52 protein-coding genes, 2 tRNA genes and 1 riboswitch (1 of these 55 only partly in view) are annotated in these 56,462 nt (G+C 69.9%); of the genes, 29 read left to right on the top strand and 25 right to left on the bottom strand.

The window, feature by feature from the left end:
- Both M4V62_RS15665 and M4V62_RS15660 read right to left on the bottom strand, forming a co-directional pair.
- A protein-coding gene (locus M4V62_RS15665; protein WP_249587878.1) for an ABC1 kinase family protein crosses the window boundary here: on the bottom strand, positions 1 to 266 show its start. It extends 1,117 nt beyond the left edge of the window; the window shows 266 of its 1,383 coding nt (coding positions 1-266); the start codon lies at positions 264 to 266; the stop codon falls past the left edge of the window.
- A 41-nt stretch (positions 267 to 307) separates the two neighbouring features.
- Positions 308 to 1,456, bottom strand: a complete 1,149-nt coding sequence (locus M4V62_RS15660) for a ThiF family adenylyltransferase (RefSeq protein WP_249587877.1) — start codon at positions 1,454 to 1,456, stop codon at positions 308 to 310.
- 206 nt (positions 1,457 to 1,662) lie between these two features.
- Here M4V62_RS15660 and M4V62_RS15655 point away from each other — a divergent pair, with 206 nt between their 5' ends.
- From M4V62_RS15655 to M4V62_RS15640, 4 genes are all read left to right on the top strand, one after another.
- Complete coding sequence (locus tag M4V62_RS15655; protein ID WP_249587876.1) at positions 1,663 to 2,259, top strand: M48 metallopeptidase family protein; 597 nt, start codon at positions 1,663 to 1,665, stop codon at positions 2,257 to 2,259.
- A 117-nt stretch (positions 2,260 to 2,376) separates the two neighbouring features.
- The gene (locus M4V62_RS15650; RefSeq protein WP_249587875.1) at positions 2,377 to 4,101 is read left to right on the top strand and encodes a TerD family protein; all 1,725 of its coding nucleotides are present in this window, start codon (positions 2,377 to 2,379) and stop codon (positions 4,099 to 4,101) included.
- A gap of 11 nt (positions 4,102 to 4,112) precedes the next feature.
- A complete protein-coding gene (locus tag M4V62_RS15645; RefSeq protein WP_249587874.1) occupies positions 4,113 to 4,793 on the top strand; it encodes an AIM24 family protein in 681 nt (226 codons plus the stop codon).
- Between the two features lie 16 nt (positions 4,794 to 4,809).
- Positions 4,810 to 5,565: an AIM24 family protein gene (locus tag M4V62_RS15640; RefSeq protein ID WP_249587873.1), complete on the top strand. Its 756-nt coding sequence runs from the start codon at positions 4,810 to 4,812 to the stop codon at positions 5,563 to 5,565.
- A 116-nt stretch (positions 5,566 to 5,681) separates the two neighbouring features.
- Here M4V62_RS15640 and M4V62_RS15635 read toward each other — a convergent pair whose 3' ends face one another.
- Both M4V62_RS15635 and M4V62_RS15630 read right to left on the bottom strand, forming a co-directional pair.
- Entirely contained in the window at positions 5,682 to 6,212 is a 531-nt protein-coding gene (locus M4V62_RS15635) for an NUDIX hydrolase (RefSeq protein ID WP_249587872.1), read from the bottom strand.
- Positions 6,209 to 7,681 carry a zinc-dependent metalloprotease gene (locus M4V62_RS15630; RefSeq protein WP_249587871.1) on the bottom strand — a complete coding sequence of 491 codons (1,473 nt, stop codon included), beginning with the start codon at positions 7,679 to 7,681 and terminating at the stop codon, positions 6,209 to 6,211. The genes M4V62_RS15635 and M4V62_RS15630 overlap by 4 nt, the downstream gene beginning before the upstream one ends.
- Before the next feature lie 191 nt (positions 7,682 to 7,872).
- On the opposite strand from M4V62_RS15630, the gene M4V62_RS15625 reads away from it, so the two are divergent.
- The 4 genes from M4V62_RS15625 to M4V62_RS15610 all read left to right on the top strand — a co-directional run bounded on the left by M4V62_RS15625 (position 7,873) and on the right by M4V62_RS15610 (position 11,031).
- Entirely contained in the window at positions 7,873 to 8,985 is a 1,113-nt protein-coding gene (locus M4V62_RS15625; protein ID WP_249587870.1) for an SDR family oxidoreductase, read from the top strand.
- Between the two features lie 117 nt (positions 8,986 to 9,102).
- On the top strand, positions 9,103 to 9,567 hold the full coding sequence (locus M4V62_RS15620) for a molybdenum cofactor biosynthesis protein MoaE (protein WP_249587869.1): 465 nt from the start codon (positions 9,103 to 9,105) through the stop codon (positions 9,565 to 9,567).
- A 139-nt stretch (positions 9,568 to 9,706) separates the two neighbouring features.
- Positions 9,707 to 9,877 carry a hypothetical protein gene (locus M4V62_RS15615; RefSeq protein ID WP_249587868.1) on the top strand — a complete coding sequence of 57 codons (171 nt, stop codon included), beginning with the start codon at positions 9,707 to 9,709 and terminating at the stop codon, positions 9,875 to 9,877.
- A gap of 68 nt (positions 9,878 to 9,945) precedes the next feature.
- On the top strand, positions 9,946 to 11,031 hold the full coding sequence (locus M4V62_RS15610; RefSeq protein WP_249587867.1) for a YlbL family protein: 1,086 nt from the start codon (positions 9,946 to 9,948) through the stop codon (positions 11,029 to 11,031).
- Between the two features lie 108 nt (positions 11,032 to 11,139).
- Here the strand turns inward: M4V62_RS15610 and M4V62_RS15605 are convergent, their stop codons facing one another.
- On the bottom strand, positions 11,140 to 11,682 hold the full coding sequence (locus tag M4V62_RS15605; RefSeq protein ID WP_249587866.1) for a PPA1309 family protein: 543 nt from the start codon (positions 11,680 to 11,682) through the stop codon (positions 11,140 to 11,142).
- Positions 11,683 to 11,828: 146 nt separating this feature from the next.
- Here M4V62_RS15605 and M4V62_RS15600 point away from each other — a divergent pair, with 146 nt between their 5' ends.
- The 4 genes from M4V62_RS15600 (at position 11,829) to M4V62_RS15585 (ending at position 17,136) form a co-directional block, all read left to right on the top strand.
- Positions 11,829 to 14,750 (top strand): UPF0182 family membrane protein, encoded by a 2,922-nt coding sequence (locus M4V62_RS15600; RefSeq protein WP_249592849.1) that lies wholly within the window; start codon positions 11,829 to 11,831, stop codon positions 14,748 to 14,750.
- Between the two features lie 50 nt (positions 14,751 to 14,800).
- A tRNA-Met gene (locus M4V62_RS15595) sits at positions 14,801 to 14,874 on the top strand.
- A gap of 220 nt (positions 14,875 to 15,094) precedes the next feature.
- A complete protein-coding gene (locus M4V62_RS15590) occupies positions 15,095 to 16,927 on the top strand; it encodes a tetratricopeptide repeat protein (protein WP_249587865.1) in 1,833 nt (610 codons plus the stop codon).
- Between the two features lie 135 nt (positions 16,928 to 17,062).
- Positions 17,063 to 17,136 (top strand) — tRNA-Met (locus M4V62_RS15585).
- 73 nt (positions 17,137 to 17,209) lie between these two features.
- Here the strand turns inward: M4V62_RS15585 and M4V62_RS15580 are convergent.
- The 4 genes from M4V62_RS15580 to M4V62_RS15565 form a co-directional block, all read right to left on the bottom strand.
- The gene (locus tag M4V62_RS15580) at positions 17,210 to 18,349 is read right to left on the bottom strand and encodes an ABC transporter substrate-binding protein (protein WP_249592848.1); all 1,140 of its coding nucleotides are present in this window, start codon (positions 18,347 to 18,349) and stop codon (positions 17,210 to 17,212) included.
- A 26-nt stretch (positions 18,350 to 18,375) separates the two neighbouring features.
- Complete coding sequence (locus M4V62_RS15575; RefSeq protein ID WP_249587864.1) at positions 18,376 to 19,251, bottom strand: ABC transporter permease; 876 nt, start codon at positions 19,249 to 19,251, stop codon at positions 18,376 to 18,378.
- Positions 19,248 to 20,033 (bottom strand): ABC transporter ATP-binding protein, encoded by a 786-nt coding sequence (locus M4V62_RS15570; RefSeq protein ID WP_249587863.1) that lies wholly within the window; start codon positions 20,031 to 20,033, stop codon positions 19,248 to 19,250. Before M4V62_RS15570 ends, M4V62_RS15575 begins: the two co-directional genes overlap by 4 nt.
- A 146-nt stretch (positions 20,034 to 20,179) precedes the next feature.
- Positions 20,180 to 20,596, bottom strand: a complete 417-nt coding sequence (locus tag M4V62_RS15565) for a Fur family transcriptional regulator (RefSeq protein ID WP_249587862.1) — start codon at positions 20,594 to 20,596, stop codon at positions 20,180 to 20,182.
- A gap of 165 nt (positions 20,597 to 20,761) precedes the next feature.
- Here M4V62_RS15565 and M4V62_RS15560 point away from each other — a divergent pair, with 165 nt between their 5' ends.
- Positions 20,762 to 22,231: a catalase gene (locus M4V62_RS15560; RefSeq protein ID WP_283779159.1), complete on the top strand. Its 1,470-nt coding sequence runs from the start codon at positions 20,762 to 20,764 to the stop codon at positions 22,229 to 22,231.
- Between the two features lie 73 nt (positions 22,232 to 22,304).
- On the opposite strand, the gene M4V62_RS15555 is transcribed toward M4V62_RS15560, so the two are convergent.
- Together M4V62_RS15555 and hisN are read right to left on the bottom strand one after the other, a co-directional pair.
- Positions 22,305 to 22,706, bottom strand: coding sequence for a CBS domain-containing protein (locus M4V62_RS15555; RefSeq protein ID WP_249587860.1), 402 nt, complete (start codon positions 22,704 to 22,706; stop codon positions 22,305 to 22,307).
- Between the two features lie 146 nt (positions 22,707 to 22,852).
- Entirely contained in the window at positions 22,853 to 23,653 is an 801-nt protein-coding gene (hisN, locus tag M4V62_RS15550; protein WP_249587859.1) for a histidinol-phosphatase, read from the bottom strand.
- 163 nt (positions 23,654 to 23,816) lie between these two features.
- Between hisN and M4V62_RS15545 the strand changes: the two genes are divergently transcribed.
- Positions 23,817 to 24,422: a TetR/AcrR family transcriptional regulator gene (locus M4V62_RS15545; RefSeq protein ID WP_249587858.1), complete on the top strand. Its 606-nt coding sequence runs from the start codon at positions 23,817 to 23,819 to the stop codon at positions 24,420 to 24,422.
- A gap of 21 nt (positions 24,423 to 24,443) precedes the next feature.
- Here M4V62_RS15545 and M4V62_RS15540 read toward each other — a convergent pair whose 3' ends face one another.
- The 4 genes from M4V62_RS15540 to M4V62_RS15525 all read right to left on the bottom strand — a co-directional run bounded on the left by M4V62_RS15540 (position 24,444) and on the right by M4V62_RS15525 (position 27,986).
- The gene (locus M4V62_RS15540) at positions 24,444 to 24,767 is read right to left on the bottom strand and encodes a DMT family transporter (RefSeq protein WP_249587857.1); all 324 of its coding nucleotides are present in this window, start codon (positions 24,765 to 24,767) and stop codon (positions 24,444 to 24,446) included.
- 109 nt (positions 24,768 to 24,876) lie between these two features.
- A complete protein-coding gene (gene rsgA, locus M4V62_RS15535; RefSeq protein WP_249587856.1) occupies positions 24,877 to 25,890 on the bottom strand; it encodes a ribosome small subunit-dependent GTPase A in 1,014 nt (337 codons plus the stop codon).
- Positions 25,891 to 25,905: 15 nt separating this feature from the next.
- A complete protein-coding gene (gene aroA / locus M4V62_RS15530; protein ID WP_249587855.1) occupies positions 25,906 to 27,222 on the bottom strand; it encodes a 3-phosphoshikimate 1-carboxyvinyltransferase in 1,317 nt (438 codons plus the stop codon).
- A gap of 41 nt (positions 27,223 to 27,263) precedes the next feature.
- Positions 27,264 to 27,986 (bottom strand): M50 family metallopeptidase, encoded by a 723-nt coding sequence (locus M4V62_RS15525; RefSeq protein ID WP_249592847.1) that lies wholly within the window; start codon positions 27,984 to 27,986, stop codon positions 27,264 to 27,266.
- 61 nt (positions 27,987 to 28,047) lie between these two features.
- Between M4V62_RS15525 and M4V62_RS15520 the strand changes: the two genes are divergently transcribed.
- The 10 genes from M4V62_RS15520 to M4V62_RS15475 all read left to right on the top strand — a co-directional run bounded on the left by M4V62_RS15520 (position 28,048) and on the right by M4V62_RS15475 (position 38,153).
- The gene (locus tag M4V62_RS15520) at positions 28,048 to 28,863 is read left to right on the top strand and encodes an SOS response-associated peptidase (RefSeq protein ID WP_249587854.1); all 816 of its coding nucleotides are present in this window, start codon (positions 28,048 to 28,050) and stop codon (positions 28,861 to 28,863) included.
- A gap of 1 nt (position 28,864) precedes the next feature.
- Positions 28,865 to 29,542 carry an alpha/beta hydrolase family protein gene (locus M4V62_RS15515; RefSeq protein ID WP_249587853.1) on the top strand — a complete coding sequence of 226 codons (678 nt, stop codon included), beginning with the start codon at positions 28,865 to 28,867 and terminating at the stop codon, positions 29,540 to 29,542.
- Positions 29,543 to 29,763: 221 nt separating this feature from the next.
- The gene (locus tag M4V62_RS15510) at positions 29,764 to 30,432 is read left to right on the top strand and encodes a sigma-70 family RNA polymerase sigma factor (RefSeq protein WP_249587852.1); all 669 of its coding nucleotides are present in this window, start codon (positions 29,764 to 29,766) and stop codon (positions 30,430 to 30,432) included.
- Positions 30,429 to 30,773, top strand: coding sequence for a mycothiol system anti-sigma-R factor (gene rsrA, locus M4V62_RS15505; RefSeq protein ID WP_249587851.1), 345 nt, complete (start codon positions 30,429 to 30,431; stop codon positions 30,771 to 30,773). The genes M4V62_RS15510 and rsrA overlap by 4 nt, the downstream gene beginning before the upstream one ends.
- 183 nt (positions 30,774 to 30,956) lie before the next feature.
- Entirely contained in the window at positions 30,957 to 32,318 is a 1,362-nt protein-coding gene (locus M4V62_RS15500) for an HD-GYP domain-containing protein (protein ID WP_249587850.1), read from the top strand.
- Positions 32,319 to 32,347: 29 nt separating this feature from the next.
- Positions 32,348 to 33,571: an HD-GYP domain-containing protein gene (locus M4V62_RS15495; RefSeq protein ID WP_425575228.1), complete on the top strand. Its 1,224-nt coding sequence runs from the start codon at positions 32,348 to 32,350 to the stop codon at positions 33,569 to 33,571.
- Positions 33,572 to 33,673: 102 nt separating this feature from the next.
- Positions 33,674 to 34,654 (top strand): tetratricopeptide repeat protein, encoded by a 981-nt coding sequence (locus M4V62_RS15490; protein WP_249587849.1) that lies wholly within the window; start codon positions 33,674 to 33,676, stop codon positions 34,652 to 34,654.
- A 64-nt stretch (positions 34,655 to 34,718) separates the two neighbouring features.
- Positions 34,719 to 35,369, top strand: a complete 651-nt coding sequence (gene def, locus M4V62_RS15485; RefSeq protein ID WP_249587848.1) for a peptide deformylase — start codon at positions 34,719 to 34,721, stop codon at positions 35,367 to 35,369.
- A gap of 310 nt (positions 35,370 to 35,679) precedes the next feature.
- Positions 35,680 to 36,801, top strand: coding sequence for an epi-isozizaene synthase (gene cyc1 / locus M4V62_RS15480; RefSeq protein WP_249587847.1), 1,122 nt, complete (start codon positions 35,680 to 35,682; stop codon positions 36,799 to 36,801).
- Positions 36,798 to 38,153: a bifunctional albaflavenone monooxygenase/terpene synthase gene (locus M4V62_RS15475; RefSeq protein ID WP_249587846.1), complete on the top strand. Its 1,356-nt coding sequence runs from the start codon at positions 36,798 to 36,800 to the stop codon at positions 38,151 to 38,153. Before cyc1 ends, M4V62_RS15475 begins: the two co-directional genes overlap by 4 nt.
- Here M4V62_RS15475 and M4V62_RS15470 read toward each other — a convergent pair.
- The 8 genes from M4V62_RS15470 to M4V62_RS15435 form a co-directional block, all read right to left on the bottom strand.
- Positions 38,107 to 39,123: a helix-turn-helix domain-containing protein gene (locus M4V62_RS15470; protein WP_249587845.1), complete on the bottom strand. Its 1,017-nt coding sequence runs from the start codon at positions 39,121 to 39,123 to the stop codon at positions 38,107 to 38,109. The genes M4V62_RS15475 and M4V62_RS15470 overlap by 47 nt on opposite strands.
- Before the next feature lie 243 nt (positions 39,124 to 39,366).
- On the bottom strand, positions 39,367 to 40,389 hold the full coding sequence (locus M4V62_RS15465; protein WP_249587844.1) for a ribonucleotide-diphosphate reductase subunit beta: 1,023 nt from the start codon (positions 40,387 to 40,389) through the stop codon (positions 39,367 to 39,369).
- The gene (locus tag M4V62_RS15460; protein WP_249587843.1) at positions 40,389 to 42,797 is read right to left on the bottom strand and encodes a ribonucleoside-diphosphate reductase subunit alpha; all 2,409 of its coding nucleotides are present in this window, start codon (positions 42,795 to 42,797) and stop codon (positions 40,389 to 40,391) included. The genes M4V62_RS15465 and M4V62_RS15460 overlap by 1 nt, the downstream gene beginning before the upstream one ends.
- A gap of 135 nt (positions 42,798 to 42,932) precedes the next feature.
- A riboswitch (cobalamin riboswitch) is annotated at positions 42,933 to 43,056 on the bottom strand.
- 128 nt (positions 43,057 to 43,184) lie between these two features.
- Positions 43,185 to 44,834 (bottom strand): monocarboxylate uptake permease MctP, encoded by a 1,650-nt coding sequence (gene mctP / locus M4V62_RS15455; protein WP_249587842.1) that lies wholly within the window; start codon positions 44,832 to 44,834, stop codon positions 43,185 to 43,187.
- Positions 44,831 to 45,100 (bottom strand): DUF3311 domain-containing protein, encoded by a 270-nt coding sequence (locus M4V62_RS15450; RefSeq protein WP_249587841.1) that lies wholly within the window; start codon positions 45,098 to 45,100, stop codon positions 44,831 to 44,833. The genes mctP and M4V62_RS15450 overlap by 4 nt, the downstream gene beginning before the upstream one ends.
- Before the next feature lie 121 nt (positions 45,101 to 45,221).
- Entirely contained in the window at positions 45,222 to 45,419 is a 198-nt protein-coding gene (locus M4V62_RS15445; protein ID WP_249587840.1) for a YbdD/YjiX family protein, read from the bottom strand.
- Entirely contained in the window at positions 45,416 to 47,569 is a 2,154-nt protein-coding gene (locus M4V62_RS15440) for a carbon starvation CstA family protein (protein ID WP_249587839.1), read from the bottom strand. Before M4V62_RS15440 ends, M4V62_RS15445 begins: the two co-directional genes overlap by 4 nt.
- Before the next feature lie 97 nt (positions 47,570 to 47,666).
- Complete coding sequence (locus tag M4V62_RS15435) at positions 47,667 to 48,464, bottom strand: GntR family transcriptional regulator (RefSeq protein WP_249587838.1); 798 nt, start codon at positions 48,462 to 48,464, stop codon at positions 47,667 to 47,669.
- Positions 48,465 to 48,750: 286 nt separating this feature from the next.
- Here M4V62_RS15435 and M4V62_RS15430 point away from each other — a divergent pair, with 286 nt between their 5' ends.
- The 4 genes from M4V62_RS15430 (at position 48,751) to M4V62_RS15415 (ending at position 53,484) form a co-directional block, all read left to right on the top strand.
- The gene (locus M4V62_RS15430; protein ID WP_249587837.1) at positions 48,751 to 50,031 is read left to right on the top strand and encodes an extracellular solute-binding protein; all 1,281 of its coding nucleotides are present in this window, start codon (positions 48,751 to 48,753) and stop codon (positions 50,029 to 50,031) included.
- Between the two features lie 107 nt (positions 50,032 to 50,138).
- On the top strand, positions 50,139 to 51,119 hold the full coding sequence (locus tag M4V62_RS15425; RefSeq protein WP_249587836.1) for a carbohydrate ABC transporter permease: 981 nt from the start codon (positions 50,139 to 50,141) through the stop codon (positions 51,117 to 51,119).
- A 38-nt stretch (positions 51,120 to 51,157) separates the two neighbouring features.
- Positions 51,158 to 51,964 carry a carbohydrate ABC transporter permease gene (locus tag M4V62_RS15420; protein ID WP_249592845.1) on the top strand — a complete coding sequence of 269 codons (807 nt, stop codon included), beginning with the start codon at positions 51,158 to 51,160 and terminating at the stop codon, positions 51,962 to 51,964.
- Between the two features lie 8 nt (positions 51,965 to 51,972).
- Positions 51,973 to 53,484 (top strand): glycoside hydrolase family 3 protein, encoded by a 1,512-nt coding sequence (locus M4V62_RS15415; protein WP_249587835.1) that lies wholly within the window; start codon positions 51,973 to 51,975, stop codon positions 53,482 to 53,484.
- Positions 53,485 to 53,613: 129 nt separating this feature from the next.
- Here the strand turns inward: M4V62_RS15415 and nagB are convergent, their stop codons facing one another.
- The gene (nagB, locus tag M4V62_RS15410) at positions 53,614 to 54,399 is read right to left on the bottom strand and encodes a glucosamine-6-phosphate deaminase (protein ID WP_249592844.1); all 786 of its coding nucleotides are present in this window, start codon (positions 54,397 to 54,399) and stop codon (positions 53,614 to 53,616) included.
- Between the two features lie 234 nt (positions 54,400 to 54,633).
- Here nagB and M4V62_RS15405 point away from each other — a divergent pair, with 234 nt between their 5' ends.
- Entirely contained in the window at positions 54,634 to 55,704 is a 1,071-nt protein-coding gene (locus M4V62_RS15405; protein WP_249587834.1) for an SIS domain-containing protein, read from the top strand.
- 9 nt (positions 55,705 to 55,713) lie between these two features.
- Here the strand turns inward: M4V62_RS15405 and M4V62_RS15400 are convergent, their stop codons facing one another.
- Positions 55,714 to 56,460 carry an SDR family oxidoreductase gene (locus M4V62_RS15400; protein ID WP_249587833.1) on the bottom strand — a complete coding sequence of 249 codons (747 nt, stop codon included), beginning with the start codon at positions 56,458 to 56,460 and terminating at the stop codon, positions 55,714 to 55,716.
- Positions 56,461 to 56,462 lie beyond the last annotated feature (2 nt).

Raw genomic sequence — 56,462 nt, 5'->3', positions numbered from 1 at the left:
GCGCGATAGGGGCCCGCGACCTCCTCGGGCAGCGCCGACTCGAAGACCGACAGCGCCTGGCCGAACTTCATGGCCCCGCCCTTGAGCTCGCCGAGCACCTTGAACAGCTGCTCCGCCGTGCGCTGTTGCAGCTCACGGCCGACGATCTCCGCCGACTTGCCCCCGATCCGCTTGCCGAGACCCCAGGTCGCCCGCCCGGCGAAGCCGAGTGGCAGCGCGGCCAGCTTGGCGGTACGGGTTACCGCCTTCCGGGGAAGATCAGACATGCGCCCCTCCAAATCCCAGACAGCCGCGCCTTGTCAGGCGGTTACCCGGCCATTGTGTCGTGCGGCTCCTCGTCCCCGGCGGGGTGTTCCCTGTTATCCATCACACCCGCCCCGCATGGGCACGTGAGATGCGGTGGCACCGGCCGTGCATGCCAGTCGAATCCGGGCGCGGACGCCTCCCAGCGGACCCCCGCGCTCACCGGCTCCGCCCCGTCGAGGAAGGCCAGGGCATGCGCGGCGGCAAGGCCCGCGACCGTGGTCGACAGCGCCAGGTCGCACGCGGTGACATGGCGCGCACGTCCCGAACGCCACTGCGCCAGCATGCGTGGCCAGGTGGGATCCCGATCCGCGCGGTCAAGCGCCAGACAGCCCGCGCAGGCTGTCGCCCCCGGCAGGACGAGCGGCCCCACCACGCCGGTTCCTTCGATCACGCCCGCATAGAGATGAGGTGTCCCCGACGAGACGAGCGGCTCGGCGGTGACCGGGTCGGGGGCGTGGGCGTCGAGCCCGTCCCGCGGGGCGATGATCACGAGGGAGAGACCCGGCTCCGCTTCCCCCTGCGTCCCCGCCTCCCTCCGGCCCCGACGAGGAGGCCTGTCCGGAGCCGCTTGCCGCACGACCCGCTGCGCCGCCGCGTCCCTGCGGTCGCCGACCGCGTCGGCGGGCAGACCGCCCGGCGCCACGTCCCAGGGCTCGACGACTCCGCCCTCCATCACATCGACCTGCCCCACGCCCGCCCCGGACAGGACCGAGGCCACCACCGCCCCCACCCGGCCCGCTCCCCGCACCTGCACCCGCATCGCGCGGCGCGCCGCCAGTCTCCTCATCCCGTCACCCGGCCCGGGAGTCACGACGGACAGGGAGGCCAGATCCGGACGCAGCCGGTCCATGGCCGCGACCCGCTTGCGCAGGGCGTCGGCCGCCGCGCCGCCGCCCGTCGCGTCGTCCAGGAGCCCGGCCCTGGACAGCCGCCGCACCAGCTGGTCCACGTGACCGTCGGGCAGGCCCATCCGCTTGCCCTCGTCGCGCAGGAGCGGCAGCCCGCGTGTCCCGTCCAGGAGCTGGAGAAAGCTGCCCGTCGCCGTGTCCACCGGCCCGAGCACCAGGGCATGGGCGGGCGCCACGCCGAACTGGATCGTGTTCAGATCGCGCCAGCCGCGCCGCAATGCCGGTTTCAAGATCGGATGCATGGTCGTCCCCCGTGGTCATCCGGCGCTGTCGGTCCCCGTCCGCATCGCCGGTCGACAGCCAGAATGCCCGCCCCGGCCGACAGCCGCGGAGCGTTGTCCACAGGCAGGGGGTATTCGTCGTACTAATCGATCGCACGGGGAGCGATACCCCGCCGAACCGTCCCGGAGGCGGGACTTCCCCCACGCCCAGCGGGTAACGTCGGGGCGTGCCCGCCGACCCACTGCACCGCGCCGGAAACCCACAGCGCAGCACGACCAGCCCGCCGTCACCCGGCTCGGGGGCGAGCGCGGTCGAGGTCAGACGGAGCGCCCGCCGGCGCAGAACGGTCTCCGCGTACCGAGAGGGCGATCGCACCGTCGTGCTCATCCCCGCCCGCATGTCCGAGGCCGAGGAACAGCGCTGGGTCAACGTCATGCTCGACAAGCTCGCGGCCCAGGAGAGCAAGCGGGTCCTGGGCGACGCGGAACTCTCCGAACGCGCCGAGCGTCTTTCCGAGCAGTACTTCGACGGCCGCGCCAGGCCCACGTCCGTTCGCTGGGTCACGAACCAGAACACCCGGTGGGGCTCGTGCACCCCGTCGGAGGGCAGCATCCGCCTTTCGCACCGGCTGCAGGGCATGCCCGAGTACGTCGTCGACTACGTCCTCGTCCACGAGCTCGCGCACCTCCTCGTCCCCGGGCACGGGCCCAACTTCTGGCAGCTCCTCGAGGCGTACCCCCGGACGGAGCGGGCTCGTGGGTACCTCGAAGGTGTGGTCGCGGCCGACCGGCTGCCCCATCTGCCCGCCGCCCGCGACGAGTGAACTTCCGCCGCGTCGGGAGGTTGTGTACCGGGTCTGTACCGGCTTGGTTCGTTGTCGGACTTTCCGGTTAGCCTGACGCGACGCATTTACATTCGGGATGGGGGACGGTCGTTACGTATGGCCAGGGAATTCCAACGCGGCCACAAGGCCAAGATCAGTGACCTCACCGCGGGCACCGATCTGTACGTAGGCGTGCAGATCTCCGCCCCCGGACTGAGCTTCGACATCAGCTGCTTCGGCCTGGACGCGGACGAGCGCCTCTCGGACGACAGTTACTTCATCTTCTTCAACCAGCCGAAGTCGCCCGAGGAGTCCATCCAGCTCCTCGGCGCGCAGGCCGGTGACACGGAGTCCTTCCGGGTCACGCTCGACCGGATCCCGTCCCGGATCAAGAAGCTGTCGTTCACCGCGACGATCGACGGCGCCGGGCAGATGTCGCAGGTCGCACCCGGCTACATCCGGATCGTCGCGGGCGGCGAGGAAGTGGCCCGCTACTCGTTCAACGGCGCGGAGTTCTCCACGGAACGTGCCGTGATGCTGGGCGACTTCTATCTGAAGGACGTCTGGCGGTTCGCCGCGATCGGTCAGGGCTTCGACGGCGGTCTCGACGCGCTCCTGAAGAACTTCGGCGGCGAGGTCGCCGAGGAGGAGCCCGCGCCGCAGGCACCGCAGGCCACCGGCGCCCCGTCCTTCGCCCCGCCCGGACAGGCCGCCGCGCCGCCCGCGTTCGGCGCCCCCGCGGCACCCGCGCAGACCCCGGCACCGGCCCCCGCGCCCGCTCCGGCCCCCGCGCCCGCCCCTGCTCCGGCCCAGAATTTCGCGCCGCCGCAGGGTGCCACTCCGCCGCCCGCCCCTGCTCCCGTGGACCCGTCGGTGCACGCGGCGCAGACCATCGTGGCGCCGATGAACCAGCCGCAGGGCGGCACGATGCCGCCCCCGCCGGCCCCCGCGCCGTACGGACAGCCGGGACAGCCCGGCCAGCAGCCGCCGCAGCAGCCGCAGTTCGGCCAGGTCCCCGGCCAGTCGGCGCCCCCGCCGCCCGGTTACGGCCAGCAGCCCAGCGCCCCGATGCCTCCCGGCTACGGCCAGCAGCCCGGCCAGCAGCCTCCCGGCCAGTTCCCCGGTCAGCCCGCCGCCCCGTCCCCGTACGGAGCTGGCCTCCCCCAGGGTTCTCCGCAGGGCGGCGGTGTGGCCGCGGCCCTCGCCGCGTACCGCGAGGCCCCCACCGGGCAGCGCTGGACGCAGCAGAACGAGAAGATGGTCCGCGTCGACCTCGGCGTCAGTGAGCAGGCCGTGCTCGCCCGGCAGGGCAGCATGGTGCTCTACCAGGGCAAGGTCGAGTTCAGCTACAAGGGCGCGGGCTTCGCGGGCCGCGTCGTGGGCAACGCGACCGGCCAGGAGATGCAGCTGATGCGCTGCTCCGGCCGAGGCCAGGTCTTCCTCGCCGAGCAAGCCACGCATCTGCACCCCATCGAGCTCCAGGGTGACGCGATCTGTGTCTCCGCGGAGAACGTCCTCGCGTTCGACGAGACGCTCCAGCACGAGGTGCGCAGGATCGAGGGGCACGGCATCCCCGGTGGCGCGCTGTTCGTGATGCAGTTCCAGGGCAGCGGCACGGTCATCGTCAAGACGCACGGTGTGCCCGTCGTCCTGCCCGTCACGCCGACGACGTTCGCCGACTGCCAGTCCGTGGTCGCCTGGTCGGCGGCGGCCCAGGCGATCGTCTCCAGCCAGGTGCGAGTGCGCAGCAACGCGTACGCGGGCTCCACGGGGGAGAGCGTGAACCTCCAGTTCCGGGGCGCTCCCGGCAACTTCATCATCGTCCAGCCGTACGAGGTCTGAGGGAGCCCGTCATGAATCAGCAACTCGCGGGCTTTGCCCCGGCGCCAGTCGCCGCCCGTATGGAGAACCATGGCAACCACATGCTCAAGGTGGCCATGCAGAGCGGAAACGACCTCCTCGCGCGCGTGGGGTCGATGGTCGCCTACGAAGGGTTCGTCACGTACGAGCCCAATCCTCCCGCGGTCCGCCAGATCGCCAAGGAGTGGATGACCGGCGAGGGCGCACCTCTGATGAAGTGCTCCGGAGACGGCCTGCTCTATCTCGCCGACTACGGAGCCGATGTCGTCGTCATCAACCTGGCGGGCGACTCGCTCTCGGTGAACGGCACGAACCTCCTCGCCTTCGACACGTCCCTCCAGTGGGGCGTCGAGCGGGTCAAGGGGATGGCCAAGTTCGCCGGGCAGGGCCTGTGGAACATCAAGATCTCCGGTCAGGGCTGGGTGGCGCTGACCTCCCGCGGCACCCCGATCGTCGTCGACTGCGGCCGCGGCGAGGACGAGACGTACGTCGACCCCGACGCCCTGATCGCCTGGTCCCCGAACCTCAAGGTCAAGGGCAAGCGCAGCTTCAAGGCCGGTTCGCTCATCGGGCGCGGCAGCGGTGAGGCCTACCAGATGGGCTTCTCCGGGGAGGGCATCGTCGTCGTACAGCCCAGCGAGGACAGCACCGACCGTCTCCGAGCTCGGGGCTGAGGGGGAGCAACACACCATGCAGAGCCCACTTTTCGCGCACACCGAGCAGCAGACTCAGGAGCGCTACACCGTCCAGAACCCGCAGCTGCTGCGGGTCGCCCTCCAGGGCCACGACGACATCCTGGCCCGCAAGGGCGCCATGGTCGCCTACCAGGGTCTGATGGAGTTCGACGCCGAGTACCAGAGCCAGGGCAACCAGCGGGCCCGCGCGCACACCGGCGAAGGCCTCGACCTGATGCGCTGCCACGGTCAGGGCACGGTCTATCTCGCCAACCTCGCCCAGTACATCCACGTGGTGGATGTTGACCAGGACGGTCTGACCGTGGACAGCAGCTATGTCCTCGCGCTCGACTCGTCGCTGACCCATCAGGTCATCGCCGTCGACAGCCAGTACGGCATCTCCGGGTCCGGCAAGTACCAGCTCAACATCACGGGTCGCGGCAAGGTCGCCCTGATGACCTCGGGCCAGCCGCTGATGCTCCAGGTCACGCCGGACCAGTACGTGAACGCCGACGCCGACGCGATCGTCGCCTGGTCGAACGGCCTGCGGGTGCAGATGCAGGCCCAGACGCACGCGTCGGGCGTGTGGCGGCGCCGCGGCAACACCGGTGAGGGCTGGGAGCTCAGCTTCATGGGCCAGGGCTACGCCCTCGTCCAGCCGAGCGAGTTGCTGCCGCCGCAGAACGCGGTCCTCGGGCAGGGCGCCAGGGCTCAGTACGGCATGGGCCAGCAGGGCGCTCGGGGGCAGAACCAGGGCAACGTCTGGAGCTGAACGATCGCTCTGCGCCTGGTCTGAACGGGTAGGACAGGAGCGTGGGGAACTGCGGGCCGGTCGTGGCTGGTCGCGCAGTTCCCCGCGCCCCTTACGGGGCGCCCCTGGGGCGCCTCTTAGAGCCGCGCCCTTGTTGCTTCCAGCAGGCGCACCACCGACTCGTCGGCCACCTCCGCGACCTCGTCGTACGCGAACCAGCGCAGGTCCAGTGACTCGTCGCTGATCGCCTCGACGGCGTCCTGCGGGGCCAGCGCCGCGTACTGCACGTCGAGGTGCTGCGTGCAGGGTCCCGGGATCGGGTGCCGGTCCAGGCGGACGGGGCCGCCAGGGAGAAGCGTCAGGCCCGGCACGCCGGACTCCTCGGTGGCCTCGCGCAGCGCGGCCGCGGCCAGCGTCGGGTCACCCGGCTCGCAGTGGCCGCCCATCTGGAGCCACATCCGCAGCTTCTTGTGCAGGGTCAGGAGCACGCGCCCGCGCGCGGGGTCGATGACCAGCGCGCTGGCCGTCACATGGCCGACCGTGCAGGCCTTCCACATGCCGTCATCGGCGTGGGCGGCGAGATGGTCCAGGTAGTACTGGCGCAGCTCTTCCTGGGTCGCGTCCTCGTAGCCCTTCAGTACGAGGACCGCGTCGTCGTGAAGGCTCACTTGTCGCTGTCGCCCTTGTCCTCGCCCTTGGTGTCGCCGTCGCTTTCGGGGTCCTTCTTGAGGTCCGGCTTGGCGGAACCGCCGCCCGCCGCCTCGCCGAGCATCTTGTCCAGCTCGGAGAAGTCCACCGGCTCGTGGTGCACGAAGCCGTCCGGGTCGTCCAGGTCCGATGCCGTCGGCAGCATGTCCGGGTGTGCCCACAGGCCGTCACGTCCGTCCACACCACGCGCGTCCGTGAGCGAGGCCCACAGGCGCGAGGCGTCCCGCAGCCTGCGCGGGCGCAGCTCGAGGCCGATGAGCGTGGCGAAGGTCTGCTCGGCGGGGCCGCCCGTCGCGCGGCGGCGGCGCAGCGTCTCGCGGAGGGCGTCGGCGGACGTCAGGCGGGGCTTGGCCGCCGCGTGCACGACCGCGTCCACCCAGCCCTCGACGAGCGCGAGAGCCGTCTCCAGGCGGGCCAGGGCGGCCTTCTGCGCGGGAGTGTCCTCCGGCTGGAACATGCCCTGCTGGAGCGCCTCCTGCAGCTGCTCGGGATTCTGCGGGTCGAGCTGGCCGACCACGTCCTCCAGCTTGGCCGTGTCGACCTTGATGCCGCGGGCGTACCCCTCGACCGCGCCGAACAGATGCGAGCGCAGCCACGGCACGTGGGCGAAGAGGCGCTGGTGGGCGGCCTCGCGCAGCGCGAGGTAGAGCCGGACCTCCTCCTGCGGGACGCCCAGGTCCTTGCCGAAGGCCTCGACGTTCACCGGGAGCAGGGCGGCCTTGCCGGCCGGGCCGAGCGGCAGGCCGATGTCCGTGGAGCCGACGACCTCGCCCGCGAGCACGCCCACGGCCTGGCCGATCTGCTGGCCGAACATGGCGCCGCCCATGGAGCGCATCATCCCGATCAGCGGGCCCGCCATGGCCTGCATCTCCTCGGGCAGCACGTCACCCATGGCGAGGCCGACGCGCTCGGCGACCGGATCGACCAGCTCCTTCCACACCGGAAGGGTCGCCTCGACCCACTCGGCGCGGCTCCAGGCCACGGCCACGCCGGATCCTGAGGGCAGCGACGTCGCGTCGTCGAGCCACAGGTCGGCCAGGCGGATGGCCTCCTCGACCGCGCCGCGCTCCGTGGGACCGACGCTCGCGTCCTTGGTGCCGTCGGGCGTGCCCTGGGAGACGGTCTGGCGGGCGATGTCCTTGGCCATGTCCCAGTTCACCGGGCCGCCCTCGTACGAGAGCATCTGGCCGAGCTGCTGGAAGGCGGCGCCCAGGTCGTTCGGGTTCATCGAGCCGAACATCGCGGCGAAGGGATTGTCACCGCCCTGGCCGCCGGGACCGCCCGCGCCGGGCAGGCCGCCGAAGCCGAACGGGTTCCCAGGGCCACCACCTGCACCCTGTCCCCCTCCGGGGCTGTCCTTCTTCTTGCCCTCGTCGCCGTTCTCCGGCTCCTCCGGCGGAAGGCCGAATCCGAATGGGGTGTCACTCACGGGATTCCTCGGCTCGTCAGGCCGCCGGTACTGTTCCGGCGGCGGCTGCCCTACAACACCACCCAGCGTAGACACCGTGACGGGATAGGGCCTCAGTGCTCCGCCGACTCATGGCCTGCGGCAGGATGGATGCCACCTGGTACGTACGCGTCATTCGCGTATCTACTGAAGACAACCGCTGGAGACGCCCGGTGAGTTCCCCAGATCCACAGGTTCGCGCAGCGCGAAACCTTTCTACCCCGGCCCCCGTACGCGGGCCCGTGGTCGCCGTCACCGGCGCCGCGTCCGGCGTGGGCGCGCTGCTGACCGAGCGCCTGGCCGCGTCCGAGGAGATCAAGCAGGTCGTTGCCATCGACGAGCGGCGGGGCGAGTGCGCCCAGGCCCAGTGGCACATCCTGGACGTCAGGGATCCGGCCATCGCCGAGAAGCTGCGGGGCGTGGACGTCGTGGTCCACCTCGCGCTCGATCTCGACCTGGAGACGGACGCCGCCGCCCGTACGGCGTACAACGTACGCGGCACGCAGACCGTGCTGACGGCCGCCGCGGCGGCCGGTGTCCACCGCGTCGTGCTCTGCACGTCGGCGATGGTCTACGGAGCCCTGTCCGACAACGAACTGCCCCTCTCCGAAGACTCCGAACTGCGCGCCACCGCGGAGGCGACCGGCGTCGGTGACCTCCTGGAGGTCGAGCGGCTCGCCCGGCGCGCTCCCCGTGCGCACCCGGGCCTGAACGTCACCGTGGTGCGGCCCGCGGTCCTGGTGGGCGGCACGGACACCGCGCTCACGCGGTACTTCGAGTCGCCCAGGCTGCTCGTGGTGGCGGGCTCGCGTCCGGCCTGGCAGTTCTGCCACGTCGAGGACCTGTGCAGCGCCCTGGAGTACGCCGTCCTGGAGAAGGTCGACGGGGAGCTGGCCGTCGGCTGCGACGGATGGCTGGAGCAGGAGGAGGTCGAGGAGCTCAGCGAGATCCGCCGCATGGAGCTGCCCTCCACGGTGGCCCTCGGTGCGGCGGCCCGGCTGCACCGGATCGGTCTCACTCCGTCCCCGGCCGGTGACCTCGCGTACACGATGTACCCGTGGGTGGTCAGCGTCAGCAGGCTGCACGACGCGGGATGGCGGCCGCAGTGGACCAACGAGGAGGTCCTCGCGGAGCTGCTCGAAGAGGTCGCCGGGCGCCGGACCGTGGCGGGACGCAGGCTCGGGCGCAAGGACGCGACGGCCGCGGGTGCCGCCGGTGCGACGGTCGCGCTCCTCGGCGCGGCGGCGGTGGTGCGGCGCGCGCGGAAGGCACGCCGCCGGATCTGAGTCCCCCGGGATCCGCCGAGCGCCCGGTGCACCTGTAGAGAACTCCAACGCGGCACGCGCGCGTGCCGGGCGAAAGCGCTATTCCGTGATGTCCGTGCCGTGCGGCACCATGGCCGCATGGCACGCACCACGAACGAGCACCCCGGCGAGCAGGCCGCACAGGACCCCATCCGGCTCCTGGCGATCCGTGACGCACCGCTGTCCCTGGACGAGGTCTTCCGGGCCGTCGGCGACGACGCCGCGGGCGGCACGGCGCTCTTCGTGGGGACCGTGCGCAATCACGACGGCGGTGCGGACGTCGACGAGCTCGGCTATTCGACCCACCCGACGGCCGAGGCCGAGATGCGCCGGGTGGCCGAGAAGGTCGTCGGCGAATATCCGGTGCGTGCCCTGGCCGCCGTCCACCGCGTCGGTGACCTGGCGGTGGGCGACCTCGCGGTCGTCGTGGCCGTCTCCTGCCCGCACCGCGCGGAGGCCTTCGCCGCCTGCCGCAAGCTGATCGACGACCTCAAGCACGAGGTGCCGATCTGGAAGCATCAGCGGTTCGCCGACGGGAAGGAAGAGTGGGTCGGCGCCTGCTGATCTCTTGCCTCCTCCGCCAAGCCAGTTGGCCCAAGAGTCTCCGGTTGCGTAACCCGACCCCTGGCGTGAGCGTTGACGCAGCGGATGGTTAATCTGCTGATCAGTCAGTTGCGTTCGCTCATGGGGTCGGGAGGTCGACATGGCATCACTTGCCTGGTTGCTGATTCCGTTTGCGGCAGCTGTCGGTGCGGGACTGTGGGCCGCCTTGGCGGCGCGCAACCGCAAGTCGGGCAAGACCGGTGACAACACCGAGCTCAACGGCTACGCGGCCTTCCGCGAGGCGATGGAGAAGTCCCACTCCGGCACGTGAGGCCCGCCGGGCCCCGTACGGACTGGCCCCAGCGGTGCACTGACAGGCAGGTCCCGTACTGTCGTTCCATGCCACGCCGCACCGCGACGATGCTCGCCTCCACCCTCATGCTGATCGCGCTGCTCTGCGCCGGAGTGCTCATCAAAGTGCCGTACTCGGAGATGTCCCCGGGTCCCACGGTGAACACCCTCGGCGACCACGGCGGCGAGCCGGTGCTGCAGATCTCCGGCCGCAAGACCTACCCGACGACCGGTCACCTCAACATGACGACGGTCCGGGTCACGAGCGCCGACTACAACATGAACATCGCCGAGGCCGTGTACGGATGGCTGGCCCACGACAACATCGTGGTGCCGCACGACACCCTCTACCCGGACGGCAAGACCGAGCAGCAGTCGACCCAGGAGAACGCCGAGGAGTTCAGCCAGTCCCAGGAGAGCGCCAAGGTCGCGGCGTTGCGGGAGCTGGACATCCCGGTGAAGTCCCAGGTCGTCGTCTCCACCGTCTTCAAGGACAGCCCCGCGGAGGGCACGCTCCACGCGGGCGACGTCATCAAGAAGGTCGACGGCACGCCCGTGAAGGAGATGACGGACGTCGCCAAGCTGGTCACCAAGCACAAGCCGGGCCAGGACGTCGTCTTCAGCGTCGTCCCCGTCAAGGAGGCGGCCGCCGCCGAGAAGGCGGGCAAGGAGCCGACCCGGACGGAAGACGTCAAGATCACCACGGAGAAGGCGAAGGACGGCCGGGCGATCGTCGGCATCCAGGCGGGCACCGATCACACGTTCCCGTTCACCATCGACATCAAGCTCGCCGACGTCGGCGGCCCCAGCGCCGGACTGATGTTCGCGCTCGGCATCGTCGACAAGCTGACCCGGGACGACCTCACCGGCGGCAAGTTCGTGGCCGGCACCGGCACGATCGACGACAAGGGCAAGGTCGGTCCGATCGGCGGCATCGGGATGAAGACGGTCGGCGCGCGCGCCAAGGGCGCCGAGTACTTCCTGACGCCGAAGGACAACTGCGCCACGGCCGCCAAGGACGTCCCGGACGGCCTCACGCTGGTCAAGGTGGACACCATCGACGACGCGGTCGACGCCCTCGCCGACATCCGCAAGGGCGACACCGCGGACCTGCCGCAGTGCACCGCGAAGTAGCGGCCGCCCCCGGAGCAGAAGGAAGGGCGCGGGCGGGGACGAACCCCACCCGCGCCCTGTGAAGAAGCCGAAGCCGCGGTGACTGCCCGGCGGACGGAGCCGCGGTGACTACTCGGCGAACGTCGCCGCCAGCGCCTCCGCGAGACCCGGAACCAGGTCGGACCCCGTGAGGACCTCGGTCGGCGAGTCCTTCTCACGCAGCCGCAGGGCCGACTCACGCGCCCCGTCACGGAGCACCGCGACCGTCATGCGGACCTCCTGGCGGTCGGGGTGCTCGGCCACCCACTTCGCGAGCTGGGCCTCACCGAGCCCTTCCGGGACGGACGTCTCGGCGGACGGCGGCAGCATCAGGCGCTCCACCGTGAGGGCGCAGCCCACCACGGCGTCCGGCCAGGCGATGGTGCCGAGGAACTCGTCCAGCGGCTTGCCCGCCGGGATCTCCTCCTGCTCGATGGGGGTGAGGGCGGTCTCCTCGGGGGAGTTGTCGAGGCCGAGCTGCGTGGCGAGGCCGGGTTCTTGGGTGCGGAGTCGCGCCGTGTCGACGAGCGCGAAGAGGCGCGCGGGCTGGTCCCAGCCGAGGCCGGACGCGTACTCATCGATCTCGAGCACGGCACGGGTGAGGGGGCTCGCTGCCATGGGAGTGTTGGACATGGTCACAATCCTGCCTCGTTAGTCCCGAGAAACGGGAACCGAGTAAAGCGTAGGTAAGTTGCATAGGTGTGGGTCCACGATCACAGGACCCTGACGGACCAACAGAATCAACATCGAACTTCGAGGTGCGCACCTTGGCTTTCCAGATGCCGGACCGCGGCGGAGGCCCGACGGGGCCACGGATCAGAGTGGGCCGACCGTCCCGTCGCGTCCGGACCCTGCTCATGACACTGGGCATCCTGGCCGTTCTGGCCATGGTGTTCGTCATGTTCGCGGGGTTCTGGACGGACTGGCTGTGGTATCGCTCGGTCAACTATTCGTCGGTCTTCACGACGACCCTGTGGACCAAGATCGGCCTGTTCTTCGTCTTCGGCCTCCTGATGGCGGCCGCGGTCGGACTGAACATCTGGCTGGCGCACCGGCTGCGCCCGCCGCTGAGCGCCATGTCGATGGAGCAGCAGAGCCTCGACCGGTACCGCATGAGCATCGCGCCGTACAAGAAGTGGCTGCTGCTCGGCATCGCCACGCTCGTCGGCCTGATCGCCGGAGCGTCGGCAGCGGGCCAGTGGCGCACATGGCTGCTGTGGGTGAACGGCGTCTCCTTCGGTCAGAAGGACCCGCAGTTCCACCTGGACGTGTCGTTCTTCGCGTTCGACCTTCCCTGGTACCGCTTCCTGCTGGGCTTCGGCTTCGCGGCCACGGTGCTCTCCCTGATCGCCGCGGCCCTCACCCACTACCTGTACGGCGGGCTGCGGATCACCAGCCCCGGCGCGCGCGCCACGGCGGCCTCGACGGGGCACCTGTCGGTGCTGCTCGGCGTCTTCGTGACGCTCAAGGCCGTGGCGTACTGGCTCGACCGGTACGGCCTCGCGGTGAAGTCCAGCGACTTCAAGGCGACGGGCGACTGGACGGGCCTTCGCTACGTGGACGCGAACGCGTACCTGCCGGCGAAGACCATCCTGTTCTGCATCGCCGTCATCTGCGCGCTGCTCTTCTTCGGGACGCTGTGGCGTCGCACCTGGCAGCTGCCGGTCATCGGCTTCGGCCTGATGGTCCTCTCCGCCATCCTCATCGGCGGTCTGTACCCGGCCATCGTGCAGAAGTTCCAGGTCCAGCCGAACGAGCAGGCCAAGGAAGCGCCGTACATCGAGAAGAACATCGAGGCCACGCGCAACGCGTACGGCATCAGCGGTGTGAAGCCCGAGGACTACAAGGGCGCGGGCAAGGCCGACGAGGACCCCAAGAAGAAGCGCGACGACGCGGACTCGGCCGCCAACTACCGGCTGAACGACCCGAACATCGTCTCGCCGACGTTCCAGCAGCTGGAGCAGGAGCGCGAGTACTACCGCTTCCCGACGACCCTGGACGTGGACCGCTACAACGGCCAGGACACCATCGTCGGTCTGCGTGAGCTCAGCCTCGACAAGCTGGACAAGCGCAACTGGATCAACGACCACTTCGCCTACACCCATGGCTATGGAATGGTCACCGCCAAGGGCACGGAGACCGAGAAGGGCTCCAAGGGCGCCCCGGACTTCACGGAGTCCGGCCTGCCCACCACCGGCAACCTCGGCCCGTACGAGCAGCGGATCTACTACGGCGAGAAGACCACCCAGTACTCGATCGTGGGCGGGCCCCAGAAGGAGCTCGACTACGAAGAGGACGGCGGCGGTCAGAAGACCTACAGCTACAAGGGCGACAGCGGGGTCAACCTCTCCAACCCGATCAACCGCGCCGCGTACGCCGTGTCCTTCGGCGAACCGCAGATGCTGTACTCGGGCGCGATCGGCGAGGGCTCGCGGATCCTCTACAACCGCACGCCCAAGGAGCGCGTCGAGTCGGTGGCTCCCTGGCTGACCATCGACGGCGACACGTATCCGACGGTGGTCGACGGCAAGATCCAGTGGGTCGTCGACGCCTACACGACGAGCAACGGCTATCCGTACGCCTCGCGGACCACGCTCGGCGACACGACGGCGGACTCGCTCTCCGAGTCCGACGACGCCCGCGCGGTGGTGGCCCAGCAGAACCGGGTCAACTACATCCGCAACTCGGTGAAGGCGACCGTCGACGCGTACACGGGTGAGGTCAAGCTCTACACCTGGGACGAGAAGGACCCGGTCCTCAAGACCTGGAAGAAGGCGTTCCCGGACACCGTCAAGGACAAGGGCGACATCCCCAAGGCCCTGATGGACCACCTGCGCTACCCGCAGGATATGTTCAAGGTGCAGCGCGAGCTCCTGACGCTCTACCACGTCACGGACCCCGGCCAGTTCTACAACGCGAGTGACGCGTGGCAGGTGCCGAACGACCCGACGAAGAAGGACAACAGCGCGGTCCCGCCGTACTACCTGTCCATGAAGGCGCCGGGTCAGGCACAGCAGCAGTTCTCGCTGACGACGACGTTCACGCCCAGTGGACGGCCCAACCTACGGGCCTTCATGACGGTCGACGCCGACGCCAGAAGCAAGAACTTCGGCACGATGAAGCTGCTGAGAGTCACGGGCGACGTGGACGGCCCGGAACAGGTCCAGAACAAGCTGAACTCGATGACGGAGGTCGGCAACTTCGTCCGGGACATGAAGGGCGCCGACTCCGACGTCCTCTACGGAAACCTGCTCACCGTGCCACTGGACGACGGTTTCCTCTACGTCGAGCCCGTGTACGTACAGGGACGCAAATCGGCGTATCCGCTTCTGAAGAAGGTGGCGGTGTCGTACGGCACGGAGACCGCGTTCGCGGACTCCCTGAGCGACGGCCTCAACCAGGTCTTCGGTGCCGAGGGGACCACCAAGCCACCGGCCGACGACGGTGACACGGATGAGCCGACCGAGCCGCCCAAGACGAACGACCCGACGGTGCAGGCTGCCCTCGACGACGCCCAGACGGCGTTCGAGGACGGGCAGACGGCCCTGAAGGACGGCGACTGGAAGGCCTACGGCGAAGCCCAGGAGAAGCTGGAGGACGCCCTCCAGCGGGCCGAGGACGCCCAGGCCGCGGCGGACAAGAAGGCCGACAAGAGCGCGGACAAGAGCGGGGACAAGAACGGCGACAAGAAGGGCGGCTGACCAGCTGCGAAACACCCCCTCCGCGCCGTGGTACGGTTTGAACACAACGGCGCGGGGTGGAGCAGCTCGGTAGCTCGCTGGGCTCATAACCCAGAGGTCGCAGGTTCAAATCCTGTCCCCGCTACTAGAAGATGAAGGCCCGGATCCTTATCGGATCCGGGCCTTCGTCGTGTGTGGGTGGGGTCCGTGGCGGCGTGCGCTGGTCTGTGCGAACCGTGCTCCGCCCGAGGGGAGTTGGGGAAACTGTGTTTCACTTATCTCTCTGTGGGCATGTCGACAAAACGCTGAAGTGACCTCACTGGCTGCGGTATACCAGGTGTACCCAGGTTGCAGGTGGTGCGACGATGGACGTTATGGGGGACAAGGCAACTCTGTTGGAGACAGGGCGGTTTGTGCAGCCGGCCGACCGGGAGGATCCCGGGGCGGCCGCCGAGGAGATGCGCCATCGGCTGGCCGCCGAGGCCGGAGACGTCGACGCGATGAGCGTCCTCGGGAGTCTTCTGCTGCGCCGCGGTGATCTCGACGGGGCCGAATCCCTGCTGCGCGCCGCGACCGCCGAGGGCGACCGCGCCGCCGCCAACAACCTCGGAGTCCTCCTCCACCAGCGCGGGTACGCCGACGAGGCGGCCGGATGGTGGCGGGTCGCCGCCGTCGCGGGTTCCGCCGCTGCCGCGCACGCGCTCGGGCGCCACCACCGCGAGCGCGGCGACGAGCCCGCCGCCGAGTACTGGCTGCGGCAGTCCGCCGAGCAGGGCCATGCCCTGGGCGCGTATGCCCTCGCCGATCTTCTGGAGCACCGCGGTGACGTCGGCGCCGAGCGCTGGATGCGGGCGTCGGCCGAGCGCGGCCACCGCGAGGCCGCGTACCGCATCGCCCGCGCCCTGGACCGGCGGGCCACCGCCGAGCGCGGCGACACCAAGGCCGCCGCCAAGGCCAAGGCCGACGCCAAGGCCAAAGGAGCACGTTCCGCCGAGGCCGAGGCCGAGCAGTGGTACCGCCAGGCCGCCGCGCGCGGGCACCGGCGGGCCGCGCTGCACCTCGGCGCGATCCTGGAGCAGCGCGGCGAGCTGAAGGAGGCGGGGCGCTGGTACCTGAACTCCGCGAAGGACGGGGAGGCGCGCGCCGCCTGCGCGCTGGGCTTCCTGCTGCGTGACGCGGGCGACGAGGAGAGCGCCGCCGTCTGGTGGCTGAAAGCAGCCCAGGACGGCGACGGGAACGCCGCGAACGCCCTGGGCGCGCTGCACGCCGAGCGGGGCGAGACCCAGACCGCCGAGCGGTGGTACCGCGCGGCCATGGACGCGGGCGACGTGAACGGCGCGTACAACCTCGGTCTGCTCTGCGCCGAGCAGGGGCGGACCGCGCAGGCCGACCAGTGGTACAGGCGTGCCGCGTACGCCGGTCACCGCGAGGCCGCCAACGCGCTCGCCGTGCTGCTGCTCCAGGGCGGCGACGCGGCGGGCGCCGAGCCGTGGTTCTCCAAGGCCGCGGAGGCGGGCAGCGTGGACGCGGCCTTCAACCTCGGGATTCTGTACGCGTCCCGTGACGACGAGGGCTCCGCCCTGCCCTGGTACGAGCGTGCGGCCGCCGCCGGGCACACCGAGGCCGCGCTCCAGGTCGGCACCGCGCGGCTGCGGGAAGGCGACGAGCAGGAGGCCGAGCGGCATCTGCGGTGCGCGGCGGGCGGCGGCAGCGCGGAGGCCGCCTACCGCCTCGGCACGGTCCTCGACGCCCGCCGGCCGCCTGCCGGGCCGCCCGCGCTCGGCGAGCCCGCTGCCGAGAAGACCGAGTGCGAGGAGTGGTACGAGCGGGCGGCCGAGCAGGGGCACCGGCGTGCGCAGGTCAGGGTCGGGATGCTGGCCGCGGGGCGCGGGGACGTCGTGGAGGCGGCGCGGTGGTACCGCCTCGCGGCGGACGCCGGGAGCCGGAACGGCGCGTTCAACCTGGGGCTTCTCCTTGCGCGTGAGGGGAGTGAGCCGGAGGCCGCGCTGTGGTGGACCCGGGCCGCTGATGCGGGGCACGGGCGGGCGGCGCTGCGCCTTGCGCTGCTCTACGCTCGGCGCGGGCAGCTGGTCGAGGGGCAGCGGTGGGCTTCGCGTGCCGTGGAGCTTGGGCCCGCTGAGGTTTCCGAGCGGGCGGCGCGGTTGCGCGAAGCGCTTCAGCAGGAGCTGACTGCGTAGCCCCTGCGCCTGTGCCTGTGCTCGTTCCGCCCCGCGGAACGCCTGCCCACTGCGGGACGGAACGCCTGCCCACAGCCAGGCGCCGAACGGATTTGCGCTGGTCGGGGGCTCTGACGTACGGTTGCAACACAACGGCGCGGGGTGGAGCAGCTCGGTAGCTCGCTGGGCTCATAACCCAGAGGTCGCAGGTTCAAATCCTGTCCCCGCTACTAAAGGCCAGAGGCCGGGAAGCATCAGCTTCCCGGCCTCTGGTGTGTCCGCCCCCGGTGTTCCCGGGGACGGCTACCGCTTGTGGCCCACCGCCTCCTCGTACAGCGTGCGGTCCACCGCCTTCTCCTCCGGGACCTTGTCCCCCTCGGCGACGCCCGCCGTCTCGTACGCCGCCTGGAGCCTGTCCGTCGTCCCGGCCCGGATCTCCCAGTCCATGCGCAGCGACGGAGTCGACCTCAGGACCGCCTCGTCGGTCTTCAGGAGCTTGGCGAGCTCGGTCACGAAGGTCTTGTCGGCCTTGTAGTCACCGGCGAAGTACGTGTTCACGGTCCTGATGTACGCGCGCAGCAGCGCGACGCCCGCGTCCGGGTCCTCGGTCAGGAGGTTGGGGCCGAACAGCAGACCGCCGAGCGGTTCGCCCTGGGGCTGGCCGCCGAGGAACGCGTACTGCTTGTCGCCGTCGACTTTGCGCCACACCGGGTCGAGGAGCCAGGCGGAGTCGGTGCCGCCGTTCTGGAGGGCGGTCAGGACGTCCGCCGAACCCAGCTGCTGGAACTGGATCTTGTCGAGGCCGCCGCCGTGCTTCTTCAGGGTCCTGCCCATGGGGTACGAGATGACCGAGCCCTTGCCGATCATGGTGCCGAGCTTTCGGCCTGCCATCGGGACGTGGTCCGCGCTCTCGCCCTTCTTCAGCTTCACCCACAGGCCGCTCTTGGACTTCGGGTCGGGGGAGAAGTTCCCGGCCGCCCACTTGATGGTGAAGCCGCTGGTGATGCCGTTCATGACGGCGGCCTCGGGGGCGGCCCACTGGGCGTCGATGTCTCCCTTGGCCAGGAGCGGGAGCGCATCGGGGGTCGGGAGCACCTTGAGGTGGACGTCCAGGCCCTCCTTTTTGAACTCGCCCTTCTCCACGGCCATTTGGAGGGGCGCGACGTACTCGGCGCTCAGCGTGCCGGTCGCGATGGTGAGGCTGCGCTCCTTGGCGAGCGGGCGCGGGGCCGGGGCGCCCTTGTCGCAGCGGGCGGGCGCGCGGTCCTTGGAGAGGTCGGCCGGGTCCGTCCAGCTGCTCTTGCCGCAGCCTGCGACCGCCTTGACGGTGCGGGGCTCGGCGGACGCCGCCGAGTCCGTGGTGTCGTCCTCCTTCGCGCAGCCCGCGGAGGCGAGCAGCGAGCCCGCGAGGAGCAGCGCGAGGGCGGGGATGCGGGTGTGCATGGAGCCTCCGTACGCGTACGAATGGTTCATGACTGGCTTCTGCCGCGATCGCGCGGGGCCCAGGGAGTGAGCAACCGGCCGACGATCCGCACCAGTTCGGAGAAGACGACGCCGAGCACGGCGACGCAGACGATGCCGACGAACATCACGTCGTTCTGGAACAGCGCCCGGGAGTCGAAGATCAGGTGGCCGAGGCCGTTCGCCGCCGCGATCTGCTCCGACGCGACGATCACCAGGACCGCGACGCCCGCCGCGATCCGCGCGCCGACGAGCACGGCGGGCAGCGATGCGGGCAGCAGGACGTGGCGGAACATCTGCCACGGCGACGCCCCGAAGACCTGGCCCGCGTCGCGGTGTCCGGAGGGCACGGCGAGCACCGCCGCCATCGTCGAGATCCAGACGAAGAAGAAGACGGTGGCCGCGACGAGCGCGATCTGCGGGCCTTCCCCGAGGCCGAACATGTTCAGGAAGACGGGCAGCAGGGCCAGCTTCGGTACGACGTACAGCGCGTCCAGGAGCGGTTCGAGCGCCGCGCGCACGAGGGAGAGCGAGCCCATGAGGAGGCCGAGGGCGTAGCCGGTGACCGTGCCGATCGCGTAGCCGCCGAGCACGCGCTTGAGCGTGGCCCAGACGTCGGGCCACAGGTCGCCGTCCGCCGCGCGCTGCCAGCCGTCCTCCAGGATGGTCTGGGGGGCGGGGTAGACGCGGTCGTCGATCCAGGCCTGGGTGGCGGCCAGTTGCCACAAGAGGATCAGGGCGAGCGGGACGGCGACGGCGAGGCCGGTCTCCAGGGTGCGGCGCCTGCGGTGGGTGCGGGCGGGGTGCAGCTCCTGGGGGCCCGGCCTGCGGACGAGCACGCCGGCCTCGGGGTCGGCCGTCTTGCGCGGGGTGGTCGTCGTCATGCCGGGACCGCCTCGTCCTTGCGGACCACCTCGCCGCGCAGCAGGTCCCACAACTCGCCCTTGAGGGCGGTGAATTCGGGAGTCGCGCGTACGTCGCCGGTGCGGGGCCTCGGGAACGGCGGGCGGTGTTCGGCGATGATGCGGCCCGGCCGTGCGGACATGACCAGGACGCGGTCGCCGAGCACGATCGCCTCTTCGAGGCTGTGGGTGATGAAGAGGGTGGTGGTGCGGGTGGTCTGGGTGAGGTCGAGCAGCTCGTCCTGGAGGATCGTGCGGAGCTGGGCGTCCAGGGCCGCGAACGGCTCGTCCATCAGGAGGATCTCGGGTTCCACGGCCAGGGCGCGGGCGATGGCCACGCGTTGGCGCATGCCGCCGGAGAGGGTGGCGGGGTAGGCGTCGGCGAAGTCGGCGAGGCCGAGGCGGGTCAGCCAGTCCGTGGCGCGGGCGTTTGCTTCTTTTCGCGGTACGCGCTGGATGTCCAGGCCGAAGCGGACGTTGGCCTGGACGGTCTTCCAGTCGTAGATGCCGTAGTCCTGGAAGATCATCGCTGCGGGTCGCTGCGCGGCTGTGCGGATGGTCAGCTCGCCCCTGCTGGGGCGCAGGAGGCCTGCGGCTATGCGGAGCAGCGTTGATTTTCCGCAGCCTGAGGGGCCGACTATGCAGGTGAATTCGCCTGGGGCGATCTCCAGGTCCACGGGGCCTAACGCGGCCACGGCCTTGGCGCCGCGGCCGAATGTTCTCGTTACTGCGTGGGCTTCTAGTTTGGGGTGCGGATCTCCCACGGTGTCTCCTTGCGGAGGGCAGGCGGATGTTGGGCGCCGCCGACCATATGACGCACCGTCAGATTCCGGAAGAGGTCTGCCCGCAAACCACACGAGCCCCCGGTGCCTCGTGGGCTCCGGGGGCTTCGTGAACGTAAGAAGAAGTGCTACGCCTTCGCGCAGTTCGGGCACGTGCCCCTGTACGTGACGTCCGCGCCCTCGATCGTGAAGCCGAAGCGTTCCGAGTCGGGGAGGCTGGCCAGGGGGTTGCCCGTGGGGTGGACGTCGCGGATCGTGCCGCATTGCGCGCACACCAGGTGCTGGTGGGGGCGGTGGGCGTTCGGGTCGTACCGCTTGGCCCTGCGGTCCGTCGACACCTCGAGGACCTCGCCGAGGGTCACCAGCTCGCCCAGGGTGTTGTAGACGGTCGCCCGGGAGATCTCGGGCAGCTTGTCCACGGCGCGGGAGTGCACCTCGTCCGCGGTCAGGTGCACGTGGTCGCCGTCGAGGACCTCGGCCACGACGCGCCGCTGTGCGGTCATGCGCCAACCGCGTCCGCGCAGTCGTTCCAACAGGTCGCTCATGTGAACCAGCCTAGCAGGCGAGGGACCTAAGTCCCGACGAGGTGTGACTTTGGATGTCTACTTGACTTAGACAAAGTCCATCGTAGGATCGGGATCGACGGACGCCAAGAGCGGACGTCAAGGGCAGACGCCGAGGCAGACGCCGAAGGACAGGACTTGCAGGAAATGACGCAGGAGGCGCACGTGACGCAGGGACCGCTCACCACGGAGGCCGGCGCGCCGGTCGCCGACAATCAGAACAGCGAGACCGCTGGTGTCGGCGGTCCGGTGCTCGTCCAGGACCAGGCACTCCTTGAGAAGCTCGCGCACTTCAACCGCGAGCGCATCCCGGAGCGCATCGTCCACGCCCGCGGCGCCGGGGCGTACGGCACCTTCACGCTGACCCGCGACGTCTCGCAGTGGACGCGTGCGAAGTTCCTCTCCGAGGTCGGCAAGCAGACGGAGACCTTCCTCCGCTTCTCCACCGTCGCCGGCAACCTCGGCTCCGCCGACGCCGTGCGTGACCCCCGTGGCTTCGCGCTGAAGTTCTACACGGAGGAGGGGAACTACGACCTGGTCGGGAACAACACCCCCGTCTTCTTCATCAAGGACGCCATCAAGTTCCCCGACTTCATCCACACGCAGAAGCGCGACCCGTACACGGGCTCGCAGGAAGCCGACAACGTCTGGGACTTCTGGGGCCTGAGCCCCGAGTCGACCCACCAGGTCACGTGGCTCTTCGGCGACCGCGGCATCCCGGCGACGCTGCGCCACATGAACGGGTACGGCTCGCACACGTACCAGTGGAACAACGAGGCCGGCGAGGTCTTCTGGGTCAAGTACCACTTCAAGACCGACCAGGGGATCAAGAACCTGACGGCGGCCGACGCGGCGAAGCTCGCGGGTGAGGACGCCGACTCCCACCAGCGCGACCTGCGCGAGGCCATCGAGCGCGGCGAGTTCCCGTCCTGGACCGTGCAGGTGCAGATCATGCCGGCGGCCGAGGCGGCGAACTACCGCTTCAACCCGTTCGACCTCACCAAGGTGTGGCCGCACGAGGACTACCCGCCGATCGAGATCGGCAAGCTGGAGCTCAACCGCAACCCGGAGAACATCTTCGCCGAGGTCGAGCAGTCCATCTTCAGCCCCGCCCACTTCGTGCCGGGCATCGGTCCCTCGCCGGACAAGATGCTCCAGGGCCGCCTCTTCGCGTACGGCGACGCCCACCGCTACCGCGTCGGCATCAACGCCGACCACCTGCCGGTGAACCGCCCGCACGCCACCGAGGCGCGCACCAACTCGCGTGACGGCGCGCTGTACGACGGCCGCCACAAGGGCGCGAAGAACTACGAGCCGAACTCCTTCGGCGGCCCGTTCCAGACGGACCGGCCGCTGTGGGTGTCCACCCCGGTCACCGGCGGCACCGGCAACCACGAGGCCCCCTCGCACGCCGAGGACAACGACTTCGTGCAGGCGGGCAACCTCTACCGCAAGATGTCCGAGGACGAGAAGGGCCGTCTGATCGAGAACCTCGCGGGCAACATCGCGGGCGTCTCGCGCGACGACATCGCCGAGCGCGCGATCAACAACTTCCGTCAGGCGGACGGTGACTTCGGCAAGCGTCTGGAGGCCGCGGTCCAGGCCCTGCGCGGCTGAGACCGCTTGTCGTAGGGAAAAGGCGGGCCGGATCCCCTGGGGGGTCCGGCCCGCTGCCGTACTCGGGGAGCGCTCAGGCCGTCAGGGTCGCCGCGCGGCGCCTGCTGGGGGCCCAGCAGCGGATGATGTCGCGGACCGAGACGATCCCGACGGGTTCGTTGTCCTCCATCACGATCAGGTGCCGGAAGCCGCCGTGCGACATGGCGTCGGCCGCTTCCTCCAAGGTCCAGGACGGGTCGGCGAAGACGACGTCGGTCGTGGTGTGCGTGCCCGCGGTCTCGGTGTCAGGGCTCTGGCCCTGGCCCACCGAGATGAGGACGTCGCGCTCGGTCAGAATTCCCAGGCCGCAGGTGTCGGGGTCGAGGACGACGGCCGCGCCGACGCGGCGCGTCGACATCAGGCGGGCCGCCTGGCGCAGTGTGTGGGCGGGGCCGATGGTGAGGACCATCGTGCTCATGGCGTCGCGGACGAGCATGGGCTTGAGCCACCTCCTGAGTGGACCGCAAGAGAAGCGATTCACAAGTTCACAAGTGGGGGGACTCTCAGAGTCGCAGCCATGCGGGTCATCAACAAGAGGGCGCGTGCTGCCGGTTCAGGGCGTGCGCCGACGAGGCGCGCGCCTCAGTAGCGCTGGTTGAGGTAGCCGAGCAGCTCGTCGTGGAGCAGGCCGTTCGACGCCGCCGCGTTGCCGCTGTGCGGGCCCGGAGCGCCGTCGAGGCCGGTGAAGGTGCCGCCCGCCTCGGTCACGATGATCGCGGTCGCCGCCATGTCCCAGAGCGAGAGCTCGGGCTCCGCGCAGATGTCGATCGAGCCCTCGGCGACCATCATGTACGGCCAGAAGTCGCCGTACCCACGGGTGCGCCAGACCGCGCGCGTGAGGTCCATGAACCCGTCGAGGCGTCCCTGCTCCTCCCAGCCCGAGAGCGAGGAGTACGCGAAGGAAGCGTCCTGGAGCCGCGAGACCTTGGAGGCCTTGAGCCGGCTCGCGGAGGTCAGGCTGCGCCCGGTGAAGGCGCCCGCACCCTTCGCCGCCCACCAGCGCCGCCCGAGGGCCGGCGCCGACACGACACCCACCACCGGCTGAAAGCCGCCCTCGCCCGCCTCCATCAGCGCGATCAGCGTGGCCCAGACCGGCACCCCGCGTACGTAGTTCTTGGTGCCGTCGATCGGGTCGATCACCCAGCGGCGTGGGCCCGTGCCCTCGACGCCGAACTCCTCGCCGAGGATCGCGTCGCGCGGCCGCCCCCGCTTCAGGTTCGACCGGATCAGTTCCTCGGCCGTTTTGTCCGCCTCGCTCACCGGCGTCATGTCCGGCTTGGTCTCGACCTTGAGGTCGAGGGCCTTGAACCGGTCCATCGTCGCGGCGTCGGCGGCGTCCGCGAGGACGTGGGCAAGACGCAGATCATCGTGGTAGTCGGGCATGAGTGAACAGTATCGATCTCGTTGTGCCTGAGCCACAGCACCGTATGTCCGGGCCATTCCGGGACATGACGCATACCGTGCGAGGTCGCGCCGGGACTATTGACACCGCTCCCGAGCGCGTCAACTCTGGCCGCAGAGCCGCTTCGGCCCCCGGGAGGCGACGATGCCTGCAGCACGGGAATCCTTACTGGACGCGGCCAAGACGGCGCTCGCCCGCCGACCTTGGCCAGGCGTACGCATGGTCGATGTCGCGGCCACCGCCGGAGTGTCCCGGCAGACCCTCTACAACGAGTTCGGCAGCAAGGACGGCCTCGCGCGCGCCCTGCTCCGGCGCGAGACCGACGCGTATCTGCACGGTGTGGAGCGCGCGTTGGCGGTGGAGGGCGGTCCGGTGGACCGGCTCGCCGCCGTGAGCGCGTGGACGATCGCCGCCGCACGCGGGAACGAACTCGCGCGGGCCATGCTCACCGGCTGCTGGAGCGAACGCCTGCCCGCGCCGAGCAGGCCCAGGGCCTCCGCGTCGCCCGTACCGGCGCAGCGGCGCGCGGACGCGGGCGTCCCCTCGCCCGCCGAACTGCTCGCCCTCGTCCGGGACAAGGCGGTGAACGCACTGAACGGCAGGGCGCGGCCGAAGGACACCGAGGAGCTGGCGATGGCCTGCGAGAGCGCCGTGCGGATGGCGCTGTCGTACGTCGTCGCGCCCTCGCCGGCGGGTGAGGATCCCGTGGAGCTGGTGCGCGGGGTGATCGGACGGTGGACCGGCGCCTGAGGGCTCGCGCTCAACGAGTGCTCAGTGGGCGGAGCCCGAGAGCTGGAGGCCGATGACGCCCGCGATCACCAGCGAGATGGAGACGATCTTGAGCGTCGAGACCACGTCGCCGAGGAAGACCATTCCGTAGATCGCGGTGCCCGCGGCGCCGATGCCCGTCCAGACCGCGTACGCGGGACCCACGTCGAGCTTGCGCAGCGCGAGGGTGAGCAGGCCGAAACTGCCGAGGGCGAAGGCAGCGAAGGTGATCGTCGGCCAGAGCCGGGTGAAGCCGTGCGAGAGCTTGAGGCAGACCGCGAACCCGGTCTCCAGGAACCCCGCGACGATGACCAGCAGCCACGCCATGAATCTGCCTCCCGCAACCGTACGTTCGGTGACCGCCTCGCCCGGCCTGGATCAGGCCTGGTGCGATTATGCCCTTGCCGCGGTGGATCGGGCGCGCACAACGGCGAGGTCAGTCGTCCTCGCGTCGCTCGCGGGTCTCGAGGAGCCTGCGCAGTGAGTAGAGACGCGCGGGATCCGCGTGTCCCTCCTCCACCCACGCGTCCAGTGCGCAGTCCGTCTCGTCGTGACTGCACGCACGCGGACAGCCCTCCGTCCCCGGCACCAGGTCAGGGAAGGCGAGGATGACGCGGGACGGGTCGACGTGGTGCAGGCCGAAGGAGCGCACGCCGGGCGTGTCGACCACCCAGCCGCCGGTCGAGCCCGCCAGGGGGAGCGCGAGCGCCGACACGGTGGTGTGCCGGCCGCGGCCCGTGACGGCGTTGACGTGCCCGGTGCTGCGCCGCTGCTCCTCCGGGACCAGGGCGTTGACCAGCGTCGTCTTGCCCACCCCGGAGTGCCCGACGAACGCGGTGACCTTGCCGTCGAGCACCTCGTGCACCCGGGAGAGCTCCGCGTCGTCGGTGAACTCCTCGCGGCTGGTCACCACGTAGGGCATGTCGAGCGTGGAGTACGTCTCCAGGAGCTTGTCCGCGGACGCCAGGTCGGACTTGGTCAGGACGAGGAGCGGCGTGAGACCGCCGTCGTACGCCGCCACGATGCAGCGGTCGATCAGGCGCGTGCGCGGCTCCGGATCGGCGAGGGCGGTCACGATGGCGAGCTGGTCGGCGTTGGCGACGACCACCCGCTCGTAGGGGTCGTCGTCGTCGGCCGTGCGCCGCAGGACCGACGTGCGCGGCGAGATGCGCACGATGCGCGCGAGGGTGTCCTTCTTGCCGGAGAGATCGCCGACGAGCGAGACCCGGTCGCCCACCACGGCGGCCTTGCGGCCCAGTTCGCGGGCCTTCATGGCCAGCACGATCCGGTCGTCGACCAGGACGGTGAGGCGGCCCCGGTCGACGGTGAGGACCATCCCGTCGGACGCGTCCTCGTGCTTGGGCCTGATGTGGGTGCGCGGGCGGTTGCCCTTGCGGTTGGGGCGGACGCGGATGTCGTCCTCGTCGGGGTTCTTTCCGTAGCGGCGCATGTCTGGATCAGCCCGTCAGTTCCCGAGCATTCCGGTCCAGAGGTCGGGGAAGTCGGGCAGCGTCTTCGCCGTCGTCGCGACATTCTCGATCTGTACGCCCTCCACCGCCAGGCCGATGATCGCGCCCGCGGTGGCCATGCGGTGGTCGTCGTACGTGTGGAAGATCCCGCCGTGCAGGCGGCGCGGACGGATGTGCAGGCCGTCGGCGGTCTCCGTGACGTCGCCGCCCAGTTCGTTGATCTCCTTGGTGAGGGCCGCCAGGCGGTCCGTCTCGTGCAGGCGCAGGTGGGCGACGCCGCGCAGGGTCGAGGGGGAGTCGGCGAGGGCCGCGACGGCCGCGATGCCGGGGGTGAGCTCGCCGACCTCGCTCAGGTCCACGTCGATGCCGTGGATCGAGCCGGAGCCGGTGAACACGAGCCCCTGCGGGGTCAGTTCGCAGGAACCACCCATCTCGGTGAAGATCTCCCGCAGCTTGTCGCCGGGCTGCGTGGTGTGCGCGGGCCAGTCGGGGATGGTGACACGGCCGCCGGTGACCAGCGCGGCGGCCAGGAACGGCTGGGCGTTGGAGAGGTCGGGCTCGACGGTCAGGTCGCGGCCGAGGAGAGCGCCGGGGGTGACCCGCCACACGTTCGGCTCGCCGCCGGACTCCGGGGTGTCCACCTGGGCGCCGACCGCGCGGAGCATGTCGACGGTCATCCGGATGTGCGGCATGGAGGGCAGGGCGGAGCCGGTGTGACGTACCTCGACACCCTGGTTGAAGCGCGGGCCCGAGAGCAGCAGGGCGCTGACGAACTGCGAGGAGGAGGAGGCGTCGATCTCGACCGGGCCGCCGTCCAGGGCGCCGCTGCCGTGCACGGTCAGCGGCAGCGCGCCGCGGCTGTCGTCGTCGATACGGGCGCCGAGCACGCGCAGGGCGTCGATCACGCCGTCCAGCGGCCGCTCGTACGAACGGGGGTCGCCGTCGAAGCGGATCGAGCCGTCGGCCAGGGCGGCGACCGGGGGCAGGAACCGCATGACCGTGCCGGCGTTGCCGACGTCGACCGTGGCGGGGCCCTGGAGGCCGGACGGGATGATGCGCCAGGCCTCACCGGAGCCGTCCGGGCCCACGCCCTCCTCGATGCCGACGCCGAGCGTGCGCAGGGCTCCCGCCATCAGCAACGTGTCGCGGGAGCGCAGCGGCCGGCGCAGCCAGCCGGGCTCGGCGGCGAGTGCGGCGAGGACGAGGCCGCGGTTGGTGACCGATTTGGACCCGGGCACATGGACCGTCGCGGCGACGGCTCCGCTCGCGTGCGGGGCTGGCCAGAGGGTGCTGTGCGCTGGGTTAACGGTCATGCCCCCACTTTAGTGGCAGGGAGCTGGGGGAAGTCCGCTGCTCAGAGCCCGAGCAGCCAGCGTCCGCCGCCTATCAGTGAGCACAGTGAGACGGCGTGGAAGAGGAAGAGCCACATACCCGCGGGCACGTGCGTGAGCCGGGACAGCTGGTCCGCGTCCGAGTCGCCCGCGCCGCCGCGCCTGCGCTTGGACTGGAGCTCGAAGGCGGGACGTACGCCTCCCAGGAGCAGGAACCACACCACCGCGTACGCGAACGCTGCCTGCACCTGCGAGCTGGTCAGCCAGGAGACGAGCAGGAAGGTGCCGCCGGTGATGATCACGGTGAGGGCGCCGTACGCGTTCCGGATCATGACGAGCATCACGATGAGCAGCGCCGTCGCGATCCACAGGAACGCCGTGATGTGGTCGGCGGCGAGCAGCGCGGCGCCGGCGAGGCCCAGGAGGGGCGGCGCGGTGTAGCCGGAGGCCGCGGTGAGGATCATGCCGAGCCCTGTGGGCTTGCCGCGGGAGACGGTGAGGCCGCTGGTGTCGGAGTGCAGCCGGATGCCGTCGAGGCGGCGCCCGGTGAGCAGCGCGACCAGGCCGTGGCCGCCCTCGTGCGCGATGGTGATCGCGTTGCGGGCGACCCGCCAGATGCCGTGCGGGACGACGACGGCGAGCGCGACGACACCGGTGGCGATCACCAGCCACTCGTCGGGGGCGGCCTGGGTGCCGAAGACGCGGTCCCAGAGGTCGGTCAGGCTGGCGTTCGCCATGCTTTCCATTGCTCGTGCCATTGTCGGGACCGGCTCCTCTGGTCGTACGGGGTCTGGCAGTCTGGCACGTATGTGCGGACGGTATGCATCGAGTCGTAGGCCCGAGGATCTCGCAGGAGTCTTCGAGATCGAGAAGTGGGAGCCGGAGGAGGCGCTGGCCCCCGATTTCAACGTGGCTCCCACGAAGGAGGTCTACGCGGTCCTCGACCGTCCTGTGAAAGACGCCGAAGACCCCCGACCGGTTCGCCAGCTGCGCACACTCAAGTGGGGCCTCGTCCCGTCCTGGTCCAAGACGCCCGAGGGCGGCGCCCGGATGATCAACGCCCGCGCGGAGACGGTGCACGAGAAGCCCTCGTACCGCCGGGCCTTCACCTCGCGCCGCTGCGTCATCCCGGCCGACGGGTACTACGAGTGGGTCACGGGATCCGGCGAGCGGGACCTCGAGGTCGAGGGCAAGAAGAAGAGGCCGCGCAAGCAGCCGTACTTCGTGACGCCCGCCGACGGCTCGGTCTTCGCGATGGCGGGGCTCTATGAGTTCTGGCGCGACAAGACGCTCCCCGACGAGCACCCCCTCGCCTGGTGGGTGACCTGCACGGTGATCACCACGGAGGCGGAGACCTCGCCCCTGGCGGTCGCGCCCGACGAGGGGCCGCGCACGCTGGCCGACATCCACCCGCGGATGCCGCTGATGCTGACGCCGGACCGCTGGGACGCCTGGCTCGACCCCGCGCGCACGGACGTCGAGGACCTGCGGACGCTCCTGGAACCGCCGCCGCACGGCCTGATGCGGGCCTACCCGGTGTCGACGGCGGTCAGCAACGTGCGCAACAACGGGCCGGAGCTGCTCAAGGAGCTGGAGGGCCCCGAAGAAGGCACACTCTTCTGACGTGACCAAGAGTGAGCCCCAGAGTGAGCCCCAGAGCGAGCCCAAGAGTGAGATCGTTCCGACCGACGCGGGTGACGCGCGCATCACCTGGCACCCCGCGCCCAAGGCCGAGGCGCGGCTGATCCTGGCCCTCAGCCACGGAGCGGGCGGCGGCATCGAGGCCCGTGACCTGAAAGCCGTCGCCGCCGCGCTGCCCGCACACGGCGTGACCGTCGCCCTGGTGGAGCAGCCCTGGCGGGTGGCGGGCAAGAAGCTGGCGCCCGCCCCCAAGACGCTGGACGTGGGATGGCGGGGCCTGTGGCCCGCGCTGGCGAAACCGGGGCTCCCGGTGATCGCGGGAGGTCGCAGCGCCGGGGCCCGCGTCGCGTGCCGCACCGCCACCGAACTGGGCGCCGCCGCTGTGCTCGCCCTCAGCTTCCCGCTGCACCCGCCGGGCAAGCCGGAGAAGTCGCGCGCGGAGGAACTGCTCGGCGCCGGAGTGCCGACGCTGGTGGTGCAGGGCGGCAACGACCCCTTCGGGAAGCCCGCCGAATTCCCCGAGGGGTCGTACGAACTGGTGGAGGTGCCCAGCGGCGATCACAGCTTCGGGACGCCGAAACGCGCGGGAATCAGCGAGGCCGATGCCATGACGCTCATCACGGATGGCGTCATCCGCTGGACGGGAATGTTGCGCGGATGACCTCTGTTGTGCCGAACAGACGCTAAACGCTGTTAGTACGAGAGGAAGTCCGCCGCATGGGTTCGACCATCTGCCCGGCCCGCTCCAGCGCCTCTGACCTGGAATGGACGGTGCTGAGCGCGCCCAAGACCGCTCCTATTCGGGCGGCGGCGGGACCGGATCGTCGTCTATCCTCCGATTCGAGTGGGGCTGCATTCGGTCTCACCACGTCTTTGGAGGAGGTGGGTCCGGTCACTGGGACCGACGCAGGGGCCGAGAACGGCCAGGCGCAGCCCGAGGAGACGCAGGCGGAGCGCACGGCCCGCTTCGAGCGGGACGCCCTGGGATTCCTCGACCAGATGTACTCGGCGGCGCTGCGCATGACGCGCAACCCGGCGGACGCCGAGGACCTGGTGCAGGAGACCTACGCCAAGGCGTACGCGTCGTTCCACCAGTTCCGTGAGGGCACCAACCTCAAGGCGTGGCTGTACCGCATCCTCACCAACACGTTCATCAACTCGTACCGCAAGAAGCAGCGCGAGCCCCAGCGCAGCGCCGCCGAGGAGATCGAGGACTGGCAGCTCGCGCGCGCCGAGTCGCACATGTCCACCGGTCTGCGCTCGGCCGAGTCGCAGGCGCTGGACCACCTGCCGGACTCGGACGTGAAGTCCGCGCTGCAGGCGATCCCCGAGGAATTCCGCATCGCCGTCTATCTCGCAGATGTAGAGGGCTTTGCGTACAAGGAGATCGCGGACATTATGGGGACACCCATCGGTACGGTGATGTCCCGGTTGCACCGCGGCCGTCGCCAACTGCGCGGCATGCTCGAGGACTACGCCCGTGACCGCGGCCTCGTCCCCGCCGGCGCCGCGTCAGAGTCGTCGAACGAAGCGAAAGGCTCAGGCTCATGAGCTGCGGAGAGCCGCACGAGACGGATTGCAGTGAAGTCCTGGACCATCTCTATGAGTTCCTGGACCACGAGATGCCGGACAGCGACTGCACCAAGTTCGAGACGCACTTCGAGGAGTGCTCTCCGTGCCTGGAGAAGTACGGCCTCGAGCAGGCGGTCAAGAAGCTGGTCAAGCGCTGCTGCGGCCAGGACGACGTGCCCGTCGACCTGCGCGCCAAGGTCATGGGACGCATCGATCTGATCCGCTCGGGCGAGGCCGTGCCCGACCACGACGTGACGGTGGAGACGGTGACCGCCGAGGGCGGTGTGCAGGCCAAGGGCCTGCGCGCCAAGGAGGCCTGAGCTTCCGGAAGTTGAGTGTGGGCAGGTCGTGACGGGACTCCGTCACGACCTGCTTTTTTCTGTTCTCCATCACTCGTACGTGCCAATTTCTGCGAGGGGGTCTCGGAGAGAGGGGCAGCCGTTCTAGTCTCCGGACCTTGGAACGTGGTCCCTGGGGACGGTCACGGGGGAGGAGACAGTGCCATGCGGTCCATCGCTCCATGGGCGCGCGCCTACATCCTGTGCGCCGCCCTCGCCGGCGCCGCCTGCGCCGCGCCCGCGCTGACCTCGTCGCGCACGCCGTGGGGCGCGCTCGCGCTGCTCGGCGCGCTCTACGCCGGGTGCGAGCAGGTCACGCGGTGTCGGGTCATCGGCCGCCGTGCCACGCCCGGTCTGGGCGGCCTCGGCACCTTCTTCCCCGTGCTGCTCGCCGCCGTCTTCCTGCTGCCGCCCGCCGCCGCTGCGCTCGTCGCGGTGCCGGGGGCGCTGCTCGCCCGCGTCGAGCGAAAGCCGCGGTGGGTGCGCAGGGTCTGGCGCGCGGCCCAGATCGCCCTGGCCGCCTGGGCCGCGGCGTGGGTGCACGGAGCGCTCGGCGGGCGCGACGCGGTGGCCGCGCCCGACTTTCCGTACGCCCTTGCGCCCGCCGGAGCGGCCGTCCTCGCCTTCTCCCTCGTCCTGACCGTCCTGGACGGCGGCATCCTGGCCACCGCGGAACGGGTGCCGGTGCGGACCGCCTGGCGTGGGCTCTTCCTGCGGTCGTTCGCGCCGGTGGCGGTGCACGGCCTCGCCGGTCTGATGATGGCGGTGCTGTGGCGCAGTCCGTACGGGCCGCTCGCCGCGCTCCTCGTGCTGCTCCCGATGGGGGTCTCCTGCTGGGTCTTCGCGCAGTACCACCGCGAGCGCGCCGCCCACCAGGCCACGATCAGGGCGCTCGTGCAGGCCGTCGACATCAAGGACCAGTACACCCGCGGGCACAGCGAGCGCGTGGGGCGGGCCTCCGTGATGATCGCGCGGGAGCTGGGGATGGCGGACGAGAGGGTGGAGAGCCTGCGGTTCGCCGGGATCCTGCACGACGTCGGCAAACTCGGCGTACCGACCCGGCTGCTGCGCAAGGACGGCCCTCTGACCCCTCAGGAGCGTCGGATCATCGAACTGCATCCCGAGTACGGGCACGAGATGGTGCGCGGGATCGGCTTCCTCGGGGAGGCGCGGGCGGCGATCCTGCACCACCACGAGCGGATCGACGGGAGCGGGTATCCGTACGGGCTCGTGGGGCGGCAGATCCCGGAGTTCGCGCGGGTGGTGGCCGTCGCGGACGCGTTCGACGCCATGACGTCCACGCGGTCCTATCGGCGAGGGCGGCCTGTCGAGGCCGCCGTGGCCGAGTTGTCCCGCTGCGCGGGGGCGCAGTTCGACCCTGCGATGGTCGCCGCGTTGCAGCGGGCGCTGGAGCGGCATGGGTGGCATCCGGCGGTCACCTCGGACACCTCGGACACCGCGGACCTGCCGGTCCCGCGGCAAGGGGCCACCGGCGTTCCTGCGGCCCCCCAGGCGGGAGCGCGGTGAGCGCCCGCCTGCCCACAACCGTGGCGGCGGTGATTTACGGCTCTGCCGGAATTCTCACCCTCCTCGGTCTCGGCTGGACCCTCTGGCACGGGGTGCATGAGGGAGGGGTCGCGCTCGCCTTCGGGGGGCTCGTCGCCGTGGGGGAGCTTGCCCGGTGGGGGGCCGGGGGAAGCGACCGGGAGCCCGCGCCGCTCGGGGCCGCGGGCGCGCTCGCGTACGCGCTGCTCGGCGAGGTCGGGGGGCGGACCACGCACCACGGCGTCCTCCAGGTGATCGCCGTCGTCGTCGCGGCCGCGCTCGTCGGGGCCGTGCCGCACGTGGCGCTCGGCAAGGGGCCCGCCCTCGATCACGTGGCGCGGCGCGTGCTGACCGTCGGGTTCGCCGCCGCGTGCTTCCAACCGCTCTACAATGCGGGGAAGTTGGAGGAGTGGGTGGGCCAGGGGCCCGCCTTCGCCGTCGTCATCGCCGCGCTGCTCGTCCTGACCGCCCTGTGCGACGCCGTGCTCGCCGCGGCCATGGCCCACGCCCGTACCCTCTGGCCCTTCGGACCGCTCCTGCGCGACGAGCTGCGGGCCATGCTCGGCATCGGGTCCGCCGTCTGCGCGACAGGGGCCGTCATGGCGCTCGCGGTGGCCGTGACGGGGCTCTGGGCGCTGCCGGTGTTCAGCCTGCCGCTGCTCCTGACCCAGCTGTCCTTCGGGCGGTACGCCGCGGTGCGGACCACCTACCGGCAGACCATCACCTCGCTCGCCCGGTCCACCGAGATCGCCGGGTACACCCCGCAGGGCCACGCCCGCCGCGTCGCCGGGCTCAGCCGGGCCGTCGGGCGTGAGCTGGGCCTCTCGGAGCCCGACCTCGCCGTCCTGGAGTACGCGGCCCTCATGCACGACATCGGGCAGCTCTCCCTCGTCGACCCCGTGCCCGCGGGCGCCACCGCCTTCCTGCCGGACGCGGAACAGCGGCGGATCGCCCTGCTCGGGGGCGCCGTCGTGCGTCAGACGGGGGTGAAGGGCGACGTCGCCGTGGTCGTGGAGCGGCAGGCGGACCCGTACCGCGAGCAGCCGCTCACCGCCCGCATCGTGCGGGCCGCCAACGCGTACGACGAGATGGCCAGGGGAGAAGGTCCCACAGGCCCTCTCAACGCCCTGGAGCGGCTGCGTCTGGGCACCGGCCGCGACTACCAGCCCGAGGTGGTGGAAGCGCTGGCCCGCGTGCTTGCGCGGGGCGGTCATAGCTTGCCGTCGGCTGGGTAACCCATGGGTAATGAGCGGCCGTCCGACCGTACGTGGTTGGATGCAAAGAGGGCCCTCAGGGCACATCGGAACGCAGGACTCAAGTACCGGCAGGCGGGAATCGTGAGGATCTTCGGCAAGGGACGGCACCGGCCCTCCGCCTCATGGCGGCAGGCCACCGACCGCGCCTTCACGCTGATCGGCGACGGGCGGTACGAGGACGCGGGCGCTCTGCTGACCCGCGCGGCGGATCTGGAGCCGTGGCTCTCGGAGTCCTGGTTCAACCTCGCGCTGCTCCACAAGTTCCGGCACGACTGGGAGCAGGCGCGGGCCGCGGGCCTGCGGGCCGTCGCGCTGCTCGACCGGTCGCAGGGCGCCCCCGACTGGTGGAACGTGGGGATCGCCGCCACCGCCCTTCAGGACTGGCCGCTTGCCCGGCGCGCCTGGCAGGCGTACGGCCTGAAGGTGCCGGGCGGGGTGGCCGCCTCCGGGGAGCCCACCGGCATGGACCTGGGCAGCGCCGCCGTGCGGCTCTCGCCCGAGGGGGAGGCCGAGGTCGTGTGGGGGCGCAGGCTCGACCCCGCCCGCATCGAGGTGCTCTCCATTCCGCTGCCCTCCTCCGGGCGCCGCTGGGGCGAGGCCGTGCTGCACGACGGCGTTCCGCACGGCGAGCGGACGACGGGGGCCGGGGACTCGTATCCCGTCTTCGACGAGATCGAGCTGTGGGCGCCCTCACCGGTCCCCACCTGGGTGGTTCTCCTGGAGGCCGCCACCGAGGACGACCGGGACGCCCTGGAGAAGCTCGCCGCCGACGCGGGCTTCGCCGCCGAGGACTGGTCGTCGTCCGTACGGCTGCTGTGCCGCATGTGCTCCGAGAGCCGTATGCCGAGCGACGAGGGCGACGGCGAGCACCTGGACCCGCACGACCACAGCGAACCGGGCCACCCCGGACCGCTCGGCCACCGCAGCCCCGGCGCCCTGTGGGTGCCCGAGCGCGAGTGCGGCATCGCGGCGCCCGCGGCACTGGTGCGCGGGCTGCTCGACGGCTGGGTCGCGGACAGTCCGGACTCCCGTGACTGGCGGGATCTGGAAGAGGTCTGCTGACTCCTGGCCGTAGGCTGTACCGGCACTATCTCTTGTGGGTTCCCAGGAAGGCGTACGTCGGACAATGGCGCAGGACACTGAGCAGCAGGCCTCGGGCGGGGTCCTCCCCGTAGACGACGAGGGCTTCGTCATCGATACGGAGGACTGCGAGGAGCGGGAGACGGCCCACCGCGAGCGCGGCACGTCCCGGCCCATCACGGTCGTCGGCAACCCTGTGCTGCACAAGGAGTGCAAGGACGTCACCGCCTTCGACGACGAGCTCGCGCAGCTCGTCGCCGACATGTTCGCCAGCCAGCGGACCGCCGAGGGCGTGGGCCTGGCCGCCAACCAGATCGGCGTCGACCTGAAGGTCTTCGTCTACGACTGCATGGACGACGAGGGCCGCCGCCACGTCGGCGCGGTCTGCAACCCCGTGCTGCGCGAGGTCCCCGCCGACCGCCGCCAGCTGGACGAGTCGAACGAGGGCTGCCTCTCCGTGCCCACGGCCTACGCCGAGCTGGCCCGCCCGGACTACGCCGAGGTGACCGGGCAGGACGAGAAGGGCAACCCCATCAAGGTGCGGGGCACCGGCTACTTCTCGCGCTGCCTCCAGCACGAGACGGACCACCTGTACGGCTACCTCTACATCGACCGCCTGTCCAAGCGTGACCGCAAGGACGCGCTGCGGCAGATGGAAGAGGGCACACCGCGCTACCCCGTCGTGCCGAACGACTGAGTCGACACGACTGAGTCGACTCCAGGCACGCGCGCACCGCGAGCCACCTGCGGCCCCTGGCCGGGAACTCCTTCCCGGCCAGGGGCCGTTCGCATGAACCGGTCAGCTGTACGAGCAAAACAGGCTTCTGATGATCCAGATTCGGTCACGTAAGTGGATTTTCTCGGCACTGGGGGGTAGTGAATGGCGCAAATCTGTTCCCTGAACGGTCAGTTGTGGTGCTGAATGGAAAGCGCGGGGATACACAACGGCGCGCGCCTGGTACGGCGGGAGGGGCGCGCGTCCCCAGGCGGCTGAGAGGGGCTAGTCCGTGCCTGCATATTCATATGGCACTTCACCGACACAGCCACAGACACCGGCGGTATCCGTGCCACCGGCGCTGGCGCTCCCGGTGATCGAGGCAGATTTTCCACGACGACTGCATCCGTATTGGCCGGAGCTTCAGGAGAAGTCCAGGACATGGCTGCGCGAAATGCGGCTGATGCCCGCGGACAAGGTCGAGCGGTACGCCGACAGTCTGTGCTACACCGACCTGGTCGCCGGCTACTACATTGGCGCCCCCGATGAGTTGCTCAGCGCGATAGCCGACCTCAGCAGTTGGTTCTTCGCCTGGGACGACCGGCACGACCGCGACTCCGTGCACGGCAGGGCGGCGCAGTGGCGCCGGCTGTGCCGCGGACTCCACGAGACGCTCCGTGCGCCCCGGCAGCAACTGCGCCACCGCGACCCTCTGGTCGCGGGATTCGCGGACTGCGTCCTGCGGCTGTACTCGCACCTCGGGGCCAGCTGGAACGCCCGGTTCGCCAGGCACTTCCACAGCGTGATCGAGGCGTACGACCTGGAGTTCAGGAACCGCAGGACCGGGACGGTACCGACGGTCGAGGCCTACATTGAGTTGCGAAGGCTGACCTTCGCCCACTGGGCGTGGATCGACCTGCTCGAACCCACGGCGCGCCACGAACTGCCGCGGGACGTGCGGAAGCATCCGGCATATCGGCGGGCAGCGCTCGCCACGCAGGATTTCTCCGCCTGGTACAACGACCTGTGCTCACTCCCCAAGGAACTCGCGGGAGATGAATTGCACAATCTCGGGATCAGCCTGATCCAGCACGAGGGACTGTCCCTCGAAGAAGCCGTGGCGGAAGTCCACCGGCGGGTCACCGGTTGCATATCGGATTTCCTCGTGGCGGAGAAAGAAGTACGGTGCCTCGCCGGGAAATTGGACGACGGAAGTGCGCGTGGACGGGAACTCTCGGGCGCGGTGGAATCCTGCGTCTTCAACATGCGGAACTGGTTCTCATCGGTGTACTGGTTCCACCACGAATCCGGCCGCTATCGGGTGGACAGCTGGGACGACAGGTCCATTCCCCCGTATGTGAGCGACGCCGGAATGAGCGACTTGGCCGAAACTGAATTGGTTGGTGAGGAATGAGCGTCGAATCCGCGATACCCGCGACACCCGCGACAACCCCACCTCTCGTCGGCGGCGGCGCCCCGCTCATCGGGCACGCCTGGAACCTGGTGCGCGACCCGCTCGGCTTCCTCGCCGCGCTGCGCGACCACGGTGATCTCGTACGGATCAGGCTGGGACCCAAGACGGCGTACGCGGTCTGCGACCCGGAGCTGGTCGGACGGCTCCTGCGGAGCCCCGACTACATCGTCGGAGGGCCGCTCTGGGACACGCTGGAAGTCCTCCTCGGCAAGGGCGTGGCGACCAGCAACGGCAAGCTGCACCGGCGGCAGAGGCGCATGATGCAGCCCGCGTTCCGGCCCGAGCGCATCGCCGACTACGCCAAGGTGATGGAGGAGGAGGCCCGCGCCACGGCCGCGCGCTGGCAGCCGGGCGACACGGTCGACGTCGGCGCGGAGATGTTCCGCGCGGCCGTGCGCATCGTGTCCCGCTCGCTCCTGGAGGTCGACGCGATCGGCGAGAAGGCGGACCGCATCGCCGAGGCGCTGCACACCGTCTTCGAGGGGCTCTACCGGAGGATGGTCCTCTCGGTCGGGCCGCTGTACCGCGTGCCGACCCAGGGCAACCGCCGCTTCCAGAACGCGCTCGCCGATCTGCACGCGGTGGTCGACGAGATCGTCGCCGCGGGCAGGGCGGCGGATGCGAGCCAGGACGATCTGCTGTCCGAAATGCTGCGGGCGCGCGACGAGTCGGGGCAGCCGCTCAGCGACCAGGAGATCCACGACCACGTGATCTCGCTTGTCGTGGCGGGCGCCGAGAATATCGCGTCGACCCTGGCATGGACGTTCCATCTGCTGGCCGAACACCCCGAGCAGGAAAGGCGATTGGTTGAAGAGGTAAATTCCGTCGCGCAGGGCCGGGAGATCACATTCGCCGACCTCAAGGACCTGCCGCACACCCGAAATGTGGTCACCGAGGCCATGCGTATACAGCCCGCCGCCTGGATATTCACGCGCCGATCGGTGGGAGAAACCAACCTGGGCGGCTACCGCATTCCGGCCAACGCCGACATCGTCTACAGCGTGTACGCGATGCAGCGCGATCCGCGTTCCTTCGAGCAGCACCTGCGGTTCGACCCGGACCGCTGGAATCCGGAACGTGCTTCGGACGTACCGGAGTTCGCGATGATGCCGTTCGGCACCGGTAACCGCAAGTGCCCGGGCGACCACTTCAGCCTGGCCGAACTCGCCATCATCCTGGCGACGGTGGCCCCGAAGTGGCACCTGGCGCCGGTCCCGGAGACCGACGCCGACACGAAGATCGGCATCACGCTGCAGCCGAAGAAGCTCGTCCTTCGGGTCGAGAAGCGCTGACGGCGGGGCCGCGGAACGTGCGGCGGTAGGCGTTCGGTGTGGTGCCGAGCGCCCGCAGGAACTGGTGACGCATCGCCGCGGCGTTGCCGAAACCGGCACGCCCGGCGATGGCGTCCACCGTCTCGTCCGACCCTTCGAGCAACTCCTGCGCCAGGAGCACCCGTTGGCGCAGGAGCCAGCGGTAGGGCGTGGTGCCGGTCTCCTGCTGGAAGCGGCGCGCGAAGGTGCGCGGCGACATGTGCGCGCGCTCGGCGAGCTTCTCGACGGTGATGTCCGTGTCCAGATGGCGCTCCATCCAGGCGAGCACCCCGCCCACGGTGTCGCAGGCCGTGCGCGGCAGCGGGCGCGCCACGAACTGGGCCTGGCCGCCGTCGCGGTGGGGCGGTACGACCATGCGCCGGGCGATGGCGTTGGCGACCTCGGTGCCGTGTGCCTGGCGCACGATGTGCAGACAGGCGTCGATGCCGGCGGCGGTGCCCGCCGATGTGATCACCGGGCTCTCGTCCACGTACAGGACGTCGGGCTCGACGCGGGCGCGCGGATAGCGCACCGCGAGCTCCGTGGCGTGCTGCCAGTGCACGGCGCAGCGGCGGCCGTCGAGCAGGCCCGCGGCGCCGAGCACGAAGACGCCGGAGCAGACGGAGAGGACGCGGGCACCGCGGTCCACCGCGCGGCGCAGGGCGGCGAGCAGGTCCTCGGGGTAGTCGCGGTCCACGAACGACTGGCCCGCGGGCACGGCGATGAGATCGGCCTCTTCGAGCCGGTCGATGCCGTACGGAGTGGTGATCGTGAACCCCGCGTGATTGCTCAGGGGTCCGCTCTCACCGGCGACCACCGCGAAGTCGTACACGGGAAGGCCCTCGTCGCTCCGGTCGAGGCCGAACACCTCGCAGACCACGCCGAGTTCGAAGGGATTCACGCCGTCGAGCAGTACGGCGGCCACGTTCTTCAGAGTGTCTGCCTTCAGCATGTCCGCCAGTGTGCCGCAGGACTGGCAGTAAGTCGATGGTGTGTGGCAGTCCTGCCACTGACGCCACCGTCCGGCGCGCAGGACAGTGAGGACATGAACGCATTCCTGGATTACGCGACCGTCCTGACCGTCCTCCTCCTGCTGGCCGCACCCTCGCTCGTCGGGTACGTCCACGACCGCCGGATCGACCGCGAGCTGCGCGAGGCCCCCCGTTCCCCGCGCAGCTCACGGCAGTCGGACGGCCTAGAACTCGTCGTCGAAGGAGACCGAACCCTCGACCGCGACCTGGTAGGCCGAAGGACGCCGCTCGAAGAAGTTGGTCAGCTCCTGGACACCCTGGAGCTCCATGAACGAGAACGGGTTTGACGAGCCGTAGACCGGCGCGAAGCCCAGGCGCTGGAGCCGCTGGTCGGCGACGCACTGCAGGTATTCGCGCATGGAGTCGGTGTTCATGCCGGGCAGGCCCTCACCGCACAGGTCGCGCGCGAACTGCAGCTCGGCCTCGACGGCCTCCTTGAGCATGTCCGTGACCTGCGTCTGCAGCGCGTCGTCGAAGAGCTCGGGCTCCTCCTTGCGGACGGTGTCGACGACGTCGAAGGCGAAGCTCATGTGCATCGTCTCGTCGCGGAAGACCCAGTTCGTGCCGGTCGCCAGGCCGTGCAGCAGACCGCGCGAGCGGAACCAGTAGACGTAGGCGAAGGCACCGTAGAAGAAGAGCCCCTCGATGCACGCGGCGAAGCAGATCAGGTTCAGCAGGAAGCGGCGCCGGTCGGCCTTGGACTCCAGGCGGTCCATCTTCTCGACGGAGTCCATCCACCGGAAGCAGAACTCGGCCTTCTCGCGGATGGAGGGGATCTCCTCGACCGCGTCGAACGCGGCGGCGCGGTCGTCCGGGTCGGGCAGATAGGTGTCGAGCAGCGTCAGATAGAACTGGACGTGCACGGCCTCCTCGAAGAGCTGGCGGCTCAAGTAGAGCCGTGCCTCGGGGGAGTTGATGTGCTTGTAGAGCGTGAGCACGAGGTTGTTGGAGACGATCGAGTCGCCGGTCGCGAAGAACGCGACCAGACGGCCGATCATGTGCTGCTCGCCGGGCGAGAGCTTGGCGAGGTCGGCGACGTCCGAGTGGAGGTCGACCTCCTCGACGGTCCAGGTGTTCTTGATCGCGTCCCGGTAGCGCTCGTAGAAGTCCGGGTAGCGCATGGGACGCAGGGTCAGCTCGAAGCCCGGGTCGAGGAGGTTCTTCTCGGCGTTGGTGGTGGAGCTCATTACTGGCAGGCCTCGCAGGACTCGGGGTTTTCCAGGGAGCAGGCGACGGCCTCTTCGGCCGATGCCTGCGCAGGTACGGGGGCGGGGGTGGGCTCGGCGGCCTCGGTGCGGCCGGCCGCCGCGCGGGCGATCCGGGTCGCGGGGCGCGAGCGCAGGTAGTACGTGGTCTTCAGACCCTGCTGCCAGGCGTACGCGTACATCGAGGAGAGCTTGCCGATGGTCGGCGTCTCCAGGAACAGGTTCAGGGACTGCGCCTGGTCCAGGAACGGCGTGCGCGCGGCGGCCATGTCGATCAGGCCGCGCTGCGGGATCTCCCACGCGGTGCGGTAGAGCTCGCGCACCTCGGCGGGGATCCAGCTGAAGCCCTGCACCGAGCCGTTGGCCTCGCGCAGCGCCTCACGGGTCTGCGCGTCCCAGACGCCGAGCCGCTTGAGCTCCTGCACCAAGTAGGCGTTGACCTGGAGGAATTCACCGCTCAGCGTCTCGCGCTTGAACAGGTTGGAGACCTGCGGCTCGATGCACTCGTACACGCCCGCGATGGACGCGATCGTGGCGGTCGGCGCGATCGCCAGGAGGAGCGAGTTGCGCATGCCGGTCACGGCGATGCGTTCCCGCAGCGCGGCCCAGCGCTCCGGCCAGGCCGGCTCGACGCCGTAGTGGTCGGGGTGCAGGACACCGCGCGCGGTGCGGGTCTTCTCCCAGGCGGGGAGCGGACCGTTGCGCTCTGCCAGGTCGGCGGACGCCTCGTACGCGGCGAGCATGATCCGCTCGGCGATGCGCGTCGAGAGGGCGCGCGCCGCGGGGGAGTCGAAGGGCAGCTTCAGCTGGAAGAAGACGTCCTGAAGCCCCATGGCGCCCAGGCCCACCGGACGCCACCTGGCGTTGGAGCGTCCGGCCTGCTCGGTCGGGTAGAAGTTGATGTCGACGACGCGGTCGAGGAACGTGACGGCGGTACGGACGGTCTCGTCGAGCCGCTCCCAGTCGATGTCACCGGCGGCGGTGTCCACGAAGGCGCCGAGGTTCACCGAACCGAGGTTGCAGACGGCCGTCTCCCCGTCGTCCGTCACCTCCAGGATCTCCGTGCAGAGGTTGGAGGAGTGGACCGTGTGGCCGGGCTCCGCCGTCTGGTTGGCGGTGCGGTTGGCGGCGTCCTTGAACGTCATCCAGCCGTTGCCGGTCTGCGCGAGAGTGCGCATCATGCGGCCGTACAGGTCACGGGCCGGGATGGTCTTGCGGGCGAGCCCGTCCGCCTCGGCCTTGCGGTAGGCGGCGTCGAACTCGTCGCCCCACAGGTCGACCAGCTCGGGCACGTCGGCCGGCGAGAACAGCGACCAGTCCTGGCTCGCGGCGACCCGGCGCATGAACTCGTCCGGGATCCAGTGCGCGAGGTTGAGGTTGTGCGTGCGCCGCTGGTCCTCACCCGTGTTGTCGCGCAGCTCCAGGAACTCCTCGATGTCGGAGTGCCACGTCTCCAGGTAGACCGCGGCGGCGCCCTTGCGGCGGCCGCCCTGGTTCACGGCGGCGACGGAGGCGTCCAGGGTCTTGAGGAACGGGACGATGCCGTTGGAGTGGCCGTTCGTGCCGCGGATCAGTGAACCGCGGGCGCGGATGCGGGAGTACGAGAGGCCGATGCCGCCCGCGTGCTTGGAGAGGCGGGCGACCTGGTGGTAGCGGTCGTAGATGGAGTCCAGCTCGTCCAGCGGGGAGTCGAGGAGGTAGCAGGAGGACATCTGCGGGTGGCGGGTGCCGGAGTTGAAGAGCGTCGGCGAGGACGGCAGGTAGTCCAGGCGGCTCATCAGGCGGTACAGGGCGGCGACTTCGTCCACCGAGCGCGTACTGCCGTCCTCTGCCAGGCCGCTCGCCACGCGCAGCATGAAGTGCTGCGGGGTCTCGATGACATGCCGGGTGATCGGGTGGCGCAGGAGATAGCGGCTGTGCAGGGTGCGCAGGCCGAAGTAGCCGAAGCGGAAGTCGGCGCCGTCCTGAAGCGCCGCCTCCACGAGAGTGTCGAGGTGCTCCGCGTGGTCGGTGACGAACGCGGCGGTGCGGTCCGCGATCAGGCCCTCGCGGTGCCCCACGGCGACCGAGTCCGAGAAGGAGCGCACGCCCTGCGACGCGGCCTCGTCACGGATGCTGAGGCTGAGCAGCCTGGCCGCGAGCTGCGAGTACGTCGGGTCCTCGGAGATGAGACCGGCTGCGGCCTCGGTAGCCAGCTCCCGCAGCTCCGCCAGATCCGCTCGGGCCGAACGCCCACGCAGCGCGGCGGCGGCGACGCGGCCGGGGTCGGCGTCGGGGAGGTCGACGGTGAGTTCGGTCAGGGTACGCAGCAGCGCGGTTCCTGGGCCGTCGGCGGTCTGCTGACCGTCGGTGGTCTGCGCTGACGCAGGTTCGGCTGGCGCGATGGTCACGTGGAGCACTCCCTCGCTCGGCTCAGAGCCTTGGGGAGGGGAAGGTGACGCACGGGCGCGCCCAGGGCAGGGCTGTGCTCCGCGTCCACCAGCCCATTCCACGAGGCCCGGACGTCGTTGGCACCCGGACCGGTCGGAACGGGTGCGCTGTCGACAGGTCTTCGGACTCGTGGGCACGACAAATGCGTACTCATACACCGTTGCGGGACAGTTCCGGACTTGCACCGGATTCCCCTGCGGCGACAGCGAGCACGAGCATACATCTTGTGCTGGCTCTGAGAAGCAGCCCCACATCTTGTGTCGGCACTGCGTACCACACACACAAGTGCGGGCCGCCGGATTCCTCCGGCGGCCCGCCTGGCGTGCTGATCGGTGTGGGGGAGAGGCTCAGTGCCCGGCAGGCGCCCCGGCCGTGGCCGGCGGCAGCTCCTCAACGACACCCGGGTCGCCCGCGTCCGCGGTGTAGTCCCCGGGAGAGGTCTCGTCGATGCCGTCAGGGGCCTTCATGGCGCGCAGGACGAAGGTCATGACCACGGTGACCACCACGTTCAGGACGAACGCCGTGAGGCCGATGTAGCCGATCTCGCCGATGCCGGGAATCTCGTCGGACGAGCCGCCGAAGTGCTTCTGCGTCGGCGAGGCGACGCCGTACGCGGCGACCGTGCCGTAGACCATGCCGACCGCCCAGCCCGCGAGCAGCGCCCAGCGGTGGAACCACCGTGTGAACAGGCCGCCGACCAGCGCGGGCATGGTCTGCAGGATCCAGATGCCGCCCAGGAGCTGGAAGTTGATCGCGACCGTCTTGTCCATGGTGAGGACGAAGGCGAGCGCGCCGACCTTCACCAGGAGCGAGACCAGCTTGGAGACCTTGGTCTCCTGCGCGGGTGTCGCGTCCGGCTTGATGAAGTCCTTGTAGATGTTCCTGGTGAAGAGATTCGCGGCCGCGATGGACATGATGGCGGCCGGCACGAGCGCGCCGATGCCGATCGCCGCGAACGCGACGCCGGTGAACCAGTCGGGGAACATCGTCTCGAACAGCTGCGGGATCGCCAGCTGCCCGTTCTCGACCTTGACCCCGGCCGCGATCGCCATGAAGCCGAGCAGCGCGAGCAGGCCCAGCATCAGCGAGTAGAGCGGCAGGATCGTGGTGTTGCGGCGGATCACGTTGCGGCTCTTGGAGGAGAGCGTCGCCGTGATCGAGTGCGGGTACATGAACAGCGCGAGCGCGGAGCCGAGCGCGAGCGTGGCGTAGGTCCACTGACCCGCGTGGCCCGGCGCGAGACCCGCGACGGGCTTGCCCGCCGCCTCGTTCGCCGACGAGAACTTGTCGTTCGCCGCCTGGAAGATCTCGTCGAAGCCGCCGAGCTTGATCGGGATGTAGATGATCGCGACGGCGATGACGAGGTAGATCAGGCCGTCCTTCACGAACGCGATCAGCGCGGGGGCGCGCAGACCCGACGAGTACGTGTACGCGGCGAGCACCGCGAACGCGATCAGGAGCGGCAGGTCCTTGATGAACCAGTTCGTGTCCGGACCGCCGCCGACGCCCATGACGTCGAGGACGGCCTGGATGCCGACCAGTTGGAGCGCGATGTACGGCATCGTGGCGAGGATGCCGGTGACCGCGACGGCAAGGGAGAGCCCCTTGGAGCCGAAGCGCCCGCGCACGAAGTCCGAGGTGGTCACGTATCCGTGCTTGTGCGACACCGACCACAGGCGCGGCAGGAAGGTGAAGATCAGCGGGTAGACGAGGATCGTGTACGGCACCGCGAAGAAGCCGGCCGCGCCCGCCGCGTAGATCGCCGCCGGGACGGCCACGAAGGTGTACGCGGTGTAGAGGTCGCCGCCGAGCAGGAACCACGTGACCCAGGTGCCGAACGAGCGGCCTCCCAGGCCCCATTCGTCCAGGCTCTCGGTCTCGGCCTTGCGCCAGCGCGCGGCCAGGAAGCCCATCGCCGTGACGGCGGCGAAGAAGAAGATGAAGACGGCGAGGGCGATGCCGTTGACGCCGCCCGTGTCCGCTGCGAGCTCGTTCATCGGGTCGCACCCCCCTGGGCCTGCTCGGCCTTGCGGGCGCGCTGGTCACGCTGCCACAGTTTGTACGCGATCATGGTGAGAGCGGTGGATATGAGCACCCACAGCATCTGGTACCAGTAGAAGAACGGGATGCCGATGAAGGTCGGTTCGACCTTCGCGTAGGAGCTCACCCAGAGCATCGCCACGAACGGCGCGACGAGGCAGAGGGCAATGACCACGCGGACCGGCGTGATCACCGGTCTGCTCACTTCAGGCGCATCTGACACTTCGCGGCTCCGCTCCCTCGCTTATCCCACCTTTAACGTGCGGGAAATCTAAGCGAGAGGATTGATCTATGGAACCCCCGTCCGGATACCGGACGGGCCGCGATGTCCTCGACATGCCTGCTCAGCAGCAGCGGAACCCCTGCCTGGGGTCTGACTCCTGTTGGTCCGTCCGCTTTCGCTCGAACTCCCTCCGGGACGGGACGGATGCCCCGGGATGCGTCTTCCGCGTGTGCGCGACATAACGGTCGTACGCGGACTCGTCGGTCAACTCCCGTGCGTACCATCGCACCCAGCGCAGTCCGCGAAGCACCCACGTCATGACGGGGCCTTCGCGTCGCTGGTGACCTTCGCTTCGGCCGCCGCCAGTTCCGCCTTCTCCTCCTGGGTCGGGATGAGCCCGGCCGGCGCGGTCAGCTTCGACTCGACGTACTCCGCCTCGCTCAGCTTGGACGACTGCGGGTTGCGGACGTGCTTCACGCAGATCCGGGCCGCGTCCGCGATCACGATGACGATGAGCAGGGCGAGCGTCGCCGAAAGGACGCCGTCCACCGTGGAGTTGGTGACGACGGTGTGCATGTCGTCCATGGACTTGGCGGGCGGCAGGATCTTCCCGTCGTCGATCGCGTCCTGGTAGATCGAACGCTGCTTGAAGAAGCCGACGCGCGGATCGCTGGAGAACACCTTCTGCCAGCTCGCGGTGAGCGTCACCGTGGCGTCCCAGGCGAGCGGAATGCCCGTGATCCAGGCCCACTTGAGGCGTCCGGACTTCACCAGGAGCGTCGTGCAGACGGCGAGCGCGACCGCGGCCAGGAGCTGGTTGGAGATGCCGAAGATCGGGAAGAGCTGGTTGATCCCGCCGAGCGGCTCGTGCACGCCCACCCACAGGAAGTAGCCCCACAGGCCGGTGACGACCGCACTCGTGATGATGAGTCCGGGCTTCCAACTGACCCTCTTGAAGGGCTTGTAGACGTTCCCGAGCATGTCCTGGAGCATGAAGCGGCCCACGCGCGTGCCCGCGTCGAGCGCGGTCAGGATGAACAGCGCCTCAAACATGATCGCGAAGTGGTACCAGAACGCCTTCATGGAGCCGCCGGTGACCTTCGAGAAGATCTCGGAGACACCGACCGCGAGCGTGGGCGCGCCACCGGTGCGCGAGAGCAGCGAGGACTCCTCGACGTTCTTGGCGGCCTGCGCCAGGTCTTCGGGGGAGATGGAGTACCCGAATCCGGCGACGGCCTGGGACGCGGCCTGGACGTTGTCCCCGATGACGCCCGCGGGCGCGTTCATCGCGAAGTACAGCCCGGGGTCGATGATGCTCGCCGCGATGAGCGCCATCACCGCGACCGCCGACTCCATCAGCATGGAGCCGTAGCCGATCATCCGGATCTGCGTCTCCTTCTGGACCATCTTCGGCGTCGTGCCCGAGGAGATCAGCGCGTGGAAGCCGGACAGGGCCCCGCAGGCGATGGTGATGAAGACGAACGGGAAGAGCGATCCCGCGAAGACGGGCCCGTCGCCGCGCGAGGCGAAGTCGGTCACCGGGTCCATCTTCAGCGTCGGCAGCGTGAAGACGACGCCGAGCGCGAGCAGCAGGATCGTGCCGATCTTCATGAAGGTGGAGAGATAGTCGCGCGGCGCGAGCAGCATCCACACCGGCAGGATCGATGCGATGAATCCGTACGCCACCAGCCAGATGACCAGTGTCGACGGCGCGAGCGTGAACGTATCCGCGAGGGACGACTCGGCGACCCATCGCCCGGCGACGAGTGCGAGCAGCAGCAGCGCGATCCCGATGAGGGAGACCTCGCTGACCCGCCCTGGCCGCAGGATCCGCAGGTAGAAGCCCATGAACAGCGCGATCGGAATGGTCATCGCGATGGAGAAGGTGCCCCACGGCGAGTCCGCGAGCGCGTTGACGATGACGAGCGCGAGCACCCCGAGCAGGATGATCATGATGGCGAAGGCGGCGAGCAGCGCCGCGGCCCCGCCGAAGGGACCGATCTCCTCGCGCGCCATCTGGCCGAGCGACTTGCCGTCACGCCGCGTGGAGAAGAAGAGGACGACCATGTCCTGCACGGCGCCCGCGAAGATCACGCCGACGATGATCCAGATCGTGCCCGGCAAGTACCCCATCTGCGCGGCCAGTACGGGCCCCACGAGCGGCCCCGCGCCCGCGATCGCCGCGAAGTGGTGGCCGAGCAGGACGCGGCGGTCGGTCGGGTGGTAGTCGATGCCGTTGTCCAGGCGCTCCGCGGGAGTGGCCCGGTTCTTGTCGACCTTCAGGACGCGATGGACGATGAACTTCGAGTAGAAGCGATAGGCGATCGCGTACGAGCCGACGGCCGCGGCCACCATCCAGGCGGCCGACACCTCCTCGTCGCGCGAGAGCGCGAGCACGGTCCAGCCCGCGGCGCCCACCAGCGCGACGAGGGTCCAGATGACGATGGATCGGGGATTCGCTGTGCGCACCGGGTCGTCCTCCCGTTCATCATGCGATGACGGGAGGAACGTAGAGCAGCACGGTGATCTGCGCCAGACCCCGGAAGAGTCCTTCGGGAGGAACGGGTCAGTCCGTGGGGCGCTTGAGGCGTGCCACGAACTTGTAGCGGTCGCCGCGGTAGACCGAACGGACCCACTCCACCGGCTGGCCGCCGCCGTCCAGGGAGTGCCGGGACAGGAGCAGCATCGGCAGGCCGACGTCCGTGCCGAGCAGGCCCGCCTCGCGCGGCGTCGCGAGCGAGGTCTCGATCGTCTCCTCGGCCTCCGCGAGATGGACGTCGTACACCTCGGCGAGTGCCGTGTAGAGGGAGGTGTACTTGACCAGTGAGCGGCGCAGGGCGGGGAAGCGCTTGGCCGAGAGGTGCGTGGTCTCGATGGCCATCGCCTCGCCGTTGGCCAGGCGCAGCCGCTCGATCCTGAGCACCCGGCCGCCCGCGGAGATGTCGAGCAGTCCGGCGAGGGTGTCGTCGGCGGTGATGTACCCGATGTCCAGGAGCTGCGAGGTGGGTTCGAGGCCCTGGGCCCTCATGTCCTCGGTGTACGAGGTGAGTTGCAGCGCCTGGGAGACCTTCGGCTTGGCCACGAAGGTGCCCTTGCCCTGGATCCGCTCCAGGCGGCCCTCGACGACCAGCTCCTGAAGGGCCTGGCGGACCGTCGTGCGCGAGGTGTCGAACTCGGCGGCCAGGGTGCGCTCCGGGGGGACCGGGGTGCCGGGCGGCAGCGTCTCCGTCATGTCGAGCAAGTGGCGCTTCAGGCGGTAGTACTTGGGCACGCGCGCGGTGCGGCCGACTCCCGTGGCCGCCCCGGTGTCCGTGGCCGAGGACGCGCCCGCGTCGGTTCCCGTACTGCCCGCGTCTGTGCCCATGCTCTGCCTTCCCGGCTCCTGTGCTGCTGCCGTCACCGGCTCCTCCGTCTGTCGCGGCTCACATCGTGGCACGTACCGGGCTGGGCGGACCGTGCCCGCTCAGGTGTCGGTCCGATAACGGACCTGACAGCCCTTCTTATACACCCTTGACACCCCTAAAGGTCTAGGCCAAGCTCCCCGTACTGGTCTACACCATTAAAGACCAGGTTCCAGTCCCACGGGCAGATCTCGGTCCATTTGGTCGCTGCGGGTGGGGGGTTGACTGGCATCCCTTGAGGAGGGTGACGTGAAGCGCAAGCTCATAGCGGCCATCGGTGTCGCGGGCATGTTGGTCTCGATCGCGGCCTGTGGCAGCGACGACAGCGACGACAAGAAGGCCGGGGCGGACGGCTTCAAGGGGGAGACCCTGACGCTCTGGGCGATGGACGGCTCCACGCCCGCCGGCTGGACCAAGGACGTCAAGGCCGCCTTCGAGAAGAAGACCGGCGCCAAGCTGAAGCTCGAAGTCCAGCAGTGGAACGGCATCCAGCAGAAGCTGACCACGGCCCTCTCCGAGGAGAACCCGCCGGACGTCTTCGAGATCGGCAACACCCAGACCGCCGCGTACGCCAAGACCGGCGGCCTCGCCGACCTGAGCGACCTCAAGGAAGGGGTCGGCGCCGACTGGACCGAGTCGATCAACAAGTCCTCGGTCGTGGACGGCAAGCAGTACGCCGCCCCGTGGTTCGTCCTGAACCGCGTCGTGATCTACAACAAGAAGGTCTGGGCCGACGCCGGCATCAAGGAGACCCCCAAGACCCGCGCCGAGTTCCTCAAGGACCTCAAGGCGATCGAGTCCAAGACGGACGCCGAGCCGATCTACCTGCCGGGCCAGAACTGGTACCACTTCGTCGGCCTGACCATCGGTGAGGGCGCCGAACTGGTCAAGAAGGACGGCGACAAGTACGTCTCCAACCTGACCGACCCCAAGGTCGCCAAGGCCATGAAGACGTACAAGGAGTTCGCGGACCTCTCCAAGGCCCCCAAGAACAAGGACGAGGCAACCCCGCAGCAGGCCGAGGTCTTCGCCAAGGGCAAGACCGGCGCCTTCATCGGTATGAGCTGGGAGGCCGCGACCGCGATCGAGGCCAGCAAGGACAAGAAGTTCAAGGACAACATCGGCTACTTCACCATCCCCGGTGCCACGGCCGACAAGCCCGAGGGCGTCTTCCTCGGCGGCTCGAACCTCGCCGTCGCCGCGACCAGCAAGAAGCAGGAGCTCGCCAAGGAGTTCCTGAAGATCGCGCTGAACGACAAGTTCGAGGGTGCGCTCGCCAAGGAAGGCGGCGTCATCCCGAACAAGCAGGCCCTGGAGGCCCAGCTCAAGGGCAACCCGGCCGCCGAGGCCATGGCCCCCGCCACCGCGGGCGGCGGCACCACGCCGCTGATCCCGGAGTGGGCAGCGGTGGAGAACCCGCCGAACCCGATCAAGAACTACATGACCGCGGTGCTGAACGGTAAGTCGAACGACGCGGCCGCCAAGCAGGTCGAGGGCGAGCTCAACAAGCGCCTGTCGCAGAAGCAGTAAGGACGCGCTCCTGCCGGGGACTTCGGGCCCGGGGTGTCACCCGCCCCCGGGCCCGCTGCCCCGGCACAGCGCTGCGTTCCGCGATGCCCACGAAAGAGATGGCGAGCATGACCGTGCAGACCGAACGGCCGCCCACCGGCCCGCCGGACGTCGTGAAAACGGACGGACGGCCGGGAGATCCGGGCAAGCCCCGCGAGCGTGCCCGGTCGCTCGCCCCTTATCTGCTACTGCTTCCCGCGCTCGCGGCCACGCTCGTGTTCCTCGGCTGGCCGCTGGTCAACAACGGGATGCTGTCGTTCCAGAACCTCAACATGAGGCAGTTCATCCTCCACCTCACGGAGTGGAACGGGATCGACAACTTCAAGGAGGTCCTCACCGGAGAGGACTTCTGGCGGGTCACCGGGCGCTCGATCGCGTTCACCGCGGTCAACGTCGCACTGATCATGGTGATCGGCACCCTGGTGGGCCTGCTGCTCGCACGGCTCGGCAAGCGGATGCGGACGTTCCTCCTGGTCGGGCTCGTGCTGGCCTGGGCGATGCCGGTCATCGCGGCGACGACCGTCTACCAGTGGCTGTTCGCCCAGCGCTTCGGTGTCGTCAACTGGGTCCTGGACAAGGCCGGCTGGCACTCGATGGCCGACTTCGACTGGATGGGCAGCCAGCTCTCCACGTTCTTCGTGGTCATCTTCCTGATCGTCTGGATGTCGATCCCCTTCGTGGCGATCAACCTGTACGCCGCGACGACGGTGATCCCCAAGGAGCTCTACGAGGCCGCGTCGCTGGACGGCGCAGGCGCCTGGAAGCGCTTCACGAACGTGACGCTGCCCTACCTGCGGCCCTTCCTCTACGCGACGACGTTCCTGGAGATCATCTGGGTCTTCAAGGCGTTCGCCCAGGTCATGGCGCTCAACGAGGGTGGCCCTGACCGGCTCACCGAGATCCTGCCCGTCTACGCCTACATCGAGGGCATGGGCAACCAGCACTTCGGCATGGGTGCCGCGATCGCGCTGCTCACCATCGTCATCCTGCTCGCCCTGACCGCCTTCTACCTGCGGATCGTGCTCAAGCAAGAGGAGGACGAGCTGTGACGAGCACCGCTTCGTCGAGGTCCCGCCGTATCCGCCGTATCTGGCCCAACGCGGTGGCCGTCGTACTCTTCATCGGCTTCGTCTTCCCGGTCTACTGGATGTTCGCCACGGCCTTCAAGCCGACCGGCGACATCATCAGCGAGAACCCGGTGTGGATCCCGACCGACGTCACGTTCGAGCACTTCAAGACGGCCGTGGAGGCCGACCACTTCTGGACGATGGTCGGCAACTCCCTCACCGTCACGCTGCTCGCCGTGGTCTTCTCGCTGATCATCGGCCTGGCGTCGGCCTTCGCGCTCGCCCGGATGCGGTTCAAGGGCCGCAAGGGCTTCATCATCGGCTTCATGCTGGCCCAGATGGCGCCCTGGGAAGTCATGGTCATCGCGATCTACATGATCGTGCGCGACGCCGACATGCTGAACAGCCTGGTCCCGCTCACCCTCTTCTACATGGTGATGATCCTGCCCTTCACGCTCCTGACGCTGCGCGGCTTCGTCGCCGCGGTGCCGCGGGAGCTGGAGGAGTCGGCGATGGTGGACGGCTGTTCCCGGATGCAGGCCTTCCGCCGGGTGATCCTGCCGCTGCTCGCGCCGGGCCTGATGTCAACCTCGCTCTTCGGCTTCATCACCGCCTGGAACGAATTCCCGCTCGTCCTTGTCCTCAACAAGGAGGCGGAAGCCAAGACCCTGCCGGTGTGGCTGTCCGGATTCCAGACCGCCTTCGGCGACGACTGGGGTGCCACCATGGCCGCCGCCTCGCTCTTCGCCATCCCGATCCTGGTCCTCTTCGTCTTCCTGCAGCGCAGGGCCGTCAGCGGTCTGACCGACGGCGCCGTGAAGGGATAACACGCCATATGACGACACTCACCCGTCCCACCACTGCATCCAATCCAAACGATGGCCTGACCCGCGACGCCCTGACCGTCCTGCAGCCCGGCTTCGTCGGGACCAGCGCACCGGACTGGCTGCTCCGCAGGATCGGTGAAGGCCTCGCGTCGGTCGGCCTGTTCGGCCGCAACATCGCCTCGCCCGAACAACTGGCCGCGCTGACCGCCCAGTTGCGCGCCGAGCGCGACGACGTCCTGGTCGCCATCGACGAGGAGGGCGGTGACGTGACCCGCCTGGAGGTCCGCTCCGGCTCCTCCTTCCCCGGCAACCACGCGCTCGGCGCGGTCGACGACACGGCGCTGACCCGTGACGTGGCCGCCGAGCTCGGCCGCCGGCTCGCCGCGTGCGGCGTCAACCTCAACTGGGCGCCGTCCGCCGACGTCAACTCCAACCCGGACAATCCCGTCATCGGCGTACGTTCCTTCGGCGCGGATCCGCTCCTGGTGGCCCGGCACACCGCCGCGTACGTCGAAGGGCTGCAGTCCGCGGGCGTCGCCGCCTGCACCAAGCACTTCCCGGGGCACGGCGACACCGCGGTCGACTCGCACCACGACGTGCCGCGCATCGGCGTCGACCCCGAGGTCCTGCGCGCCCGCGACCTCGCGCCGTTCCGGGCCGCGATCGCCGCGGGCTCGCGCGCCGTGATGAGCGCGCACATCCTCGTGCCGTCCCTGGACGCGGAGTACCCGGCGACGCTCTCGCGCCGCATCCTGACGGGCATCCTGCGCGAGGAACTGAACTTCGACGGCCTCATCGTCACGGACGGCATGGAGATGCAGGCCATCTCCGCCACGTACGGGATCGAGCGCGGCAGCGTCCTCGCCATCGCCGCGGGCGCCGACGCGATCTGCGTGGGCGGCGGCCTCGCGGACGACGAGACGGTCCTGCGCCTGCGGGACGCGCTGGTCGCGGCCGTACGCTCGGGTGAACTCTCCGAAGAACGCCTCGCCGATGCGGCAGCCCGCGTCCGTGCGCTGGCCCACTGGACCTCGGTGTCGGGCGCGGCCGACCGTTCGGGGGGCGCGCCCGGCACCGAGATCGGCCTGGTCGCGGCCCGCCGCGCCCTGACGGTCACCCGGGGCGAGTCCTACGCCGCCCCGCTCACCGAAGCTCCGTTCGTCGCCGCCTTCACCCCGATGGCCAACATCGCGGTGGGCGACGAGACCCCGTGGGGCGTGGCCGCGGAGCTGGAACGCCTGCTCCCCGGCACACAGACGGGCAGCTTCACCGGCGCGGACGCGGGTGCGCTCGCGCTGGCCGAGGCGGGGGAGCGGCGGATCGTGGCCGTCGTCCGCGACGCCCACCGCCACGCGTGGATGGCGGAGTCCCTGAACACCCTGCTGAGCGCCCGCCCCGACACGATCGTGGTCGAGATGGGCGTCCCCCAGTCACCCCCGACGGGCTCCCTGCACATCGCCACACACGGCGCGGCAAGGGTCTGCGGCCTGGCGGCGGCAGAGGTCATCACCGGGGGCTAGAGCGGGCCCCGTAAGGGGCGCGGGGAACTGCGCGATCAGCCCCCACGCACCCGCGGAGTGAAGACAAACGGAAGGTGCCGGGAACCCCACCAAGGGGGCACCCGGCACCTTCCGTCACGCCACTACCTCTTAAAGCCCCTGCCAGGCGGGCTTCGCCGCGTACGTCGCCCGGAAGTACTCCCCGAGCTTCAGCTTGGAGGCAGCGGCCTCGTCCACGACGACCGTCGCATGCCGGTGCAACTGCAGGGCCGAAGCCGGAACAACCGCGGCGACAGGCCCCTCCACCGTCGCGGCCACCGCGTCCGCCTTGCCCTCACCCGTGGCGAGCAGCACCAGATGCCGGGCCTCGAGGATCGTCCCGATGCCCTGCGTGATCACGTGGTGCGGCACCTGCTCGATGTCCCCGTCGAAGAACCGCGCGTTGTCCACCCGCGTCTGCTCCGTCAGCGTCTTGATCCGCGTGCGCGAGGCGAGCGAGGAGCACGGTTCGTTGAACCCGATGTGCCCGTCCGTGCCGATCCCGAGCAGCTGGAGGTCCACACCTCCGGCCGCCGCGAGCTCCTGGTCGTACGCCTCGCAGGCCGCCTGCACGTCCTGCGCGCTGCCGTCGGGCCCCATGAAGGACTTCTCGCTGAGCCCCAGCGGTTCGACGACCTCGCGCAGCACCACGGAGCGGTACGACTCGGGGTGCCCGGCGGGCAGCCCCACGTACTCGTCGAGCTGGCAGATCCGCGCCCGCGAGGCATCCACGGCACCGGAGCCGACCTTGGCGGCAAGGGCTTCGTAGATGGGCAGCGGGGTGGATCCGGTGGCGACACCGAGCAGGGCGTCAGGCTTGCGGCGCACCAAGGCGGCCATGGCCTCCGCGATGAGCTCGCCGCCTGCCTTGGCGTCCGGGACGATGACAACTTCCACGCTGGGCCTGCCGATCTGGAGAGGGGACTCACGGGTCTGGAGAGGACCCACGGGGGACAATGTGGTATAGACCAATCTAGCAGAGCTGACCCGCCCGGACCCCAGGTTCCCGGGCTTCGGTTCGCTTCGGTTCAGGCTTCGGTTCCGGCTTCGGTTCCCGCGTTCCATGCTCGGCTCTCCGGCCCGCCCCCGCCCGTCGAGCAAGCCACGCCCCGAGCGGGGAAAGTGGGAGGCATGACCGCCATGCCGACGGCCCCGCAGAGCGAGCAGCCCGGCCGGATCATGTCCCGGGAGATGTCCGAGCAGCCCGAGGTCCTGCGCCGCCTCCTGGGCACCGGCGCCCCGGAGATCCAGGAGACCGCCCGGCTGGTGGCCGCCAAAAAGCCCCGCTTCGTCCTCCTCACCGCACGCGGCACCTCCGACCATGCCGCTCTCTACGCCAAGTACCTCCTCGAAGTCCGTCTGGGTGTGCCCTGCGGTCTGACCTCCATGTCCACCATCACGGCCTACGGAGCCAAGCCCGACCTGCGGGACGTCCTCGCCGTCACCGTCAGCCAGTCCGGGGGCTCGCCCGACCTGGTGGCCTCGGCCCGAGCGGCCCGCGAGGCCGGCGCGATCACCCTCGCGGTGACCAACAACCCCGATTCGGCCCTGGCCGCCGTCTCCGAGCACCACATCGACATCCAGGCCGGCGCGGAGAAGGCGCTCCCCGCCACCAAGACCTACACGGCATCCCTCCTCGCCCTCTATCTCTTCGTCGAAGGGCTGCGCGGTGGCGACGGCGCCGCCGCCACCGCACTGCCCGGACTCGCCGCTCGGCTCCTGGACCGCCAGGCCGAGGTCAAGTCCCTCGCCGCCCGCTACCGATTCGCCGACCGCATGGTCATCACCTCGCGCGGCTACGGCTACCCGACCGCGAAGGAAGCGGCCCTGAAGCTGATGGAGACGAGCTACATCCCCGCCCTCGCCTACTCGGGGGCCGACCTGCTGCACGGCCCGCTCGCCATGGTCGACAACATCTCGCCCGTCATCGCGGTCGTCACCGACGGCAGAGGGGGGCAGGCCCTGCAGCCGGTCCTCGACCGCCTGCGCGGACGCGGCGCCGACCTCGTGGTCGTCGGCCCGAAGGCCCAGGTCGAGCAGGCGTCGGCCGGTTTCGTCCTGCCGACCGACGGCGTACCGGAAGAGCTCCAGCCGATCCTGGAGATCATCCCGCTCCAGCTGCTCGCCCACGAGGTCACCATCGCCCGCGGCCAGGACCCGGACGCCCCGCGCGCCCTGGCGAAGGTGACGGAGACCCGCTGACGCGGGGCATCACACTCCGAGGACCGAGCCGCCCGTCGCGTCGATGTACTGGCCGGTGATCCAGCGTGCGTCGCCCGAGGCGACGAAGCTGACGATGTCCGCCACGTCCGCGGGCTGGCCTATGCGGTCGAAGGTCGAGTACCCGGCCATCTCGGCGCGCTGTGCCTCGGGAATCCCCTCCATCATCTCCGTCTCGATGATCCCCGGCGCCACCGCGTTGACCGTGATCCCGCGCGGGCCCAGCTCCTGCGCCAGGGTGTGCGTCAGGACATTGAGCGCGCCCTTCGTCATCGAATACCCGATCGTGATGGGGAAGGCGATGCGGGTGACGCCCGAGGAGATGTTGATGATCCGGCCGCCGTCGCGCAGCCGGTCGAGTCCCTTCTGGATGACGAAGAACGGCGCCTTCACATTGACCGCGAACACCCGGTCGTAATCCGCCTCCTGGACCTCTCCCACCTGGCTGTAGAGCCCGATCCCCGCGTTGTTCACCAGGATGTCCAGACCGTCGGCGTGCCGGTCGAACTCGGTCCACAGGGTCTCGGCGTCGCCAGGGACGCCCAGCTCCGTGCCGAAGGCGAAGGCGGAGCCCCCCGCGGCCTCGATCGCCGCGACCGTTTCCTTGGCCGCCGTCTCATTGCTGCCGTAGTGCACGGCGACCCGTGCGCCGTCCCGCCCGAGCCGCTCGGCGATGCCCCGCCCGATGCCGCGGCTTCCGCCCGTGACCAGTGCCGTCTTCCCCGCAAGCGCGCCCATGA

Source organism: Streptomyces durmitorensis, assembly GCF_023498005.1.
GTDB lineage: Bacteria > Actinomycetota > Actinomycetes > Streptomycetales > Streptomycetaceae > Streptomyces > Streptomyces durmitorensis.
The sequence above is the reverse complement of the archived record's forward strand: the minus strand, read 5'-3'. Positions and strand labels throughout refer to the sequence as shown.

Bases quoted from the DNA above. Each gene is read 5' to 3' on its own strand.
- M4V62_RS15660 (WP_249587877.1), bottom strand. From the start codon at position 1,456: ATGCATCCGATCTTGAAACCGGCATTGCGGCGCGGCTGGCGCGATCTG.
- M4V62_RS15650 (WP_249587875.1), top strand. From the start codon at position 2,377: ATGGCCAGGGAATTCCAACGCGGCCACAAGGCCAAGATCAGTGACCTC.
- M4V62_RS15645 (WP_249587874.1), top strand. From the start codon at position 4,113: ATGAATCAGCAACTCGCGGGCTTTGCCCCGGCGCCAGTCGCCGCCCGT.
- M4V62_RS15640 (WP_249587873.1), top strand. From the start codon at position 4,810: ATGCAGAGCCCACTTTTCGCGCACACCGAGCAGCAGACTCAGGAGCGC.
- M4V62_RS15620 (WP_249587869.1), top strand. From the start codon at position 9,103: ATGGCACGCACCACGAACGAGCACCCCGGCGAGCAGGCCGCACAGGAC.
- M4V62_RS15615 (WP_249587868.1), top strand. From the start codon at position 9,707: ATGGCATCACTTGCCTGGTTGCTGATTCCGTTTGCGGCAGCTGTCGGT.
- M4V62_RS15610 (WP_249587867.1), top strand. From the start codon at position 9,946: ATGCCACGCCGCACCGCGACGATGCTCGCCTCCACCCTCATGCTGATC.
- M4V62_RS15605 (WP_249587866.1), bottom strand. From the start codon at position 11,682: ATGTCCAACACTCCCATGGCAGCGAGCCCCCTCACCCGTGCCGTGCTC.
- M4V62_RS15600 (WP_249592849.1), top strand. From the start codon at position 11,829: ATGCCGGACCGCGGCGGAGGCCCGACGGGGCCACGGATCAGAGTGGGC.
- M4V62_RS15590 (WP_249587865.1), top strand. From the start codon at position 15,095: ATGGACGTTATGGGGGACAAGGCAACTCTGTTGGAGACAGGGCGGTTT.
- M4V62_RS15580 (WP_249592848.1), bottom strand. From the start codon at position 18,349: ATGCACACCCGCATCCCCGCCCTCGCGCTGCTCCTCGCGGGCTCGCTG.
- M4V62_RS15575 (WP_249587864.1), bottom strand. From the start codon at position 19,251: ATGACGACGACCACCCCGCGCAAGACGGCCGACCCCGAGGCCGGCGTG.
- M4V62_RS15565 (WP_249587862.1), bottom strand. From the start codon at position 20,596: ATGAGCGACCTGTTGGAACGACTGCGCGGACGCGGTTGGCGCATGACC.
- M4V62_RS15560 (WP_283779159.1), top strand. From the start codon at position 20,762: ATGACGCAGGAGGCGCACGTGACGCAGGGACCGCTCACCACGGAGGCC.
- M4V62_RS15555 (WP_249587860.1), bottom strand. From the start codon at position 22,706: ATGCTCGTCCGCGACGCCATGAGCACGATGGTCCTCACCATCGGCCCC.
- hisN (WP_249587859.1), bottom strand. From the start codon at position 23,653: ATGCCCGACTACCACGATGATCTGCGTCTTGCCCACGTCCTCGCGGAC.
- M4V62_RS15545 (WP_249587858.1), top strand. From the start codon at position 23,817: ATGCCTGCAGCACGGGAATCCTTACTGGACGCGGCCAAGACGGCGCTC.
- M4V62_RS15540 (WP_249587857.1), bottom strand. From the start codon at position 24,767: ATGGCGTGGCTGCTGGTCATCGTCGCGGGGTTCCTGGAGACCGGGTTC.
- rsgA (WP_249587856.1), bottom strand. From the start codon at position 25,890: ATGCGCCGCTACGGAAAGAACCCCGACGAGGACGACATCCGCGTCCGC.
- aroA (WP_249587855.1), bottom strand. From the start codon at position 27,222: ATGACCGTTAACCCAGCGCACAGCACCCTCTGGCCAGCCCCGCACGCG.
- M4V62_RS15525 (WP_249592847.1), bottom strand. From the start codon at position 27,986: ATGGAAAGCATGGCGAACGCCAGCCTGACCGACCTCTGGGACCGCGTC.
- M4V62_RS15520 (WP_249587854.1), top strand. From the start codon at position 28,048: ATGTGCGGACGGTATGCATCGAGTCGTAGGCCCGAGGATCTCGCAGGA.
- rsrA (WP_249587851.1), top strand. From the start codon at position 30,429: ATGAGCTGCGGAGAGCCGCACGAGACGGATTGCAGTGAAGTCCTGGAC.
- M4V62_RS15500 (WP_249587850.1), top strand. From the start codon at position 30,957: ATGCGGTCCATCGCTCCATGGGCGCGCGCCTACATCCTGTGCGCCGCC.
- def (WP_249587848.1), top strand. From the start codon at position 34,719: ATGGCGCAGGACACTGAGCAGCAGGCCTCGGGCGGGGTCCTCCCCGTA.
- M4V62_RS15475 (WP_249587846.1), top strand. From the start codon at position 36,798: ATGAGCGTCGAATCCGCGATACCCGCGACACCCGCGACAACCCCACCT.
- M4V62_RS15470 (WP_249587845.1), bottom strand. From the start codon at position 39,123: ATGCTGAAGGCAGACACTCTGAAGAACGTGGCCGCCGTACTGCTCGAC.
- M4V62_RS15465 (WP_249587844.1), bottom strand. From the start codon at position 40,389: ATGAGCTCCACCACCAACGCCGAGAAGAACCTCCTCGACCCGGGCTTC.
- mctP (WP_249587842.1), bottom strand. From the start codon at position 44,834: ATGAACGAGCTCGCAGCGGACACGGGCGGCGTCAACGGCATCGCCCTC.
- M4V62_RS15445 (WP_249587840.1), bottom strand. From the start codon at position 45,419: ATGACGTGGGTGCTTCGCGGACTGCGCTGGGTGCGATGGTACGCACGG.
- M4V62_RS15435 (WP_249587838.1), bottom strand. From the start codon at position 48,464: ATGGGCACAGACGCGGGCAGTACGGGAACCGACGCGGGCGCGTCCTCG.
- M4V62_RS15425 (WP_249587836.1), top strand. From the start codon at position 50,139: ATGACCGTGCAGACCGAACGGCCGCCCACCGGCCCGCCGGACGTCGTG.
- M4V62_RS15415 (WP_249587835.1), top strand. From the start codon at position 51,973: ATGACGACACTCACCCGTCCCACCACTGCATCCAATCCAAACGATGGC.
- M4V62_RS15405 (WP_249587834.1), top strand. From the start codon at position 54,634: ATGACCGCCATGCCGACGGCCCCGCAGAGCGAGCAGCCCGGCCGGATC.
- M4V62_RS15400 (WP_249587833.1), bottom strand. From the start codon at position 56,460: ATGGGCGCGCTTGCGGGGAAGACGGCACTGGTCACGGGCGGAAGCCGC.